The 56,255-nt window shown below is 61.9% G+C and carries 55 protein-coding genes (2 of these 55 only partly in view); 27 read left to right on the top strand and 28 right to left on the bottom strand.

The window, feature by feature from the left end; translation table 11 throughout:
* Nucleotides 1-137, bottom strand: the beginning of a protein-coding gene (locus tag P0Y58_02680) for an SDR family oxidoreductase (GenBank protein WEK31114.1). Its footprint begins 733 nt before the window's first position; only the first 137 of its 870 coding nucleotides appear in the window; it begins with the start codon at nt 135-137; its stop codon lies off the left edge, out of view.
* Nucleotides 138-328: 191 nt separating this feature from the next.
* On the opposite strand from P0Y58_02680, the gene exbB reads away from it, so the two are divergent.
* The 6 genes from exbB to P0Y58_02650 all read left to right on the top strand — a co-directional run bounded on the left by exbB (nt 329) and on the right by P0Y58_02650 (nt 7,054).
* A complete protein-coding gene (gene exbB, locus P0Y58_02675) occupies nt 329-1,309 on the top strand; it encodes a tonB-system energizer ExbB (protein ID WEK31113.1) in 981 nt (326 codons plus the stop codon).
* A gap of 3 nt (nt 1,310-1,312) precedes the next feature.
* Nucleotides 1,313-1,741, top strand: a complete 429-nt coding sequence (gene exbD, locus P0Y58_02670) for a TonB system transport protein ExbD (protein ID WEK31112.1) — start codon at nt 1,313-1,315, stop codon at nt 1,739-1,741.
* Complete coding sequence (locus tag P0Y58_02665) at nt 1,738-2,469, top strand: energy transducer TonB (GenBank protein ID WEK31111.1); 732 nt, start codon at nt 1,738-1,740, stop codon at nt 2,467-2,469. The genes exbD and P0Y58_02665 overlap by 4 nt, the downstream gene beginning before the upstream one ends.
* A gap of 94 nt (nt 2,470-2,563) precedes the next feature.
* Nucleotides 2,564-3,490: a LysR substrate-binding domain-containing protein gene (locus P0Y58_02660; GenBank protein ID WEK31110.1), complete on the top strand. Its 927-nt coding sequence runs from the start codon at nt 2,564-2,566 to the stop codon at nt 3,488-3,490.
* Nucleotides 3,491-3,493: 3 nt separating this feature from the next.
* Nucleotides 3,494-5,572 (top strand): ATP-dependent DNA helicase RecG, encoded by a 2,079-nt coding sequence (gene recG / locus P0Y58_02655; GenBank protein ID WEK31109.1) that lies wholly within the window; start codon nt 3,494-3,496, stop codon nt 5,570-5,572.
* Nucleotides 5,573-5,650: 78 nt separating this feature from the next.
* On the top strand, nt 5,651-7,054 hold the full coding sequence (locus P0Y58_02650; protein WEK31108.1) for an HDOD domain-containing protein: 1,404 nt from the start codon (nt 5,651-5,653) through the stop codon (nt 7,052-7,054).
* A 129-nt stretch (nt 7,055-7,183) separates the two neighbouring features.
* On the opposite strand, the gene P0Y58_02645 is transcribed toward P0Y58_02650, so the two are convergent.
* From P0Y58_02645 to P0Y58_02630, 4 genes are all read right to left on the bottom strand, one after another.
* Nucleotides 7,184-7,558, bottom strand: coding sequence for a helicase (locus P0Y58_02645; GenBank protein WEK31107.1), 375 nt, complete (start codon nt 7,556-7,558; stop codon nt 7,184-7,186).
* A 147-nt stretch (nt 7,559-7,705) separates the two neighbouring features.
* A complete protein-coding gene (locus P0Y58_02640) occupies nt 7,706-8,011 on the bottom strand; it encodes an HU family DNA-binding protein (GenBank protein ID WEK31106.1) in 306 nt (101 codons plus the stop codon).
* A 186-nt stretch (nt 8,012-8,197) separates the two neighbouring features.
* Nucleotides 8,198-9,346 (bottom strand): FAD-dependent oxidoreductase, encoded by a 1,149-nt coding sequence (locus tag P0Y58_02635; protein WEK31105.1) that lies wholly within the window; start codon nt 9,344-9,346, stop codon nt 8,198-8,200.
* A 16-nt stretch (nt 9,347-9,362) separates the two neighbouring features.
* Nucleotides 9,363-9,530 carry a rubredoxin gene (locus tag P0Y58_02630; protein WEK31104.1) on the bottom strand — a complete coding sequence of 56 codons (168 nt, stop codon included), beginning with the start codon at nt 9,528-9,530 and terminating at the stop codon, nt 9,363-9,365.
* Nucleotides 9,531-9,659: 129 nt separating this feature from the next.
* Between P0Y58_02630 and P0Y58_02625 the strand changes: the two genes are divergently transcribed.
* Complete coding sequence (locus P0Y58_02625) at nt 9,660-10,217, top strand: chorismate lyase (GenBank protein ID WEK31103.1); 558 nt, start codon at nt 9,660-9,662, stop codon at nt 10,215-10,217.
* The gene (ubiA, locus tag P0Y58_02620; protein WEK31102.1) at nt 10,217-11,107 is read left to right on the top strand and encodes a 4-hydroxybenzoate octaprenyltransferase; all 891 of its coding nucleotides are present in this window, start codon (nt 10,217-10,219) and stop codon (nt 11,105-11,107) included. The genes P0Y58_02625 and ubiA overlap by 1 nt, the downstream gene beginning before the upstream one ends.
* 33 nt (nt 11,108-11,140) lie before the next feature.
* Here ubiA and P0Y58_02615 read toward each other — a convergent pair whose 3' ends face one another.
* Nucleotides 11,141-11,512 carry a hypothetical protein gene (locus tag P0Y58_02615; protein WEK31101.1) on the bottom strand — a complete coding sequence of 124 codons (372 nt, stop codon included), beginning with the start codon at nt 11,510-11,512 and terminating at the stop codon, nt 11,141-11,143.
* A 172-nt stretch (nt 11,513-11,684) separates the two neighbouring features.
* Here P0Y58_02615 and phoB point away from each other — a divergent pair, with 172 nt between their 5' ends.
* From phoB to P0Y58_02600, 3 genes are all read left to right on the top strand, one after another.
* On the top strand, nt 11,685-12,374 hold the full coding sequence (gene phoB / locus P0Y58_02610; protein WEK31100.1) for a phosphate regulon transcriptional regulator PhoB: 690 nt from the start codon (nt 11,685-11,687) through the stop codon (nt 12,372-12,374).
* A gap of 48 nt (nt 12,375-12,422) precedes the next feature.
* Nucleotides 12,423-13,730, top strand: a complete 1,308-nt coding sequence (phoR, locus tag P0Y58_02605) for a phosphate regulon sensor histidine kinase PhoR (GenBank protein ID WEK31099.1) — start codon at nt 12,423-12,425, stop codon at nt 13,728-13,730.
* A 173-nt stretch (nt 13,731-13,903) separates the two neighbouring features.
* Entirely contained in the window at nt 13,904-15,244 is a 1,341-nt protein-coding gene (locus tag P0Y58_02600; protein WEK31098.1) for a hemolysin family protein, read from the top strand.
* Nucleotides 15,245-15,275: 31 nt separating this feature from the next.
* Here the strand turns inward: P0Y58_02600 and P0Y58_02595 are convergent, their stop codons facing one another.
* From P0Y58_02595 to P0Y58_02560, 8 genes are all read right to left on the bottom strand, one after another.
* Entirely contained in the window at nt 15,276-16,172 is an 897-nt protein-coding gene (locus P0Y58_02595; GenBank protein ID WEK31097.1) for a peptidoglycan DD-metalloendopeptidase family protein, read from the bottom strand.
* A 114-nt stretch (nt 16,173-16,286) separates the two neighbouring features.
* A complete protein-coding gene (locus P0Y58_02590; GenBank protein ID WEK31096.1) occupies nt 16,287-17,183 on the bottom strand; it encodes a response regulator in 897 nt (298 codons plus the stop codon).
* 77 nt (nt 17,184-17,260) lie between these two features.
* A complete protein-coding gene (gene phoU, locus P0Y58_02585) occupies nt 17,261-18,031 on the bottom strand; it encodes a phosphate signaling complex protein PhoU (protein ID WEK31095.1) in 771 nt (256 codons plus the stop codon).
* A 124-nt stretch (nt 18,032-18,155) separates the two neighbouring features.
* Entirely contained in the window at nt 18,156-18,989 is an 834-nt protein-coding gene (gene pstB, locus P0Y58_02580; GenBank protein ID WEK31094.1) for a phosphate ABC transporter ATP-binding protein PstB, read from the bottom strand.
* Nucleotides 18,990-19,061: 72 nt separating this feature from the next.
* Nucleotides 19,062-20,678 (bottom strand): phosphate ABC transporter permease PstA, encoded by a 1,617-nt coding sequence (gene pstA, locus P0Y58_02575; GenBank protein WEK33260.1) that lies wholly within the window; start codon nt 20,676-20,678, stop codon nt 19,062-19,064.
* Nucleotides 20,679-20,749: 71 nt separating this feature from the next.
* Entirely contained in the window at nt 20,750-23,038 is a 2,289-nt protein-coding gene (locus tag P0Y58_02570; GenBank protein WEK31093.1) for an ABC transporter permease subunit, read from the bottom strand.
* Nucleotides 23,039-23,177: 139 nt separating this feature from the next.
* Nucleotides 23,178-24,176, bottom strand: coding sequence for a phosphate ABC transporter substrate-binding protein PstS (locus P0Y58_02565; GenBank protein WEK31092.1), 999 nt, complete (start codon nt 24,174-24,176; stop codon nt 23,178-23,180).
* Nucleotides 24,177-24,411: 235 nt separating this feature from the next.
* On the bottom strand, nt 24,412-25,701 hold the full coding sequence (locus tag P0Y58_02560) for an MFS transporter (GenBank protein WEK31091.1): 1,290 nt from the start codon (nt 25,699-25,701) through the stop codon (nt 24,412-24,414).
* Between the two features lie 360 nt (nt 25,702-26,061).
* Between P0Y58_02560 and P0Y58_02555 the strand changes: the two genes are divergently transcribed.
* A complete protein-coding gene (locus P0Y58_02555; GenBank protein ID WEK31090.1) occupies nt 26,062-26,460 on the top strand; it encodes an acyl-CoA thioesterase in 399 nt (132 codons plus the stop codon).
* Nucleotides 26,461-26,531: 71 nt separating this feature from the next.
* Nucleotides 26,532-27,428 (top strand): D-hexose-6-phosphate mutarotase, encoded by an 897-nt coding sequence (locus tag P0Y58_02550; GenBank protein ID WEK31089.1) that lies wholly within the window; start codon nt 26,532-26,534, stop codon nt 27,426-27,428.
* 125 nt (nt 27,429-27,553) lie between these two features.
* Here P0Y58_02550 and P0Y58_02545 read toward each other — a convergent pair whose 3' ends face one another.
* The 5 genes from P0Y58_02545 to P0Y58_02525 all read right to left on the bottom strand — a co-directional run bounded on the left by P0Y58_02545 (nt 27,554) and on the right by P0Y58_02525 (nt 31,178).
* A complete protein-coding gene (locus P0Y58_02545; GenBank protein ID WEK31088.1) occupies nt 27,554-28,087 on the bottom strand; it encodes a DUF3299 domain-containing protein in 534 nt (177 codons plus the stop codon).
* Between the two features lie 48 nt (nt 28,088-28,135).
* Nucleotides 28,136-28,381, bottom strand: coding sequence for a GlsB/YeaQ/YmgE family stress response membrane protein (locus P0Y58_02540; protein ID WEK31087.1), 246 nt, complete (start codon nt 28,379-28,381; stop codon nt 28,136-28,138).
* Nucleotides 28,382-28,489: 108 nt separating this feature from the next.
* A complete protein-coding gene (locus P0Y58_02535) occupies nt 28,490-29,572 on the bottom strand; it encodes a 5-(carboxyamino)imidazole ribonucleotide synthase (protein ID WEK31086.1) in 1,083 nt (360 codons plus the stop codon).
* Between the two features lie 10 nt (nt 29,573-29,582).
* Nucleotides 29,583-30,074: a 5-(carboxyamino)imidazole ribonucleotide mutase gene (gene purE, locus P0Y58_02530; GenBank protein ID WEK31085.1), complete on the bottom strand. Its 492-nt coding sequence runs from the start codon at nt 30,072-30,074 to the stop codon at nt 29,583-29,585.
* Between the two features lie 171 nt (nt 30,075-30,245).
* Nucleotides 30,246-31,178 carry a LysR substrate-binding domain-containing protein gene (locus P0Y58_02525; protein WEK31084.1) on the bottom strand — a complete coding sequence of 311 codons (933 nt, stop codon included), beginning with the start codon at nt 31,176-31,178 and terminating at the stop codon, nt 30,246-30,248.
* A 182-nt stretch (nt 31,179-31,360) separates the two neighbouring features.
* Here P0Y58_02525 and aspA point away from each other — a divergent pair, with 182 nt between their 5' ends.
* The 4 genes from aspA (at nt 31,361) to P0Y58_02505 (ending at nt 36,328) form a co-directional block, all read left to right on the top strand.
* Nucleotides 31,361-32,785: an aspartate ammonia-lyase gene (aspA, locus tag P0Y58_02520; protein WEK31083.1), complete on the top strand. Its 1,425-nt coding sequence runs from the start codon at nt 31,361-31,363 to the stop codon at nt 32,783-32,785.
* A 178-nt stretch (nt 32,786-32,963) separates the two neighbouring features.
* Nucleotides 32,964-33,956 carry an AraC family transcriptional regulator gene (locus P0Y58_02515; protein WEK31082.1) on the top strand — a complete coding sequence of 331 codons (993 nt, stop codon included), beginning with the start codon at nt 32,964-32,966 and terminating at the stop codon, nt 33,954-33,956.
* Between the two features lie 225 nt (nt 33,957-34,181).
* The gene (locus P0Y58_02510; GenBank protein ID WEK31081.1) at nt 34,182-35,225 is read left to right on the top strand and encodes a histone deacetylase family protein; all 1,044 of its coding nucleotides are present in this window, start codon (nt 34,182-34,184) and stop codon (nt 35,223-35,225) included.
* On the top strand, nt 35,225-36,328 hold the full coding sequence (locus P0Y58_02505) for a polyamine ABC transporter substrate-binding protein (GenBank protein WEK31080.1): 1,104 nt from the start codon (nt 35,225-35,227) through the stop codon (nt 36,326-36,328). Before P0Y58_02510 ends, P0Y58_02505 begins: the two co-directional genes overlap by 1 nt.
* 100 nt (nt 36,329-36,428) lie before the next feature.
* On the opposite strand, the gene P0Y58_02500 is transcribed toward P0Y58_02505, so the two are convergent.
* The gene (locus P0Y58_02500) at nt 36,429-37,958 is read right to left on the bottom strand and encodes a PLP-dependent aminotransferase family protein (GenBank protein WEK31079.1); all 1,530 of its coding nucleotides are present in this window, start codon (nt 37,956-37,958) and stop codon (nt 36,429-36,431) included.
* An 89-nt stretch (nt 37,959-38,047) separates the two neighbouring features.
* On the opposite strand from P0Y58_02500, the gene P0Y58_02495 reads away from it, so the two are divergent.
* The 3 genes from P0Y58_02495 to P0Y58_02485 are packed head-to-tail and all read left to right on the top strand — an operon-like array spanning nt 38,048 to nt 39,813.
* Nucleotides 38,048-38,677, top strand: coding sequence for an FMN-binding negative transcriptional regulator (locus P0Y58_02495; protein ID WEK31078.1), 630 nt, complete (start codon nt 38,048-38,050; stop codon nt 38,675-38,677).
* Between the two features lie 12 nt (nt 38,678-38,689).
* Nucleotides 38,690-39,136, top strand: a complete 447-nt coding sequence (locus P0Y58_02490; GenBank protein ID WEK31077.1) for a GNAT family N-acetyltransferase — start codon at nt 38,690-38,692, stop codon at nt 39,134-39,136.
* A 5-nt stretch (nt 39,137-39,141) separates the two neighbouring features.
* Nucleotides 39,142-39,813, top strand: coding sequence for a GNAT family protein (locus tag P0Y58_02485; GenBank protein ID WEK31076.1), 672 nt, complete (start codon nt 39,142-39,144; stop codon nt 39,811-39,813).
* Between the two features lie 8 nt (nt 39,814-39,821).
* Here the strand turns inward: P0Y58_02485 and P0Y58_02480 are convergent, their stop codons facing one another.
* The 4 genes from P0Y58_02480 to P0Y58_02465 form a co-directional block, all read right to left on the bottom strand.
* Nucleotides 39,822-40,100, bottom strand: a complete 279-nt coding sequence (locus P0Y58_02480) for a helix-turn-helix transcriptional regulator (GenBank protein ID WEK31075.1) — start codon at nt 40,098-40,100, stop codon at nt 39,822-39,824.
* Nucleotides 40,097-41,422, bottom strand: coding sequence for a HipA domain-containing protein (locus tag P0Y58_02475; protein ID WEK31074.1), 1,326 nt, complete (start codon nt 41,420-41,422; stop codon nt 40,097-40,099). Before P0Y58_02475 ends, P0Y58_02480 begins: the two co-directional genes overlap by 4 nt.
* Nucleotides 41,423-41,607: 185 nt before the next feature.
* A complete protein-coding gene (gene oadA / locus P0Y58_02470; GenBank protein WEK31073.1) occupies nt 41,608-43,416 on the bottom strand; it encodes a sodium-extruding oxaloacetate decarboxylase subunit alpha in 1,809 nt (602 codons plus the stop codon).
* 11 nt (nt 43,417-43,427) lie between these two features.
* Entirely contained in the window at nt 43,428-44,843 is a 1,416-nt protein-coding gene (locus P0Y58_02465) for an acetyl-CoA carboxylase biotin carboxylase subunit (GenBank protein ID WEK31072.1), read from the bottom strand.
* 190 nt (nt 44,844-45,033) lie between these two features.
* Here P0Y58_02465 and P0Y58_02460 point away from each other — a divergent pair, with 190 nt between their 5' ends.
* Nucleotides 45,034-45,996, top strand: coding sequence for a LysR family transcriptional regulator (locus P0Y58_02460; protein WEK31071.1), 963 nt, complete (start codon nt 45,034-45,036; stop codon nt 45,994-45,996).
* Here P0Y58_02460 and P0Y58_02455 read toward each other — a convergent pair.
* Both P0Y58_02455 and hexR read right to left on the bottom strand, forming a co-directional pair.
* Nucleotides 45,938-46,156 carry a hypothetical protein gene (locus P0Y58_02455; protein WEK31070.1) on the bottom strand — a complete coding sequence of 73 codons (219 nt, stop codon included), beginning with the start codon at nt 46,154-46,156 and terminating at the stop codon, nt 45,938-45,940. The two genes, P0Y58_02460 and P0Y58_02455, sit on opposite strands and share 59 nt — an antisense overlap.
* 214 nt (nt 46,157-46,370) lie before the next feature.
* Nucleotides 46,371-47,237 (bottom strand): transcriptional regulator HexR, encoded by an 867-nt coding sequence (gene hexR / locus P0Y58_02450; GenBank protein ID WEK31069.1) that lies wholly within the window; start codon nt 47,235-47,237, stop codon nt 46,371-46,373.
* Between the two features lie 103 nt (nt 47,238-47,340).
* Between hexR and zwf the strand changes: the two genes are divergently transcribed.
* The 5 genes from zwf to P0Y58_02425 all read left to right on the top strand — a co-directional run bounded on the left by zwf (nt 47,341) and on the right by P0Y58_02425 (nt 53,023).
* Nucleotides 47,341-48,783 (top strand): glucose-6-phosphate dehydrogenase, encoded by a 1,443-nt coding sequence (gene zwf / locus P0Y58_02445; GenBank protein ID WEK31068.1) that lies wholly within the window; start codon nt 47,341-47,343, stop codon nt 48,781-48,783.
* Nucleotides 48,784-48,872: 89 nt separating this feature from the next.
* Nucleotides 48,873-49,190, top strand: a complete 318-nt coding sequence (locus tag P0Y58_02440) for a hypothetical protein (GenBank protein ID WEK31067.1) — start codon at nt 48,873-48,875, stop codon at nt 49,188-49,190.
* A 138-nt stretch (nt 49,191-49,328) separates the two neighbouring features.
* Nucleotides 49,329-51,515, top strand: coding sequence for a DNA helicase II (gene uvrD / locus P0Y58_02435; protein ID WEK31066.1), 2,187 nt, complete (start codon nt 49,329-49,331; stop codon nt 51,513-51,515).
* Between the two features lie 133 nt (nt 51,516-51,648).
* On the top strand, nt 51,649-52,500 hold the full coding sequence (locus tag P0Y58_02430) for a TIM44-like domain-containing protein (protein ID WEK31065.1): 852 nt from the start codon (nt 51,649-51,651) through the stop codon (nt 52,498-52,500).
* Between the two features lie 115 nt (nt 52,501-52,615).
* Nucleotides 52,616-53,023, top strand: coding sequence for an SMI1/KNR4 family protein (locus P0Y58_02425; protein ID WEK31064.1), 408 nt, complete (start codon nt 52,616-52,618; stop codon nt 53,021-53,023).
* Nucleotides 53,024-53,158: 135 nt separating this feature from the next.
* On the opposite strand, the gene P0Y58_02420 is transcribed toward P0Y58_02425, so the two are convergent.
* Entirely contained in the window at nt 53,159-54,919 is a 1,761-nt protein-coding gene (locus tag P0Y58_02420; protein WEK31063.1) for a cation:proton antiporter, read from the bottom strand.
* Nucleotides 54,920-55,261: 342 nt separating this feature from the next.
* Here P0Y58_02420 and P0Y58_02415 point away from each other — a divergent pair, with 342 nt between their 5' ends.
* On the top strand, nt 55,262-55,747 hold the full coding sequence (locus P0Y58_02415; GenBank protein WEK31062.1) for an acyl-CoA thioesterase: 486 nt from the start codon (nt 55,262-55,264) through the stop codon (nt 55,745-55,747).
* On the opposite strand, the gene pdxY is transcribed toward P0Y58_02415, so the two are convergent.
* Nucleotides 55,744-56,255 carry the 3' portion of a pyridoxal kinase PdxY gene (gene pdxY / locus P0Y58_02410; GenBank protein ID WEK31061.1) on the bottom strand. The gene runs 361 nt beyond the window's last position, so the window shows 512 of its 873 coding nt (coding positions 362-873); its start codon lies beyond the right edge, outside the window — the gene reads right to left on this strand; its stop codon occupies nt 55,744-55,746. The two genes, P0Y58_02415 and pdxY, sit on opposite strands and share 4 nt — an antisense overlap.

Raw genomic sequence — 56,255 nt, 5'->3', positions numbered from 1 at the left:
ACCGGCTGGACACCCGCAGGCAACTGCCCGACAGAGCGGCGAAGACCACTGACATGCCAGCCTTTGGCCATCATTTGCAGGGCCAGACGGCCACCCACATCACCACAACCTACCACCATCACGGAAAGGTCTGACATCTCAAAACTCCCTAGACCAATTGATCAGCCCGGCCACGCTACACGATGGACGGGTAGACCATAGGCGAAAAAAGCAACAAGATTACTTTTGTTAACAAGAATTACTTGCAATAATGGCCGCCAATTTGTTCTCGGCCTACCTCGAGGCCTTGGAGAACGTTCACTCTTTTTCTTCATCAGGTCCGGCCAGCATGACACGCACTCAACCTTCCGCTTCGCCAACCCCGTCGCGCGCCTGGCGCGCCATCGCCGCGCTGACACTCAGCCTGGTGCTGGCCCCAGTGGCCATGGCCGATGAGCCAACCGCCAATACCGCCACGCCTGCTGCCGCTGCCGCTCCTGCTGCCCCGGTGGCGCCAGCCTCGGAAAGCCCGGCACCTGCCGGCGACGTACAGGCTGCAGCCCCGGCAGACTCGCAGGTAGTGGTTGACCCCGCCACCGACACGTTGGTTGAAGACACTTCCCTCGGCATGGCTCACGACCTGTCCCCATGGGGCATGTACAAGAACGCCGATATCGTGGTGAAGATCGTCATGATCGGCCTGGCCATCGCCTCCATCATCACCTGGACCATCTGGATCGCCAAAGGCTTCGAGCTGATGGGCGCCAAGCGTCGCCTGCGTGGTGAAATCGCCAGACTGAAAAAATCCGCCAGCCTCAAAGAAGCCAGCGACGTCTCCAACAAGGAAGGCACCCTGTCCCACACCCTGGTGCATGACGCCCTCGAAGAGATGCGCCTGTCGGTCAACGCCCGCGAAAAAGAAGGCATCAAGGAACGCGTCAGCTTCCGCCTGGAGCGCCTGGTTCACGCCAGCGGCCGCACCATGAGCAACGGCACCGGCGTACTCGCCACCATCGGTTCCACCGCGCCGTTCGTCGGCCTGTTCGGCACCGTATGGGGCATCATGAACAGCTTCATCGGCATCGCCAAGACCCAGACCACCAACCTGGCCGTAGTTGCCCCAGGTATCGCCGAGGCCCTGCTGGCCACCGCTCTGGGCCTGGTCGCGGCAATTCCGGCTGTAGTCATCTATAACGTCTTCGCCCGCTCCATTGCCGGCTACAAGGCACAGGTGTCCGACGCCTCCGCTCAGGTACTGCTGCTGGTCAGCCGTGACCTGGACCATCAGGGTAGCGATCGCGCTGCCCCGCACATGGTGAAAGTGGGGTAAACCATGGGCCTGCATCTCAACGAAGGTGGCGACGACCTCGCCGAAAACCACGAAATCAACGTTACGCCGTTCATCGACGTAATGCTGGTGCTGCTGATCATCTTCATGGTGGCAGCCCCCCTGGCCACGGTCGACATCAAGGTCGACCTGCCGGCCTCTACCGCCAAACCGGCACCAAGGCCCGAGAAACCGGTGTTCGTCAGCGTCAAGGCCGACCAGAAGCTGTATGTCGGCGACGATCAGGTTGCTGCGCCCGACCAGCTTGGCCCGATGCTCGACGCCAAGACCAAGGGTGACAAGGAAACCACCATCTTCTTCCAGGCTGACAAAGGCGTGGATTACGGCGACCTGATGGAAGTGATGAACAACATGCGCGCGGCCGGCTACCTCAAGGTCGGTCTGGTAGGTCTCGAGACGGCAGCCAAGAAATGACGAAAACGCGCTCAAACATGGCGCGCTACGGTGGCAGCCTGGCGATCGTGCTGGGCGTGCACGTGGTCGCCGTGGTGCTGACGCTCAACTGGTCGGTGCCCCAGGCCATCGAACTGCCTCCGGCAGCGATGATGGTCGAGCTGGCACCGTTGCCGGAGCCTGCGCCGCCGCCACCACCAAAAGCGGTTCCACAGCCACCGGCACCGGTGGAAGAACTGCCGTTGCCCAAACTGGTGGAAGCGCCCAAGCCCAAGATCGCCATCCACAAGCCGCCCAAGCCCAAGGCCAAGCCTCAGCCGCCCAAGCCTGAGAAAAAGCCTGAGCCGCCGACGGAAGCACCGCCGACCGAGCAAACGGTAGACGCACCGCCCAGCAACACGCCACCGCAGAAGTCTGCAGCGCCGGCGCCGAGCATTGCGTCCAACAGCAACGCCCTGCCAACCTGGCAGAGCGACCTGCTGCGCCACCTGGCGAAGTACAAGCGTTACCCGGAAGACGCGCGCCGTCGCGGCCTGCAGGGCATCAACCGCCTGCGCTTCGTGGTCGACGCCGAAGGCAAGGTGGTGTCGTACGCCATGGCCGGTGGTTCGGGCAGTGCTGCACTGGACCGGGCGACCCTTGAAATGATCCGTCGGGCCGGCACAGTACCCAAGCCGCCACCCGAGTTGCTGAACAATGGCACGATCGAAGTCGTGGCACCGTTCGTCTACTCGCTGGACCGCCGCTAAGACTTTTGCTTCTGTCACAAATCGGCAAGTCTGATAACGTGCGTCTATCGATTGCAGCCGCTATGCTGGGCCCGCAACTTCATGGACGCACGTTATGACCCTCACAGAATTACGCTACATCGTCACACTCGCCCAGGAACAGCATTTCGGCCATGCCGCCGAACGCTGCCACGTGAGCCAGCCGACCCTGTCGGTCGGTGTGAAGAAGCTCGAGGACGAGCTTGGCGTTCTGATCTTCGAGCGCAGCAAGAGCGCGGTCCGCCTGACCCCGGTCGGCGAAAGCATCGTCGCCCAGGCACAGAAGGTACTGGAGCAGGCCCAAGGCATTCGCGAGCTGGCCCAGGCCGGCAAGAACCAGCTGACTGCCCCGCTCAAGGTCGGTGCCATCTATACCGTCGGCCCCTACCTGTTCCCGCACCTGATCCCGCAACTGCACCGCGTAGCGCCGCAGATGCCGCTTTACATCGAAGAAAACTTCACCCACGTACTGCGTGAAAAACTGCGCAATGGTGAACTGGACGCGGTGATCATCGCCCTGCCGTTCAACGAAGCCGACGTGCTGACCATGCCGCTGTACGACGAGCCGTTCTGCGCCCTGATGCCCGCTGACCACCCGTGGACGGCGAAAAAGACCATTGATACCGCCCTGCTCAACGACAAGAGCCTGCTGTTGCTTGGTGAGGGCCACTGCTTCCGCGACCAGGTACTGGAAGCCTGCCCGACCCTGAACAAGGGGGGTGAAGGCGCGAGGCACACCACCGTCGAGTCCAGTTCGCTGGAAACCATCCGCCACATGGTGGCTTCGGGCCTGGGCGTGTCGATTCTGCCGCTGTCGGCTGTGCATAGCCATCACTACGCCCCTGGCGTCATCGAAGTGCGCCCGCTGACTGCACCGGCGCCGTTCCGTACCGTTGCCATCGCCTGGCGCGCCAGCTTCCCGCGGCCCAAGGCCATCGAGATCCTCGCCGACTCGATCCGCCTGTGCTCGGTCGCCAAAGCCCCTGCGGAACAACCGGCCTGAGTCATGAGTGAGCTGTCGAAGGTCCCGGTTACGGTACTCAAGGGCGTTGGCGACGCCATGGCGGAAAAACTTGCCAAAGTCGGCCTGGAGAACCTGCAGGATGTGCTGTTCCACTTGCCCCTGCGCTACCAGGACCGCACCCGCGTGGTCCCGATTGGTGAATTGCGCCCGGGCCAGGATGCAGTGATCGAGGGCGTGGTCAGTGGTACCGACGTGACCATGGGCAAGCGCCGCAGCCTGGTGGTGCGCCTGGGCGACGGTAGCGGCGTGCTGACGCTGCGCTTCTACCACTTCAGCAACGCGCAGAAAGAGGGCCTGAAGCGCGGCACCCACCTGCGCTGCTACGGCGAAGCTCGCCCCGGTGCCTCGGGCCTGGAAATCTACCACCCCGAGTACCGCGCGCTGAACGGTGACGAGCCGCCGCCACCGGTAGAGCAGACCCTCACGCCGATCTACCCGTCCACCGAAGGCCTTACCCAGCAGCGCTTGCGCCTGTTGTGCCAGCAGAGCCTCGGCATGCTCGGCCCGCGCAGCCTGCCCGACTGGCTGCCTGACGAACTGGCCCGGGACTACCAGTTGGCGCCGCTGGACGATGCCATCCGCTACCTGCATAACCCGCCAGCCGACGCCGACCTCGACGAGCTCGCCGAGGGCCAGCACTGGGCCCAGCACCGCCTGGCCTTCGAAGAGCTGCTGACCCACCAGCTGTCGCAGCAACGCCTGCGCGAGAGCCTGCGCAGCCTACGGGCGCCGGTGTTGCCCAAGACTACGCGCCTGCAGGCCCAATACCTGGCCAACCTGGGCTTCCAGCCGACCGGCGCACAGCAGCGGGTGGCTAACGAAATTGCCTACGACCTCAGCCAGCACGAGCCGATGATGCGCCTGGTACAGGGTGATGTCGGTGCCGGCAAGACCGTGGTCGCCGCCCTGGCAGCACTGCAAGGGCTGGAAGCCGGCTATCAAGTGGCGTTGATGGCACCCACCGAGATCCTCGCCGAACAGCACTTCATCACCTTCAAGCGCTGGCTGGAACCGCTAGGTATAGAAGTGGCGTGGCTGGCCGGCAAGCTCAAGGGCAAGGCCCGCGCCAGCGCCCTGGAACAGATTGCCAACGGTGCGCCAATGGTGGTCGGCACCCATGCACTGTTCCAGGAAGAGGTGAAGTTCAAACACCTGGCCCTGGCGATCATCGACGAACAGCACCGTTTTGGCGTGCAGCAACGCCTGGCCTTGCGCAAGAAAGGTGTGGCCGGCGAGTTGTGCCCGCACCAGTTGATCATGACCGCCACGCCTATTCCGCGCACCTTGGCCATGAGCGCCTACGCCGACCTGGACACATCGGTGCTCGATGAGTTGCCACCTGGGCGCACCCCGGTAAACACCGTGCTGGTAGCCGACAGCCGCCGCTTCGAGGTGGTCGAACGGGTTCGCGCCGCTTGCGCCGAGGGGCGGCAGGCCTACTGGGTGTGTACCCTGATCGAAGAGTCCGAAGAGCTGACCTGCCAGGCTGCCGAAAGCACCTATGAAGAGCTCGGCAGTGCCTTGGGCGAATTGCGCGTGGGCTTGATCCACGGCCGCATGAAGCCTGCGGAAAAAGCCGAAATCATGGCGCAGTTCAAGGCCGGTGAATTGCAGTTGCTGGTCGCGACCACTGTCATCGAAGTAGGCGTGGACGTGCCCAACGCCAGCCTGATGATCATTGAAAACCCCGAACGCCTGGGCTTGGCCCAGTTGCACCAGCTGCGCGGCCGGGTAGGACGGGGCAGTGCCGCCAGCCATTGCGTGCTGCTGTACCATCCGCCGCTGTCGCAGGTCGGCCGCGAGCGCTTAGGCATCATGCGCGAAACCAACGACGGCTTCATCATTGCCGAGAAAGACCTCGAACTACGCGGCCCCGGCGAAATGCTGGGTACGCGCCAGACCGGCCTGCTGCAGTTCAAGGTTGCCGACCTGATGCGCGATGCCGACCTGTTACCGGCTGTGCGCGATGCTGCTCAGGCCTTGGTGGCGCGCTGGCCAGACCATGTCAGCCCGCTGCTCGACCGCTGGCTGCGCCATGGCCAGCAATATGGCCAAGTGTGACGCCAGTACCAGAATGGATCCAGATTTGCTCGCAGGCTGGTTATACTTCGCGTTTAAAAGAATCAGTGGATACGGACCATGACTGAAGTTGCCCTGGACACCGCAACGCCACACGCCCCCTCCGTCATCAAGCTGCTGCTCGACAAGGTCGGCGTGGCCTACCGCGAGGTGGTCGAACACCCTTACCTACCGGCAGCGGCGCGGGTACAGGCAGTGCTGCTCGATGACGAAGTCGGCGCCTTGATGGTGCTGTTCCCGCAGAGCAAGCTACTGGACCTCAATCGCCTTGAAGAGCTCACCGGCCGCAAGCTCAAAGCGGTGCCGGTGACACGCCTGAAACAGATGCTCGACAAGCATCAGCTCAAAGCGTTGCCAGCGATTCCGGCATTGACCAGTTCACCCTGCCTCTATGAAGACAAGCTGCTGGCTGCCGAAACATTGCTGATCCAGTCTGGCGAAGCCGGGCTGCTGCTGGAAATCAAGCAGGAAGACTTCAAGCGCATGCTTAAAAAAGCCAGCGCTGGCAGTTTCGGCCAACCGGTAAGGGACATTCGCCCCAACCTCGACCGCCCCGCTGACGACTCCAAAGAAATTACCCAGGCAGTCCAGGCGTTCACTGCCCGTCGCATTCAGAAGCGCCTGGAAGAAACCATCGAGATTCCGCCGCTGGCCGACACGGCGCAAAAGATCATCAAGCTGCGGGTCGACCCGAACGCCAGCATCGACGACATCACCGGCGTGGTTGAAACCGACCCGGCGCTGGCCGCGCAGGTGGTCAGTTGGGCCGCTTCGCCCTACTACGCCTCGCCTGGCAAAATCCGTTCTGTGGAAGATGCCATTGTCCGCGTGCTGGGCTTCGATCTGGTGATCAACCTGGCCCTGGGGCTGGCGCTGGGTAAAACGCTGAGCCTGCCCAAGGATCACCCCCAGCAAGCCACGCCCTACTGGCAGCAGTCGATCTACACGGCCGCGATCATCGAAGGGCTGACCCGTGCGATACCACGGGCTGAACGCCCTGAAGCCGGCCTCACCTACCTGGCCGGGCTGCTGCACAACTTTGGTTACCTGTTGCTGGCGCATGTGTTCCCGCCGCACTTCTCGCTGATCTGCCGCCATCTGGAGGTCAACCCGCACCTGTGCCACACCTATGTAGAGCAACACTTGCTGGGTATCAGCCGCGAACAGATCGGCGCCTGGTTGATGAAGCTGTGGGACATGCCAGAAGAACTGCAGACAGCGTTACGCTTCCAGCACGACCCGGCGTATGACGGCGAGTATTCGGCGTTTCCCAACCTGGTGTGCCTGGCGACCCGTCTGTTGCGTTCGCGGGGGATTGGTTCGGGGCCGCAGGAAGAGATCCCTGACGAGTTGCTGGAGCGCCTGGGGATTACCCGTGAAAAGGCCGAGGACGTGGTGAACAAAGTGCTGGAGGCCGAGAACCTGCTACGCGAACTGGCCTCGCAGTTCCACGCACCGCACTAAGCATCAACGCATAACCTGTGGGAGCGGGCGAGCCCGCGAACACCGGCGCAGCCGGTGCCAAGCACCGCGTCGCCTGATTCGCGGGCTTGCCCGCTCCCACAGGTCAAGCACCAGCATCCATGAAGGCCTTCAGCCTTTCTTCTTTGGTTTCAGGTACTTCATCAACCCCTGGAACCACATCACCAACGCCGGATTGCCCTTGATCTGGATGTTCTTGTCCTGAATCCCCTGCATGAACGCCAACTGCTTGTTACCCGCCTGCATCGTGGCGAAGCCATAGGCCGCGTCCTTGAAGGCAATGGCGAAGGCCGGCTGCGGGTGCGCCCCGCCTTTGCTGCTGATGCGTTCGTTATTGACGACGAAGTGCCGGGCAACCTTGCCGTCCAGAGTCTGCATCTGGAACACCAGATCCTTGCCCTTGAGCTGCTGCTGGAATGCCGGGTTGTTACGGCTGGCCCTGGCCATCAGCAGCCCCATGGCCCAGAGAAGAAAGCGGAACTTCATCGACACGCCTCGATTGAAAAGTGACTAAGTTCCGCAGTTTATCCTCTTAACGACCTTTTTATGCAAGTTCGCAGCAGTTACCGCGTGTAAAGCACAACGGGCGCCATGAAGGCGCCCGTTCGGGATCAACGTATCGTCAGCCGGTGCTTACTTTTTCTTGGCGGCCTTGGCAGGCGCGGCCGGGGGGTTGACGCTGTCCTTGAGGTTCTTGCCTGGCTTGAAGGCCACGGTATTGCTGGCTTTGATCTTGACCGGCTCACCGGTTTGCGGATTTTTGCCGGTACGCGCGCCGCGATGACGTTTTTCGAAGGTGCCGAAACCGACCAGGGTCACCGTGTCCTTGTTCAGGGCACCGGTGATGCTGTCGAGAATCGCGTTCAACACCTGATTGGCCTTTTCCTTGGTCAGAGCAGTCTTATCGGCGATGACGGCGGCGAGTTCTGGTTTGCGCATAGTGAAGCCTCTTTGACGGAATTCTTGTTGTTATGCCGTGCTGCCTTTGGAGCAGCGCTCAAGGCACCGCAGGCTCTAATCTGCGGCAGACGGAAGTGAGAATGGCACGTGCTCAGGGGGCGCGCCAGTATCAGGCCGGCCATTGTGCAGGCAACAACAGGATAAATCCGACAGAACGCCCTCTATTTACGCCATAACCGGTGGTAACTGGCGATTTAGAGCCAGCTTGTCCATGACCGCCGCCCCAGTCAGGGCGTAACCCAGCAATTCGCCGTCAGCGCCGTGGCAGAGCACCTTGAGGTCACTGCCCTGCCCCTCCACCTGCCAAGTACCTTCACGGCCCGGCGGCGGCGGCGAAACCACCAACGGGCAGGCCGGGGTTTTCACGGTGATCGGCATCGGCCCGTAGGCCACCGCCGTCGGCTTGCCGGCCAGGGTTTGCGCCAGCGCACGGGCACAGCTCATCAGCGGCATCACGTAAAGCAGGTTGATGCCATCGACCTCGGCACAATCGCCAAGGGCGAAGATGTTGGCGTGGGATGTACGTAGCTCGCGGTCTACGCTGACACCACGATTGGTCTGCAGGCCGGCTGCGGCAGCCAGGTCGATGCGTGGCCGAAGGCCGATGGCCGACACCACCAGGTCGCAGGCAATCACGCTGCCATCCGACAGGTGCGCATCCAGGCCCTGGCCCACCTGCTGCAGCCGGGTCAGCACCGGGCCCAAGTGGAAGCGCACGCCCAGGCCTTCCAGCCCGCCCTGAACCGCCGCCGCTGCGGCCGGATGCAGCAGGGTCGGCATGACCTGTTCGCACGGCGCCACCACATCGACCTGGAAGCCACCCAGGCTCATGTCGTTGGCGAATTCGCAGCCGATCAGGCCGGCACCCAGGATCAGCACACGTTGCTTGCCGACGGCGGCGGCACGGAAGCGTGCGTAGTCTTCCAGATCGTTAATCGGGAATACCAGATGGCCGCCGTCGCCATCGACCGGCACCTGCACCGTCTGCGCCCCCCAGGCCAGCACGAGGTCGCTGTACTCCACCGCTTCTTCGCCGATCCACAGGCGTTTGTGGCCCGGGTCGATGCCGCTGATGCGGGTATGCGTACGAATCTCGGCGTTCAGTTGCTCGGCCATGACGCCCGGCTCGGCCATGCACAGGCCGTCGGCATCCTTCTGCTTGGCAAAGCCCATGGAAAGCATGGGCTTGGAGTACGAGCGACCATCGTCGGCGGTGATCAGCAGCAGCGGCGTCTGCGCATCGAGTTTGCGAAATTCACGGGCCAGGTTGTAGCCCGCAAGGCCAGTACCGATGATTACCACAGGGGACGTCATGTCGTGCTTTCCTCGATTAGCCGATGGAGATCATTTCAAAGTCGCTTTTGCCGACACCACAGTCGGGGCACAGCCAGTCTGCAGGTACATCTTCCCAACGCGTGCCGGGGGCGATGCCGTCATCGGGCCAACCTTCGGCTTCGTCGTAGATCAGGCCACAGACAATACATTGCCACTTTTTCATCAGGTCATTTTCCTCGGTAGAGCTCAGGCTTTATGGGCAGGGTCTTAGGCCCTGCTCCAGGCATTATGCAAGCAGTCGGAGCAATCATGCTAAGCTCGCCGCCTCTCTGGTTGTAACAAGCAGACCGACGTGTCGTACGAATCCCCGCAAGCAGCCGCTGTCGCGTGGCTGCCGTATTCACAGCTGGCGACCGACTTCGACCAGCCTACCCTTGACTGGCTGTTCGACGAGGGCTCGCTGACCCGCCGCCTGACCCGCCTGTCCCTTGATCACTTCTCCGTCACCCCGCTGTTCGAGGGCTGGCAACCGCTGCGCGACGATGAATGCCAAGCCTTGGGCATTGCCGCCGGGGCAGAAGGCTGGGTGCGCGAGGTGTATCTGCGTGGCCATGGCCAGCCCTGGGTGTTCGCCCGCAGTGTCGCCAGCCGCTGCGCCCTGGAGCGCGGCGGGCTGGACCTGGAAACCCTGGGCAGCCGCTCGCTGGGCGAGTTGCTGTTCTGTGACCAGGCGTTCATTCGCCACCCGATTGAAGTGTGCAGTTATCCACAGGCCTGGCTGCCGAGCGGCGCCGCCCATGCAGCGCTTTGGGGGCGCCGCTCGCGCTTTGAACGCGGCGGCCTGGACCTGCTGGTGGCAGAAGTGTTCCTGCCGGCATTGTGGCAAGCGGCCAGGGAGGAAAACCGCTGATGTACCTGCAACTGCTCAAATCGCTGAACCGCCTGCACCCACGGGCCTGGGACTTCGTCCAGCTCAGCCGCATGGACCGGCCGATCGGTATTTACCTGCTGCTGTGGCCCACCCTGTCGGCGGTGTGGATTGCCGGCAACGGCTCACCCACCCTGGCCAATGTGCTGATCTTCGGCCTTGGCGTGGTGCTGATGCGCGCTGCGGGCTGTTGCATCAACGACTTTGCCGACCGCAAGGTGGACGGCCACGTCAAACGCACCGCCGACCGGCCGCTGGCCAGCGGCCGGGTAAAACCGCGTGAGGCACTGGCACTGTTTGCCATCCTGGTCGGCGTCAGCTTCCTGCTGGTGCTGTGCACCAACAGCCGCACGGTGTGGCTGTCGTTTGGCGCGGTGGCGTTGGCGTTCTGCTACCCGTTCATGAAGCGCTACACCTATTACCCGCAGGTGGTGCTGGGGGCGGCGTATTCCTGGGGCATTCCAATGGCCTTTACTGCTGCGGGGGGCGAGTTGCCGGCCAGCGCCTGGTTGCTGTATATCGCCAACTTGCTGTGGACGGTGGGTTACGACACCTATTACGCCATGGTCGACCGGGATGACGACCTCAAGATTGGCGTGAAGTCGACCGCGATCCTGTTCGGTGAGGCCGACCGCACCATCATCCTGACCTTGCAGCTGCTGTCGCTGGGCTGCCTGTTGCTGGCAGGTAGCCGCTTCGACCTGGGGGGCTGGTTCCACATGGGGTTGCTGGGTGCGGCGGCGTGCTTTGCCTGGGAGTACTGGTCGACGCGCAAGCTGGACCGCGAGTCGTGCTTCAAGGCCTTCCTGCACAACCATTGGGCGGGGTTGCTGGTGTTCGTTGGTGTGGTGCTGGACTACGCGTTGCGCTGACAATTCTGGGGCCGCAAAGCGGCCCCAAAAATCTCAAGGCTTGGCGACGTGCCAGACGTCTTTCACGCCGTCTCCGGTCATGTCCCCGGCCTTCTTGTCCTTGACGAAGGTGTACAGCGGCTTGCCGTCGTAAGCCCACTGCATCGAACCGTCATCACGCTTGATCTGCGTCCACTTACCCTCATTTTTGTCGCCAGCCTTAGCCATCAGTGGCGGCCAGTTCGTCGCGCAATCGCCATTACACATCGACTTGCCGTCGGCATCCTTGTCAAAGGTGTACAGCGTCATGCCGGCATGATTGACCCACATGCCGTTCATTTCCTTGGCCTGATGGTGGGCCAAGGCTACCCCCGGGAGCGCCAGCGCAGTGAAAAGGGCCATCCAGCTCAGCGTTTGTCGTGTCATTGGATTCACCATTGTTTCGGGGGAATTAGGTTCGGGTTGCCGCCGCAGCGGCCCTTTCAAGCCTAGTTCAGTCACGGAATGTCGCCAGAACGGCCAACACCCTGTCACACAGCTGCAATAATTCCGTTATCTAATGCGGGCCAAGACACCGAATCCAGGAGAGGTTTTGAGCATGGTTGGCAGAAACATTCTGATCGTCGACGACGAAGCGCCCATTCGCGAGATGATCGCCGTTGCCCTGGAAATGGCCGGCTATGACTGCCTGGAAGCGGAAAACTCCCAACAGGCCCACGCGATCATCGTCGACCGCAAACCGGACCTGATCCTGCTCGACTGGATGCTGCCGGGCACCTCCGGCATCGAGCTGGCCCGCCGCCTCAAGCGCGACGAGCTGACCGGCGACATTCCGATCATCATGCTCACCGCCAAGGGCGAAGAGGACAACAAGATTCAGGGCCTGGAAGTGGGCGCTGACGACTACATCACCAAGCCGTTCTCGCCGCGTGAGCTGGTAGCGCGCCTGAAAGCCGTGCTGCGCCGCACCGGCCCGAGCGACACCGAAGCACCGATCGAGGTTGGCGGCCTGCTGCTGGACCCGATCAGCCACCGCGTGACCATCGACGGCAAGCCGGCCGAGATGGGCCCTACCGAATACCGCCTGCTGCAGTTTTTCATGACCCACCAGGAGCGCGCCTATACCCGTGGGCAGCTGCTGGACCAGGTGTGGGGCGGCAACGTTTACGTCGAGGAACGCACCGTCGATGTACACATCCGTCGCCTGCGCAAGGCGTTGGGTGAAGCCTACGAAAATCTGGTACAAACCGTCCGGGGCACTGGCTACCGCTTCTCGACCAAGAGCTGATCGAGCTCAAGAGCGCCAAGCTGCACGTCGTTGTACAAGGACCGTCAATTGAACCAGAACTGGCATGCAACCCTGATTCGCCATCTGTTGTTGCTGATTACCGTCTGCCTGATCGGTGGGCTGGTCAGCGGCTACTATGGCTGGAGCCTGGCCATTGGCCTGGCGCTTTACCTGGGCTGGACCCTCAAGCAGCTGTTGCGCCTGCATGACTGGCTGCGCAATCACCAGCCCGATGAGGCACCACCCGATGGTTACGGCCTGTGGGGCGAGGTGTTCGACAGCATTTACCACCTGCAGCGCCGCGACCAGCGCGTACGCGGCCGCCTGCAGGCGGTGATCGACCGGGTTCAGGAGTCCACCGCCGCGCTGCGTGACGCAGTGATCATGCTCGACAGCGACGGCAACCTGGAGTGGTGGAACCGCGCCGCCGAAACCCTGCTGGGCTTCAAGACCCCACAGGACGGTGGCCAGCAAGTAACCAACCTGGTGCGCCATCCACGCTTCAAGGAGTACTTCGAGGCGGAGAACTACCTGGAACCGCTGGAAATTCCCTCGCCCATCAACGACCGCATGCGCGTGCAGTTGCACATCACCCGCTACGGCAACAACGAACACCTGATGCTGGTGCGCGATGTCACGCGCATTCACCAGCTGGAACAGATGCGCAAGGACTTCGTCGCCAACGTGTCCCACGAGCTGCGCACGCCACTGACGGTGATCACCGGTTATCTGGAAACCTTGCTGGATAACGTCGAGGACGTGAACCCGCGCTGGACCCGCGCCCTGCAGCAGATGAGCCAGCAAGGCTCGCGCATGCAGACGCTGCTCAACGACCTGTTGCTGCTGGCCAAGCTGGAAGCCACCGATTACCCGTCGGACAACCAGCCGGTGGCGGTCGAAGCCCTGCTCGCCGCGATCAAGAACGACGCTCAGGCCCTGTCCGGGCCGCGCAACCAGCGCATCACCCTCGAAGCCGCGCCCGGCGTGAAGCTGAAGGGCAGCGAGTCGGAGCTGCGCAGTGCCTTTTCCAACCTGGTGTTCAACGCGGTCAAGTACACCCAGGACGAGGGTAACATCCGTATTCGCTGGTGGGCCGATGCCCAGGGTGCGCACCTGTCGGTGCAGGACTCGGGGGTGGGCATCGACGCCAAACACCTGCCGCGCCTGACCGAACGCTTCTACCGGGTCGACTCCAGCCGTGCGTCGAATACCGGTGGCACGGGGCTGGGGCTGGCGATCGTGAAGCATGTGCTGATGCGCCACCGCGGCAAGCTGGACATCAGCAGTGTGCCGGGGCATGGCAGTACCTTTACCTGTCACTTTGCGCCGGCACAATTGGTCAACGAAAAGGCTTGAGATTGGTGCTGCTGCGCAGCCCTTCGCGGGCACGCCCGCTCCCACAGAGGCCGCAATAAATCCTCTGCTCTTTGCTTTTGCGGCCCCAGCCGCTACATTGGATCCCCTGTGCCAGCAAGAGCTGGCACTTTTTTTCTCTCTATTTCTAAGACGGACCCCGTAAAAACTCCATCATGGACCCTTCCCCTGGTATCAGCCTCACCTCGTTATTCGCCGATTTCGGCATGATCATCTTTGCCTTCCTGCTGGTGCTGCTCAACGGCTTCTTCGTTGCCGCCGAGTTCGCCATGGTCAAGCTGCGCTCCACTCGCGTCGACTCCATCGCCGAGCTGCATGGCTGGCGTGGCAGTATCCTGCGCAAGGTGCACAACCAGCTCGACGCCTATTTGTCGGCCTGCCAGTTGGGCATCACCCTCGCCTCCCTCGGCCTTGGCTGGGTCGGCGAACCGGCGTTCGCCCACCTGCTTGAGCCACTGCTGGCGTACTTCGGTGTCGACTCGCCCGAGCTGATCAAAGGCGTCTCGTTCTTCGTCGCTTTCTTTGTCATCTCGTACCTGCACATCGTGGTCGGCGAGCTGGCACCCAAGTCCTGGGCCATCCGCAAGCCGGAGCTGCTGTCGCTGTGGACCGCCGTGCCGCTGTACCTGTTCTACTGGACGATGTACCCGGCCATCTACCTGCTCAATGCCAGCGCCAACACCATCCTGCGCATTGCCGGCCAGGGCGAGCCTGGCCCGCATCACGAGCACCACTACAGCCGTGAAGAACTGAAGCTGATCCTGCACTCCAGCCGCGGCCAGGACCCAAGCGACCAAGGCATGCGTGTACTGGCGTCGGCCGTGGAAATGGGCGAGCTGGAAGTGGTCGACTGGGCCAATTCGCGCGAGGACATGGTCACCATCGACGCCCATGCGCCGTTGAAGCAGATCCTGGCCCTGGTGCGCCGCCACAAGTTCAGCCGCTACCCGGTGTATGACGCCGAGCGTGAAGAATTCACCGGCCTGCTGCACATCAAGGACTTGCTGCTGGAGCTTGCCGAACTGGAGCACTTGCCCGAGACCATCGACCTGGACGACCTCGCCCGGCCGCTGGAGCGCGTATCGCGGCACATGCCGCTGTCGCAACTGCTGGAGCAGTTCCGCAAGGGCGGTGCGCACTTCGTGCTGGTGGAGGAAGCCGACGGCAAGGTGATCGGCTACCTGACCATGGAAGACGTGCTGGAAGTGCTGGTGGGCGATATCCAGGACGAGCACCGCAAGACCGAGCGCGGCATCCTCGCCTACCAGCCAGGCAAGCTGCTGGTACGGGGTGATACCCCGCTGTTCAAGGTCGAGCGCCTGCTCGGTATCGACCTCGACCACATCGAGGCAGAAACCTTGGCCGGGCTGGTCTACGAGACGCTCAAGCGCGTGCCTGAAGAAGAGGAAGTGCTGGAGGTCGAAGGGCTGCGCATCATCATCAAGAAGATGAAAGGGCCGAAGATTGTCCTGGCCAAGGTGCTGAAGCTCGATTAAGCCTCTGGGGCCGCTTTGCGGCCCGGCAATCTCACGGGTTACCCGCAGTAAAGTCAGGCAACCCGCTGATCGGCCTGTCGAACCGGTAAGGTATCGACTCCAGCGCCAGCCCCACGTTGCGCTGCACTACAAAGTGCAGATGCGGGCCGGTGCTGTTGCCTGTATTGCCCGACTGGGCCAGTATCTCCCCCTGCCGTACACGCTGCCCCTCCTTCACCACCACCGAACCACGCATCAGGTGCAGGTACACGCCCATGGTGCCATCCGGGTGCAGGATCCGCACAAAGTTGCCCGATGGGTTGGGCGCGCGCCCGCTCTGGCTGTTCTCCGTCTTCACCACCACCCCTTCCCGCGCGGCGATGATCGTGGTGCCTTCGGGCATGGCGATATCCATGGCGTAGCGACCCTTGGGCCCAAAATGGCTGACACGGCCGTTGGGCCCCTGGGTGACGCGGAACGGCCCACCGACCCACGGGAAGGCATAACGGAAGCCCTGCGGCCGCTTGCCCGGGTCACCCATGGCCTGCAGCAGGGTCGAGCGGTAGTTCAGCAGCAGCCCGGGCCGCCCCCTGAGCACGCTGAGCATTTGCGTGGTACGCGGCGGCAGCAGCCGGCGCACGATACGTGGGGCATCGCCGCCTTGCGCATTCACCAGGTTATCCAGGCGCAATTCGACCTCTACCGGCACAAGCAGTTGGTTGTGTGCCGAAAAACTCACGCCGCCGTCGAAGGTTTTCGCATTCAGTAGCACCTGGCCATCGAGTGTTTCGACCATGGTGTCGAGCAACACCAAAGGCTTGCCGCCGGGGCCGGGCCGGTCGGAATAGGAGGCGACACCGAAATCATCGGTGGTCCTGTAGAGGGTCACAGCCAGGCTCGGCGCCGAAGCCATGAGCAATGCACAAAACAGCAGCAGGCGGGCGGGCATGATAGTGGCTTTTTGACAGTTATGATCTGTCGAAGCCTAGCAGCGGGTTTTGTGGCGGGTATTGCAGTTGGTCGGATGGTGCAGAGGCAGCCCTGTGCTGCCCCTGCCCGGGCGTCAGGCGCCGGGGGTGAAGTGCTTCTGCGCCGTCCCGCGGGCAATCAGACGCGACAGGTAATCGAGCTTCTGGGCATCCTGATCGACAAACTTGAAGGTCAACTGCAGCCAGTCGCTGTCGGGCTTGGGCTCCAGGGCCGCGACGGCATGCAGGTAGCCATTCAAGCGCGCAACTTCGGCGTTTTCTCCCTGCTCCAGGTCCAGCACGGCACCTTCCAGCACCTGCGGCAGCGCTTCGCTGCGGCGGACCACCAGCAGGGCCTCTTTCAGGCTCAGCGCCTTGATCACACAAGGCTGCATGCCGCTGGCCAGGCGCAACTGGCCTTGGCCACGCCCCGTGGGGGCAGGAGCTGGCGGCGTAGGTGCAGTGACCAACGGCCTGGCGGCGGCCGGCGCCGATACGGGGGCCGTCACCTTGGCCGATTCTGGCTTGCCACCTGTCAGGGCACTGAGCGAATCGTTGGCGAAGGCCGAGTTGACCCGCGCCGGGCCGATGGCCATGAGGCTGTCGAGCTTGCCGATCTTGCTCAAGGCCTTTTTCACCTTGGTCAGCAACTGCTCGTTGGTGAACGGCTTGCCGACAAAGTCGGAAACGCCCGCCTGGATCGCCTGAATGACGTTTTCCTTGTCGCCACGGCTGGTCACCATGATGAACTGCAGGTTCTTCAGCGCTGGCTGCTGCCGGCACCAGGTGAGCAATTCCAGGCCGGACATTTCCGGCATTTCCCAGTCGCACAGGACCAGGTCGAAGGCTTCTTTGTCCAGCATGGCCATGGCCTTGCGACCATTGACGGCGTCGTCGATGGCCATGCCCGGGAAGGCGTTGCGCAGGCACTTGCGGACCAGGTCACGGATAAACGGGGCGTCATCCACGACCAGCACATTCACTTTACTCATCGATACTCCTTGTGAGGGCTCTCGACCGCAAACGAAAACGCCCGGCCAAGGCCGGGCGTCGATGCTCGGGAGCAACCTTACTTATCGTCAGATTCGCCCGGAACATTAGCCTTTTCGCCGTCGGCAACAGCGGTGCCTTGCACTTCGGCAGTCATGCGCTTGAGGCCCATGTGGCGCACGTCGGTGCCGCGCACCAGGTAGATCACCAGCTCGGAGATGTTACGCGCGTGGTCACCGATACGCTCCAGCGAACGCAGCACCCAGATCACGCTCAGTACCCGCGAGATCGAGCGCGGGTCTTCCATCATGTAGGTCACCAGTTCGCGCAGGGCGGTCTTGTACTCGCGGTCGATGGTCTTGTCGTACTGGGCCACCGACAATGCCAGGTCGGCGTCGAAGCGGGCAAAAGCGTCCAGCGCATCGCGAACCATGTTGCGCACCTGGTCGCCAATGTGGCGCACCTCGACGTAGCCACGTGGCGATTCGCCTTCTTCGCACAACTGGATGGCGCGGCGGGCAATCTTGGTCGCCTCGTCACCGATGCGCTCCAGGTCGATTACCGACTTGGAAATGCTGATGATCAGGCGCAGGTCGGAGGCTGCCGGCTGGCGGCGGGCGAGGATGCGCAGGCATTCCTCGTCGATGTTGCGCTCCATCTGGTTGATCTGCTCGTCGACTTCGCGCACTTGCTGGGCCAGGCCCGAGTCGGCCTCGATCAGCGCGGTGACCGCATCGTTGACCTGCTTCTCCACCAGGCCACCCATGGCCAGCAGGTGGCTGCGTACCTCTTCAAGCTCGGCGTTGAACTGCTGGGAGATATGGTGGGTAAGGCTTTCTTTGTTGATCATCGTTCGCTCCGCGAAGAAGCTGCAAGCTTCAAATTGTTCGTGTCATTCCCTGCTTTCGGCGTCGCCTGCTTCGCGGGCATGCCCGCTCCCACATGGGGCGGGGACAGCCTGAAGACTGTGGCAGTTAGCCGTAGCGACCGGTGATGTAGTCTTCGGTCTGCTTCTTGGCAGGGTTGGTGAACAGGGTGTCGGTATCCCCGAATTCGACCAGTTTGCCCATGTACATGAACGCGGTGTAGTCCGAAACACGGGCCGCCTGTTGCATGTTGTGGGTCACGATGACGATGGTGTACTTGGATTTCAATTCGTAGATCAGTTCTTCGACCTTCAGGGTCGAGATCGGGTCGAGTGCCGAGCACGGTTCGTCGAGCAACAGCACCTCCGGCTCCACGGCGATGGTGCGGGCGATGACCAGACGCTGCTGCTGGCCACCGGACAAGCCCAGCGCCGATTCGTGCAGGCGGTCCTTGACCTCGTCCCACAGCGCCGCGCCCTTCAGCGCCCACTCAACGGCTTCGTCGAGCACGCGCTTCTTGTTGATGCCCTGGATCCGCAGGCCGTAGACCACGTTCTCGTAGATGGTCTTGGGGAACGGGTTGGGCTTCTGGAACACCATGCCCACGCGGCGGCGCAGCTCGGCCACGTCTTCGCCCTTGCGGTAGATGTTGTTGCCGTACAGGTTGATGGCGCCTTCCACGCGGCAGCCGTCGACCAGGTCGTTCATGCGGTTGAAGGTGCGCAGCAGGGTCGACTTGCCGCAGCCGGACGGACCGATGAAGGCGGTCACACGCTGCTTGGGAATGTTCATGCTGACGTCGAACAGCGCTTGCTTGTCGCCGTAGAACAGGCTCAAACCCGGCACTTCGATGGCCACGGTTTCTTCGGCCAGTTGCAGGCTCTGCTTGTTGCGGCCCAGGGCAGACATGTCGATGCCGTGGGTATGGGAATCTTGCTGCATGGTCAACTCCATACGCTATCAATTCGTTTCAAAGGGCCGCCCGGCTTACCGGGGGCACGCTTGTAATCAGGCTCAGCTGTCGAGCGCCTTGTACTTCTCGCGCAGGTGGTTGCGGATCCACACGGCCGAGAGGTTGAGGGAGGCGATCACCAGTACCAGCAGCAGTGCCGTGGCATACACCAGCGGCCGCGCGGCCTCGACGTTCGGGCTCTGGAAGCCGACGTCATAGATGTGGAAGCCCAGGTGCATGATCTTCTGGTCCAGGTGCAGGTACGGATAGTTTCCGTCCACCGGCAGCGACGGCGCCAGCTTCACCACACCGACCAGCATCAACGGCGCCACTTCACCGGCGGCGCGGGCCACGGCGAGGATCATGCCGGTCATCATGGCCGGGCTGGCCATGGGCAAAACGATCTTCCACAACGTCTCGGCCTTGGTCGCGCCCAGGGCCAGGGAGCCCTCGCGCACGGTACGCGGAATACGCGCCAAGCCTTCCTCGGTGGCCACGATCACCACCGGTACGGCCAGCAGCGCCAGGGTCAGCGATGCCCACAGCAGGCCCGGGGTACCCAGGGTTGGCGCTGGCAGCGATTCCGGGAAGAACAGGCGGTCGATAGAGCCACCCAGCACGTAGACGAAGAAGCCCAGGCCAAACACGCCGTAGACGATCGCCGGCACGCCGGCCAGGTTGTTCACCGCGATGCGGATCAGCCGGGTTACCGGCCCTTGCCGGGCGTATTCGCGCAGGTAAACGGCGGCCAGCACGCCGAACGGGGTGACGATCACGGCCATGATCAGGGTCATCATCACGGTACCGAAAATGGCCGGGAAGATACCGCCTTCAGTGTTGGCTTCACGCGGGTCGTCGCTGAGGAACTCCCAGACCTTGGCAAAGTAAGTGCCCAGCTTGGTGAAACCGGACATGCCATTCGGCTGGATGGCGTGCACCACCTTGCTCAGGTTGATTTCCACTTCACGGCCGTTGCCATCGCGGGCCACCAGGCTGTCGCGGGCGAAGGCCTGGTGCAGGCCGCTCAAACGGTCTTCAATGGCCTTGTAGCGGCTGTTCAGCTCGGCGCGGTCGGCGTCCATGTCGGCCTGGGCGGCGGCGTCCAGCTTGCCGTCCAGCTCCAGCTTGCGGGCCTGCAGCCGCAGGCGTTCAAGGCCATGGTTGATGGCACCGATGTCCTTCTTCTCCAGCTGCTGCAGTTCGCCGTTAAGCTTGCTGGCACGCTTGAGGCGGGCTTGCAGCTCACTCCAGGCCGCTGGGCCCTCTGCAACCACGCGGCCTGCTTCCTTGACGCTGACCAGGTAGCCATAGAAGTTGCCCCACTCGCGACGCTCCAGGGCGATCAGGTCGGCCGGGCGCTGCTCGTCGACCAGCCAGTCGCCGACCACCCAGGTGAAGTCGCTGCCGTTGAGGTCGCGGTTACCCACCTTGATCAATTCGCGGGTCATGAACTCCGGGCCCTGGTCAGGTACCGGCAGGCCGGCACCCTTCAGACGGGCACGGGGTACTTCTTCCTTTTGTACCACTTCGCCAATGACGACGTGATCAGCCTGGCCGGGCACCTTGTAGGTAGCCTGGACCAGGTCGGCAGGCCAGAAGTGGCCCAGGCCGCGCACGGCGATCACCGACAGCAGGCCGATTGTCATGATCACAGCCATGGCCACCGCGCCGCCGCTCATCCAGACGCCTGGGGCGCCGCTCTTGAACCAGCTTTTGAGGGAGTCCTTTTTCACGGATCGCTACCTTTCTATCAAAGCGACGAGTATTTCTTGCGCAGACGCTGGCGAATCAGCTCGGCCAAGGTGTTCATGACGAACGTGAACATCAGCAGCACCAGTGCGGCCAGGAACAGCACGCGATAGTGGCTGCCACCGACTTCCGATTCCGGCATTTCCACGGCCACGTTGGCGGCCAGGGTGCGCATGCCCTCGAACAGGTTCATCTCCATCACCGGGGTGTTGCCGGTGGCCATCAGCACGATCATGGTTTCACCCACCGCACGGCCCATGCCGATCATCAGTGCCGAGAAGATCCCCGGGCTGGCGGTGAGGATGACCACACGGGTCAGGGTCTGCCACGGCGTCGCACCCAGGGCCAACGAGCCCAGGGTGAGGCTGCGCGGCACGCTGAACACGGCATCTTCGGCAATGGAGTAGATGTTCGGGATGACCGCGAAGCCCATGGCGATACCCACAACCAGGGCGTTGCGCTGGTCGTAGGTAATGCCGAGGTCGTTGGTGATCCACAGGCGCATGTCGCCGCCGAAGAACCAGCTTTCCAGGTGAGGGCTCATGGTCAGGGCGAACCAGCCGGTGAACAGGATGACCGGGATCAGGATCGCCGCTTCCCAGCCGTCCGGCACACGCAGGCGAATCGACTCTGGCAGGCGGCTCCAGGTGAAGCCGGCCAGCAGGATGCCGAACGGCATCAGCAGGAACAGGCTGAACACACCCGGCAGGTGGCCTTCCAGGTATGGCGCGAGGAACAGGCCGGCGAAGAAGCCGAGGATCACCGTCGGCATGGCCTCCATCAGCTCGATTACCGGCTTGACCTTGCGGCGCATGCCGGGGGCCATGAAGTAGGCGGTGTAGATAGCCGCAGCAATAGCCAGCGGGGCCGCCAGGATCATCGCGTAGAACGCGGCCTTGAGGGTACCGAAGGTCAGTGGCGACAGGCTTAGCTTGGGTTCAAAGTCGGTGTTCGATGCGGTCGACTGCCAGACGTACTTCGGCTCGTCGTAGTTCTCGTACCACACCTTGCCCCACAGCGCGCTGAAGGAAACTTCCGGGTGCGGGTTGCGCAGGCTCAGCGGCAGCAGCTTGCCACCCTGTTCGATGATGATGCGGTTGGCACGCGGCGAAAGGGCCAGGATGCCTGGGCCTTCGGCGGCCGGCTCAACCAGCAGGGTGCGGTGCGCGGTGCTGTGGAACACGCCCAGCTTGCCGTCGGCGTCCAGGGCGATGAAACCCTTGCGGCGCTCTTCGGCGTCAATCTGCACGACCGGCGCCTTGCCCATCTGGAAGGTACGGATCTGCTTGAAGCGCGATTCGCCGTCCGGGTCGCGGGCCATGAACCACTGGGCCAGGCCACCCTTGGAGTCACCGATGATCAGCGAGATGCCACCGACCAGCTGGCCAGTGGCGGTCACTTCGGTGTCGGCACTTTCGGACAGTTTGTAGCGGCCGTTAAGGCTCTTGTCGCGCAGGCTGAACACATCGGCCGTGGCCCGGCCGTTGATCACGTACAGCCACTGCTGACGCGGGTCGATGAAGATGTTCTTCACTACCTCGGTCATCTGCGGCAGGACGATGCGGTTCTGCTCGGTAGTGACCTCTTCGGTCATCATGTTTTCGCTGCGGGTCAGCTCCAGCACCTGCAGTTGCGCGCCGGTGGAGCCGGCCAGTACCAAGGTGTCGCCGTTGACGTTGACGCTGACGTGGTCCAGCGCACGGCCTTGTTCATCGAGCACGAACGGCTGTTCGCCATACGGGTAGTCGATGTTGGCGGTGATGGTCTTCTTGTTGTCCGGGTAGGTGATCTTGTAGGTGTGGTGGAACACCAACGCCTGGCCGTTGGACAAGCCCAGTACCACCAGCGGGCTGCCCGGCTGATCGGCACTGATCGACGTGACCTGGGTGTCTGCCGGCACGGGCAGATCGACGCGCTTGAGCTCGTTACCCGTTTTGGTATCAAAGAATAGCGCCTGGCCTTTGTCCGAAACCCGCATCCCCACCAGGTTCTGCTCTTCCAGCGCGATCATCAGTGGCTTGCCGGCGTCCTGCTGCAGCCAGGTCGGCTCCAGGGCTTTTTTGCTGGTCAGCTCGGCGCCCTGGAACAGTGGCAACACCACATAGGCCAGGTAGAAGAAGATCAGGGTGATGGCCGCCAATACGGCAAGCCCGCCCACCAGCACATACCAGCGGGTCAGGCGGTCCTTGAGCGCACGCATGCGGCGCTTGCGTTGCAACTCGGGCGTATTGAAATCAATGCGCACGGGCTGGGAGTTTTGGGTCATGTTGGAATTGGCCAGATCATTCATGCGCACACCCTAGCGGTCCCGTGTGACAAAAACATTACAAAGTGGTGACGCGCGAAAGCCCGCCGCACAGGATACCTGGCTTCGGACTTGGAATTCGTGGAAGAGGCCGGGCAGTGGCACCGGCCTCTTCTTCAGTTACTTACTTCTTTGCAACGTTACCGGCGTGCGACAGGCCCAGGTCAGCCAGGGTCTTGTCGACGACTTTGGCCGGCAGCGGAATGTAGCCATCCTTCACCACGACCTGCTGGCCAGCTTGCGACAGCACCAGCTTGACGAACTCGGCTTCCAGCGGGGCCAGAGGCTTGTTCGGCGCCTTGTTGACGTAGACGTACAGGAAGCGCGACAGCGGGTAGCTGCCGTTCAGGGCGTTGGCTTCGTTGTCTTCAACGAACTCGCCGCCTTCTTTCTTGGCCAGGGCTACGGTCTTGACGCTGGCGGTCTTGTAACCGATGCCCGAGTAGCCGATGCCGTTCAGCGAAGAGCTGATCGACTGCACGACCGAAGCCGAGCCAGGTTGTTCGTTGACGTTAGGCCTGAAGTCGCCTTTGCACAGGGCTTCTTCCTTGAAATAGCCGTAGGTGCCCGATACCGAGTTACGGCCGAACAGCTGGATTGGCTTGTTGGCCAGGTCGCCGGTCACACCGACGTCGCCCCAGGTCTTGATCTCGGCCTTGCCACCGCACAGGCGGGTGGAGGAGAAGATGGCGTCAACCTGAGCCATGGTCAGGCCTTTGATCGGGTTGTCCTTGTGCACAAATACAGCCAGCGCGTCGACGGCGACCGGGATGGCGGTCGGCTTGTAGCCGTACTTCTGCTCAAAGGCCTGCAGTTCGACATCCTTCATCTTGCGGCTCATCGGGCCGAGGTTGGCGGTGCCTTCGGTCAGCGCGGGTGGCGCGGTGGAAGAGCCGGCAGCCTGGATCTGGATGTTTACGTTCGGATATTCCTTCTTGTAGGCCTCGGCCCACAGCGTCATCAGGTTCGCCAGGGTGTCGGAGCCAACGCTGGAGAGGTTGCCCGAAACACCGGTGGTCTTGGTGTAAGTCGGGATCGACGGATCGACGGCGGCTACCGCGTTGGCGGTTGCAACGCCCGCGGCGGCGAAGGTAAGGGCCGCCATCAAACGCTTCAGTTTCATGCCTTGCTCCTAGCAGGAATATTGGGGTGTTGGATGGAACGGGCCCAAGTATCGGCAGGCCGCATGAACACGATATGACTTCATTGTGACAATTGGATGAAAGGCCATCACTGAAAGCAGGCCTGGCCTCTTCGCGGGCGCGCCCGCTCCCACAGGTACTGAATAGGTTTCGAGGCCTATGGGGTCCCTGTGGGAGCGGGCATGCCCGCGAAGAGGCCAGTAGCCCCAGCGCTGATCAGCGCTTGTTGGCAAACAGGTACAAGCCCACAGCCAGACCCACGGCGCACAGGCCTGCCACATAGTAGGCAGGTGCCATCGGGCTTACCTTCAGCAGCGCGGTCACCACCATCGGTGTCAAACCGCCAAAGATCGCGTAGGCCACGTTGTACGAGAACGACAACCCGCTGAAGCGCACCACCGGCGGGAAGGCCTTTACCATCACATACGGGACTGCACCAACGATACCGACGCACAATCCGGTAAGTGCATAAAGCGGGAACAGCAGGTCTGGCCGAGTCGGCAGGCTATGGTAGAAGGTCCACGAGCTGGCCAGCAGCAGCAGGCTGCCGACGATGAATACGCGACCGGCACCGAAGCGGTCGGCCAGGCTACCGGCGCCGATGCAACCAACGCTGAGCAGGACAATTGCCAGGCTATTGGCCTTGAGCGAGTCGGTGGGGCTGACGTGATAGAACGTCTGCAACAATGCAGGGGTCATCAGGATCACTACCACGATGCCAGCCGAAAGCAGCCAGGTCAGCAGCATCGACAGGACGATCGCGCCACGGTGATCACGCAGCACCGCGCGCAGCGGCAGTTCTTCTGCCAAGGCTTTGCGCTGCTGCATCTCAGCGAATACCGGGGTTTCGTGCAGCCAGCGGCGCAGGTAAACCGAGAACAGGCCGAATACACCACCGAGCAGGAACGGTACACGCCAGGCGTAATCCGCCACTTCTTCGGGGGTATAGACAGTGTTGATCAACGTCGCAACCAATGACCCCAGCAGGATGCCCGATGTCAGCCCCGCAGTCAGGGTGCCGCATGCGTAGCCGGTGTTGCGCGTCGGCACGTGTTCAGACACGAACACCCAGGCGCCCGGCACCTCGCCGCCGATTGCCGCGCCCTGGATCACACGCATCAGCAGCAGCAGGATCGGCGCCCACATGCCGACCTGTGCATAAGTCGGCAGCAGGCCCATGACCAGGGTTGGCAGGGCCATCATGAAAATGCTCAGGGTGAACATCTTCTTGCGCCCCAGCAGGTCGCCAAAGTGGGCCATGATGATGCCGCCCAGCGGCCGAGCCAGATAGCCTGCAGCGAAAATGCCGAAGGTTTGCATCAGGCGCAGCCACTCAGGCATGTCGGCCGGGAAGAACAGCTTGCCCACCACCGTGGCAAAGAACACGAAGATGATGAAGTCGTAGAACTCAAGCGCGCCGCCCAGTGCGGACAGTGAGAGGGTCTTGTAGTCACTGCGGGTCAGCGGCCGCGAGGGCTGCTCGATACTGCTCGGCACGGAAGTCATCGCTCGTTGTTCTCTTTATAGGGCATGCAGGCCGCTTGGTACGCGGCTTCTGGATTGGGAGACAAGCGAAGATAACAAATTGCCGAGCCGTGCTGAAAGCGATACAAAAACCACACAGATATTCATGAATGCGCGGTCGTCGCTGGCCGTTATGCTCTATATACTGGTAATTCGTAGGAAAAGGCTGCGCCTAATGTGGGATGTTGTGCGAAAACGCCGGTCTTTATTATCAGGCGGTTTCGCAGAGTTTCCCTACGGCCGCCCAGTGAAACGAAATCGGCGTAGTATGTTTCAAGCTGAATCGTTTACCCGGCCTTTGCGCCACACCAACGAAGCGTCACGGGTCAGAGGCCCCATCGCATGATTGAGCTCGAACAAGAAGATCCTATCCCGCAAGGCGACCTGGCCTTGCAGATCACTGCGCTACCGCGCGAAACCAATGGCTTTGGCGACATCTTCGGCGGCTGGCTGGTTGCCCAGATGGACCTGGCCGGCACCGCCATGGCCAGCCGTGTCGCCGGTGGCCGCGTGGCTACCGTGGCCATCGACCGCATGGCCTTCCTGGTACCGGTCGCGGTAGGTGCGCAATTGTCGTTCTATACCCAGACCCTGGAAATCGGCCGCAGCTCGATCCAGATGATGGTCGAAGTCTGGAGCGACGACCCGCTGTCCAGTGAATGGCGCAAGGTCACCGAAGCGGCATTCGTCTTCGTCGCCATCGACGGCAGTGGCCGCACCCGCTCCGTGCCTCGTCGCTGAGCCTTGCCAGCGGTAAACTCATTGCATGTGCCCGGGTCCAAGGCCCACTGGCAATCAATGAGATGAGTGCAATGGCTACCTTCCAGGTCGTAACCGAGCAACATGGCGAACTTGACTGCTGGCGTATCAGCAGTGACCGCGCCGAACTCCTGATCGCCCAGCAGGGCGCGCAGATCCTCAGCTACCAGCGAGTCGGCGAGCCGCCGCTGCTGTGGCTGAGCGACCAGGCCATCTTCCGCAAGGGCAAGTCGGTGCGCGCTGGCGTGCCGGTGTGCTGGCCGTGGTTTGGCAACCTGCAGCGCAACCCCCAGGCCGTGCAGGCCATGTACCACGGTGAGCAAGCGCCTGCCCACGGGCTGGCGCGCGCGCGTGACTGGCAACTGCTGGGTATCGAGGAAACGAACGACGGGCTGCGCATTGAATTCGAACTGCCTGAAGCACAGGGCGACCTGCCCGACTGGCCCCATGACGTCGAGCTGAAGCTCGTGGTGCATTTGGGAGAAGAACTGGCACTGCAGCTGACCAGCCGCAACATGGGTAATACCCCGGTGACCATCAGCCAGGCCCTGCACAGCTACTTTGCGGTCAGCGATGTGCGCCAGGCGCAGGTGGAAGGGGTTGAGGGGCTGGGTTACATCGAGACCCTGGCGAACTGGGAACAGCGCCAGCAGCAGGGGGCTCTTGAGTTTGCCGGGGAGACAGACAGGATCTACCTCGACACCCCGGCGCAATTGAGCATTGTCGATCCGCACTGGAACCGGCGGATTACCTTGACCAGCAGCGGGTCGCGTTCGGCGGTGATCTGGAACCCCTGGACCGAGCGGGCCAAGGAGCTTGCGGACATGGCTGATGATGGCTGGCAGCGCATGTTGTGCATCGAGACGGCGAATGTATGGGATGACTTGGTGGTATTGATGCCTGGGGCGAGCAGTTCGCTGGGGGTCAGGATTGGGTGTGAAATGATCTGAGTCTTGTAGCGCCTGTACCGGCCTCTTCGCGGGCTCGCCCGCTCCCACAGGTTCTCTATAAACCTTGAAAATTGTGGTGTACCTGTGGGAGCGGGCAAGCCCGCGAAGAGGCCGGCACAGAAAAATCAGAGGTCAGCGTCCTCCACCACCCTCACCTTCCCTGCATCCAGCGCATAAGCCGCATCGGCCAGGTCATTGCTGACCTTTTCCACCTTAAGCTTGCCGCTGACCCACAGCGGCGTATAGATGTCATCGATCTTCAAGCCTTTCGGGTAGCGCACCAGCACCAGCTGGTTCGGCGGCGGTGGCGGTACATGGATGCACGCGCCCGGGTAAGGCACCAGGAAGAACAGCGTGCTGTTGCCCTTGGCGTCGCTCTCCAGCGGTACGGGGTAGCCCCCCAGGCGGATGTCCTTGCCATTCATGGCCGCCACGGTCTTGGTCGAATACATCACCGCCGGCAGGCCCTTGCTCTGCTTCATGCCGCCCTTGGCGGTGAAGGTGCCCATGGCTTCCGGCGAGTTGTGGTCGATTTCGGGCATTTGCTCGAGTGCCTTCTGGTCCGACTTGGGCATCAGCTCCAGCCAGTCGGTTTCAGGCAGTTCGGCATGGGCCAGGGTACTGGCCAACAGCAGGGGGATGAGGAAAAAGGCACGCATGGCAATGCTCGGCAACTCGAATGAATTGCCGGGCATTCTAACCAGTATTCAGCGTTTCTTGATGAATCCGTAGATCACCAGCAGGACCACGGCACCGACCAGCGCGCCAAAGAAGCCCGCCGCCTGCCCGGCCTGGTAAATGCCCAGTGCCTGGCCGCCATAGGTGGCTAACAGGGAGCCGGCAATACCCAGCAGGATGGTCATGATCCAGCCCATGCTGTCGTCGCCCGGTTTGATGAAGCGGGCCAGCAGGCCGACGATGAGGCCGATGAAGATGGTTCCAATGATTCCCATGGCAATCCCTCTGCAGTGAATATGGAGCAAGCCAAAGCCTAGTCGGGCTTTGGCTTGTTGCCATGTTCAGAGGGCAAGCCGCTTGCAGAAGTTCGATTTGCAGCCCGATCAGTTGCTGATCAGAGCCTCTACTTCGGCAATCTTGCGCTCAAGGGTGGCCATGTCATGGCAGCGCAAGGTGGCGTGGCCAACCTTGCGGCCGACCTTGAAAGCCTTGCCGTAGTGGTGCAGGTGGCAGTCACCAATGGCGACAACCTTGTCCACGGCCGGCACTTCACCGATGAAGTTGAGCATGGCGCTCTCGCCCACCTTGGCGGTCGAGCCCAGCGGCAGGCCGGCGACGGCGCGCAGGTGGTTCTCGAACTGGCTGCACTCGGCGCCTTCGGTAGTCCAATGCCCGGAGTTGTGCACGCGCGGGGCGATTTCGTTGGCTTTCAGGCCACCGTCGACTTCGAAGAACTCGAAGGCCATCACGCCAACATAATCCAGTTTCTGCAGCACGCGGCCAACGTAGTCTTCGGCCAGGCCCTGCAGCGGGTGCCCTTGGCTGGCGACCGACAGGCGCAGGATGCCGCTTTCGTGGGTGTTGTGCACCAGCGGGTAGAAGCGGGTTTCGCCATCACGGGCACGCACGGCCACCAGCGACACTTCGCCAGTGAATGGCACGAAGCCTTCCAGCAGGCATGGCACGCTGCCCAACTCGGCGAAGGTGTCTACCACGTCTTCTGGCGTGCGCAGTACCTTCTGGCCCTTGCCGTCGTAGCCCAGGGTGCGGGTTTTCAGCACGGCCGGCAGGCCGATGCTGGCCACTGCAGCGTCCAGGTCTGCCTGGGAAAGGATGTCGGCGAAGGCCGGGGTAGGGATAACCAGGTCGCGGAACATGCTCTTTTCGAACAGGCGGTCGCGGGCGATGCGCAGCGCTTCGGCGCTGGGGTAAACCGGCACGAACTGCGAGAGGAAGGCCACGGTCTCGGCCGGAACGCTTTCAAACTCGAAGGTGACCAGGTCGACCTCGTCGGCCAGTTGGCGCAGGTGGTCCTGGTCGCCGTAATCGGCACGCAGATGCTCGCCCAAGGGCGCAGCGCAGGCGTCTGGCGCCGGGTCGAGGAAGGCGAAGTTCATGCCCAGCGGGGTACCCGCCAAGGCCAGCATGCGGCCCAGTTGGCCGCCACCGATTACACCGATCTTCATGGGTTAAGCCTCAAGCCTGGCGCGGGTCTGGGTTGTCCAGCACGGTGTCGGTCTGTTCGGTGCGGAACTGCTTCAGTGCCGCGTGGTACTGCGGGTACTTGGCGCCCAGGATGCTCGCCGACAGCAGTGCAGCGTTGATGGCGCCAGCACGGCCGATGGCCAGGGTGGCAACCGGCACACCGGCTGGCATCTGCACGATCGACAGCAGCGAATCGACGCCCGACAGCATCGACGACTGCACCGGCACACCCAGCACCGGCAAGTGGGTCTTGGCGGCGCACATGCCTGGCAGGTGGGCTGCGCCACCGGCACCGGCGATGATCACCTCGATGCCGCGGCCTTCGGCCTCCTCGGCATACTGGAACAGCAGATCCGGGGTGCGGTGGGCGGAAACCACCTTCACTTCGTAGGGAATGCCGAGTTTTTCCAGCATATCGGCGGTGTGGCTAAGGGTGGACCAATCGGACTTGGAGCCCATGATCACGCCAACCAGTGCACTCATCGTCGAGCCTCTTCGCTTGTGCGCCCGTGGGCGCGTCAAAAAACAACAAGCCACGCGGGACGACCGGCGTGGCTTGTTTGCTGATCAGGACCGGACGCATCCGGTCGAAAGGCCGCGCAGTATACCGTAAGGTGGTGCATTTAAGGCACCCCGGCGACCAACTGTCGGGCCTTATTTTTCGGGGCTTTGGCTGACTTTTGGGTCAACCGCCGCCGCACCTTCGAGCTTGCGCCACAACAGCCTGACGTTGGCCTTGCGCACCAGGGCGCAGCGGTACAGGCGAATTTCCAGTGGTACGTGCCACTGGCTGCCGCCGCACACGGCCAACTCGCCCCGTTCCAGCTCGCCACGCATCGACAGGCGCGGTACCCAGGCGATACCCATACCCTCCAGCGCCATGCTCTTGAGGCTGTCGGCCATGGCGGTTTCATAGACGGTGGTATAGCGCAGGTTGCGCTGGCGCAGCAGCAAATTGACCGAGCGCCCCAGGAAGGCGCCAGCCGTATAGGCCAGCAGCGGCACACTGCCCTCGCCTTCCAGGTCGAACAACGGCTGGCCCTCGGCATCCACGGCACACACCGGCAGCATTTCAGTATTGCCCATGTGCAACGACGGGAAGATCTCGGCATCCATCTGCAGGGCCGCGTCCGGGTCATAGAAGGCCAGCATCAGGTCGCAGCCACCTTCGCGTAATGCATGCACGGCATCTCCGACGTTAGTCGCAACCAGGCGGGTGGCAATGTTCAAACCGTCGTTGCGCAACTGGGCTACCCAACGCGGGAAAAAGCCCGAGGCCAGGGAGTGTGCAGCAGCCACCTGCACCACCTCGCCTTGCCCGCCTTCAAGATGGTGCAAATGGCGGAGAATTTCGCTCAACTGGTCAACAACAGTACGCGCCGTGACGAGAAACAGCTGGCCGGCCTCTGTCAGTTCGATAGGCGTGCGGGAACGATTCACCAGCTGCAGGCCCAATGCCGCTTCAAGGCTGCGAATGCGCCGGCTGAAGGCCGGCTGGGTGACGAAACGCCGCTCTGCCGCCTGGGAAAAACTGCGGGTGGCGGCCAGTGCGCTGAAATCTTCCAGCCATTTGCTTTCAAGGTTCACGAAGCACATCTCCCGGCGCGCACCAAAATGGAACACGCTCGAATGTCAATTGGCGTCACATGAAACACTATGCCGTTTGTGCATAGGTTAGCGTGCAACAGCATTGGCCGCAAAATCAGCTTCAGGCCTAGGATTAGCGCCATTCCGGCATGTGCCGGGTCTAAATCGAGATGATATACATCATGTCCTCCGCTGCATCGTTCCGCGTCGAAAAAGATCTGTTGGGTACCCTTGAAGTTCCTGCTGATGCCTACTACGGCATCCAGACTCTGCGCGCTGCCAACAACTTCCATCTCTCCGGCGTTCCGCTGTCGCACTACCCGAAGCTGGTAGTCGGCCTGGCGATGGTCAAGCAGGCCGCTGCTGATGCCAACCGGGAGTTGGGGCACCTGAGCGATGCCAAGCACGCCGCGATCAGCGCAGCCTGTGCACGACTGATCAAGGGCGACTACCACGAGCAGTTCGTGGTGGACATGATTCAAGGCGGTGCTGGTACCTCTACCAACATGAACGCCAACGAAGTGATCGCCAACATCGCGCTGGAGGCCATGGGCCACCAGAAGGGTGAGTACCAGTACCTGCACCCGAACAACGATGTGAACATGGCGCAGTCGACCAACGACGCCTACCCGACCGCAATCCGTCTGGGCCTGCTGCTGGGTCACGACGCGCTGCTGGCCAGCCTCGACAGCCTGATCCAGGCCTTCGCTGCCAAAGGTAAAGAGTTCGACCACGTACTGAAGATGGGCCGTACCCAGCTGCAGGACGCCGTGCCGATGACCCTGGGCCAGGAATTCCGCGCCTTCGCCACCACCATGACCGAAGACCTCAACCGTCTGCGTTCGCTGGCGCCTGAGCTGCTGACCGAAATCAACCTGGGTGGCACTGCCATCGGTACCGGCATCAACGCCGACCCGGGCTACCAGATGCTCGCCGTACAGCGCCTGGCACTCATCAGCGGCCAGCCGCTGGTACCGGCTGCCGACCTGATCGAAGCCACCTCCGACATGGGCGCCTTCGTGCTGTTCTCCGGCATGCTCAAGCGTACTGCGGTCAAGCTGTCGAAGATCTGCAACGACCTGCGCCTGCTGTCCAGCGGCCCACGTACCGGCATCAACGAGATCAACCTGCCAGCGCGTCAGCCAGGCAGCTCGATCATGCCAGGCAAGGTCAACCCGGTTATCCCGGAAGCCGTCAACCAGGTGGCCTTCGCCATCATGGGCAACGACCTGGCCCTGACCGTCGCCGCCGAAGGTGGCCAGCTGCAGCTGAACGTGATGGAGCCGCTGATCGCCTACAAGATCTTCGACTCGATCCGCCTGCTGCAACGCGCCATGGACATGCTGCGCGAGCACTGCATCGTCGGCATCACTGCCAACGAACAGCGCTGCCGTGAACTGGTCGAGCACTCGATCGGCCTGGTCACCGCCCTGAACCCGTACATCGGCTACGAAAACGCCACCCGTATCGCCCGTGTTGCCCTGGAAACCGGCCGCGGCGTGCTGGAACTGGTGCGCGAAGAACAGCTGCTGGACGAAGAGATGCTCAACGACATCCTGCGTCCGGAAAACATGATCGCTCCACGTCTGGTGCCGCTGAAGGCGTAACCCGGCTGCAAACTGTCTCACCAGGTTAAGGGACTAGACACCTCTCAACCTTTCAAGGCCCGAGCCAATGCTTCGGGCCTTTTTTTTGCCTGACAGATCCTGGGGGTGCGCAGCGTCCTCAGGGTTTCGGCACACAACTTGCTCCATAATACGTCCCAGGCCCTCGGGATTACCCAGCATGCTGCACAGCCACCTGACCACCCTCAACGCGGTTTCGCTGATCCTCAACGTCTTCCAGGCAGACGGTTGCGAGGCTTCGGCGCTGCTGGCCGGCAGCGGCATTGGCCCGGCAGACCTTGGCCACGCCGATGCACGCATCACCACCCAGCAGGAACTGCAGGTATGCGCCAACGCCGTGGCCCGGCGCGAGGACATCGGCCTGGAACTGGGCCGGCGCATGCATGTGTCGTGCTACGGCATGCTCGGTTACGCCTTACTGTCCAGTGCCACTTTGGGTGACGCCCTGCGCCTGGCGTTGCAGTATCCGGCACTGCTGGGAACAGTCTTCAAGCTGCGCTTGCTCGACGATGGCCAGCGGGTGTGGTTCAGCGCCAGCGATTATCACGACAGCCCGACGTTGAGCGCTTTCAATGCGGAGTTTTGCCTGGTCTCGCTGAAAGTGATCTGCGACGACCTCCTCGGCCGCCCTTTGCCGTTGCTGGGCGCCCGCTTCGAACACCCCCGCCCGGGCTACCACGCGAGCTATGCCGGTGCATTCCAGTGCCCGGTCGGTTTCGCTGCCGAGGACAATGCCTTTGCCTTTGAACGGCGCTGGCTGGACACGCCGTTGCCGCTGGCCGACCCGATTACCCACAAAGCCATGAGCGAGCGCTGCCGGCGCCTGAACCTGGAGTTCACCGGCCGCCAGGCCTGGCTGGGGCGGATTCGCCAGTTGCTGGCACAGCAATTGGACGCCGCACCCGGGCTGGAAGGCCTGGCACGGCAGATGAACTGCTCGTCGCGCACCTTGCGCCGGCATTTGCAGGCGCTGGGTAGTAGTTATCAACAGCTGCTGGACGAATTGCGGTTTGAGCGGGCCAAGCAGTTGCTGGCTGATGAGCAGATGCCGATCTACCGCATTGCCGAGACTTTGGGGTTCAGCGAGACGGCCAGCTTCCGGCATGCCTTTCAGCGTTGGAGCGGCGTGGCGCCCAGCCATTTTCGCGGTTGACCTGTTCCGGCCCCTTCGCGGGCTTGCCCGCTCCCACAGGGACCGCGCAAGGCCCGAATGTGGTGGGATACCTGTGGGAGCGGGCGAGCCCGCGAAGAGGCCAGCACAGGGAAACTCGGCCAAAGAGCTTGGCCACATCGATCCCCTTTTGGCCGTTTGCGTCGTTCTCCCCTACTGAGCCGCCCATGACAATGGACCAACGCCAGTACCTACCGGAGAACAACAATGCTGACGATCTATTCCGATGACCACCGCCTGCACCACGGCCGCTGCGAGCTGATCGACGGTAAGCTGATGCCCTGCTTCGAAATGCCTTCGCGCGCCGACCATGTGCTCGACCAGGTGAAAAAGCGCGACCTCGGCGACATCCAAAGTCCCACCGACTTTGGCCGCGCACCCTTGCTGCGCATTCACAGCGCCGACTACCTGAATTTCTTCGAAGGCGCCTGGGCCCGCTGGGCGGCACTGGGCCACGAGGGTGACCTTCTGCCCTTCACCTGGCCGGCCCGCACGCTGCGCCAGGTCAAGCCAACCGGCCTGCATGGCGAACTGGGTTACTACAGTTTCGACGCCGGCGCCCCCATCACCGCAGGTACCTGGCAGGCTGCCTACAGTGCTGCGCAAGTTGCACTGACCGCCCAGGCCGCGATCCAGCAGGGCGCGCATTCGGCCTTCGCCCTGTGCCGCCCGCCTGGGCACCACGCCGCAGGTGAAGTGATGGGCGGTTACTGTTACCTGAACAACGCCGCCATCGCCGCCCAGGCCTTCCTTGACCAGGGCAAGCGCAAAGTCGCCATCCTCGACGTCGACTACCACCACGGCAACGGCACCCAGGACATCTTCTACAACCGCAACGACGTGTTCTTTGCCTCGATCCACGGCGACCCACAAGACGAATTCCCGTTCTTCCTTGGCTATGCCGACGAGACCGGCGAAGGTGCCGGCGAAGGCTGCAACATCAACTATCCGCTACCGGCCGGCAGCGACTGGGCTGCCTGGAACGCCGCCCTGGAACAAGCCTGCCAGCGCATCGCCAGCTACGACGCCGATGTACTGGTGATCTCACTGGGCGTGGACACCTTCAAGGACGACCCGATCTCCCAGTTCAAGCTGGACAGCCCGGACTACCTTGAAATGGGCAAGCGCATCGCCCAGCTTGGCAAGCCGACCTTGTTCGTGATGGAAGGCGGCTACGCTGTGGAGGAAATCGGTATCAACGCGGTAAATGTGCTGGAAGGCTTCCAGCGCGCCCAGCCAGGAGCCCGGTAATGGTCCGACTCAAGCGTCTGCTCGCCCCGTTCATCGCTGCCACCCTGTTCACCGGTGCCCTGCAAGCCCAGGCCGAGCAGCGTACCTTGCGTGTGTATAACTGGTTCGACTACATCACCCCGCAGACCTTGGCCGGCTTCCAGGCAGACAGCGGCGTCAAGCTGATCTACGACATTTTCGACACCAATGAAGCGCTCGAGGCCAAGCTGCTCACCGGTAACTCGGGCTATGACGTGGTTGTGCCGTCCAACGTGTTCCTCGCCAAGCAGATCGAAGCCGGGGTGTTCCAGCCGCTGGACCGCAGCAAGCTGCCGAACTGGCAGCACCTGGACCCGGCGCTGATGAAACTGATCGAGGCCAACGACCCGGGCAACAAGTTTGCCGTGCCGTACATGTACGGCACCGTGTTGATCGGCTTCAACCCGGCCAAGGTCAAGGCAGCGCTCGGCGACAACGCGCCGGTGGACAGCTGGGACCTGATCTTCAAGGAAGAGAACATCGCCAAGCTCAAGCAGTGCGGCGTGGCCCTGCTCGACTCACCGTCGGAGATTCTGCCACTGGCCTTGCAGTACCTGGGTTTGCCACCGAACAGTGACCAACCGGCCGACTACAAAAAGGCTGAGGCGCTGATGTTGAAGATTCGCCCATACATCACCTACTTCCATTCCTCGAAGTACATGGCAGACATCGCCAATGGCGACATCTGCGTGGCGGTGGGTTACAGCGGCAGCTTCTCGCAGGCCGCCAACCGAGCCCATGAGGCCAAGAACGGCGTGGTGGTGGACATGCGCCTGCCCAAGGAAGGCGCACCGATCTGGTTCGACATGCTGGCGATTCCGAAAAATGCGGCCAACCCGGAGGATGCCCATACGTTCATCAACTACCTGCTGCGGCCAGAGGTGATTGCGCCGATCAGCGACTTTGTCGGGTACCCCAACCCGAACAAGGATGCGACCGACAAGGTGAACCCGGCGATTCGCAACAACCCCAACCTGTACCCGACCGCGGAGGCGATGGCCAAGCTGTACACGCTCAAGCCTTTGGCACGGGATGCAGAACGGGCGCGGACCCGGGCCTGGACGCGGATCAAGTCTGGAACCTGAGTTGGATTCTTCGCGGGCTCGCCCGCTCCCACATTGATCGTGTAACCGCCGAGCTCTGTGGGAGCGGGCGTGCCCGCGAAGGGCCGCACAGCGGCCCCATTCACTTTTTCCACGCCTTACGCAGTTTCATCAGCGCCTCGGCAATCTCACCTTCCGGCACTGCCGCAAACCCCAGCACCAGCCCTGCCCGCTTATCCACAGGTACCTCGCTGTCCGCCAACCAGAAATTACTGAGCGGCGTCACCTCCACCCCCACCGCTTCGGCCTTGGCCACCAATTCTTGCTCCCTCGCAAAGTTATCCACATCGACCTTCACATGCAGCCCTGCCGCCACTGCCGGCATGGCGCCCAAGCCTGGAATATCCACAGGCCAGCCGGCCTTGAGCACATTGCGCCGGCTTAACGCCGCCTTGCGCATGCGCCGGATATGCCGCTGAAAATGCCCACGGGCCATGAACTCGGCCATCACGCATTGGCTGCTCACCTCTGAATGCCGCACCGCCAACGCCTTGGCCTGGCTAAACGCCTGAGCCAGCTGCGGCGGCAGCACCAGATAACCCAGGCGCAGCGCCGGAAAGGCGATTTTGCCGAAGGTGCCGACATACAGCACCCGCCCGTGCTGGTCGAGTGCCGCAAGCGGGGCCAATGGCGCGCCGCTGTATCGGTACTCACCGTCGTAGTCGTCCTCGATGATCCAGCCATCACTACGGTCAGCCCATGCCAGCAATTTCAGGCGGCGCGCCAGGCTCATGGTCACCCCGGTCGGATACTGGTGAGCAGGCGTCACATAGGCCAGCCGGCAACCCTGCAACTGCCCGAGCCGACCGCAGTCCATCCCCTCTTCATCCACCGGTACGCCAAACAACCGGCCGCCTGCCAGCGCGAAGGCATGACCGGCCGCCCGATAGCCAGGGTTTTCCACAGCCACACCGTCGCCAGGCTGCAGCAGCAGCTGTGCACAAAGGCTAATGGCCTGCTGCGCGCCACTGGTGATCACAATTTGTTCAGCCATGCAGCTCAGCCCGCGCGAGCGACGCAAGTAGGCCGCGATCAGTTCGCGCAGCATCGGCTCGCCCTCCGGGTCGCCATAACCGAGTTGCGCGGGGGCCGGATTTCGCCAGAAACCCGCCTGCAGCTTGGCCCAGACGTCAAATGGGAACAGGTCGAACGCTGGGATGCCAACGCGAAAAGCACGCGGTTGCCCGCGCCTTGGCGGCGGCAAGTGATTATTTTTCAGACGCTGCAAAGCTTCGCTGGAACGCCGGGCACTGGATAAATCCTCAGTTACTTCCGCCGAAAATGTGGATAAATCTGTTGATAACCCATGGGATAACCCTGTGGATACTTGTGTGGATAGTTTCGGTAGCCGGCTTACATAGGTGCCATCGCCCACCCGGCTTTCGATATAGCCCTCCGCGTACAACTGGTCATAGGCCCGCACCACGCTGTTGCGTGACAGCGCCAACATGGCGGCCAGGTCGCGGGTGGCCGGTAGTCGCGTGCCACTGCTCAGACGGCCGTCGAGTACCCGCGCACGCAGCGCCTGGTACAACTGCTGGCTGAGCCCGCGCCGGCGATCCAGGGCAATCCCGGCAGGGTCGAAAGGCAGGATGAGGGGGCGTTCGCTCATGGTATTGGACCTATCAAAACAGACGGTAATGGCTCTTACCCAGAACCAATAGCCTGCCTAGGATGGCACATTGCACAAGGAAACCGAGCATGTACAACAGTAAACCTCACCAGGAACACGACCTCGGTCGCCTGCACCAACACATGCTCGACACCCGCCTGGCCGTGCTGGTCAGCCAAGGCGAGCAGGGCCTGTTGGCCACACACCTGCCGGTGCTGGTCGACACTGGCGAAGGCGAGTTCGGCACCGTCTATGCGCACCTGGCACGGGCCAACCGCCAATGGCAGGACCTGGAGCAAGGCGCAGAAGCCCTGCTGGTGTTCCCCGGCGCGGATGCCTATGTCAGCCCCAGCTACTACCCGAGCAAAGCTGATAACCCGAAGGTAGTGCCAACCTGGAACTACCTGGCCGTGCACGCCTATGGCCCGGCCGAGGTGATCCACGACGCAGCAAAACTGCTGACTATCGTCAGCCGCCTGACCCAGCGCCACGAACAGGGGCGCAGCGAACAGTGGAAGGTGGACGACGCACCGGCTGACTACATCGACGGCATGCTCCGCGCCATTGTCGGCATTCGCCTGCCCATTGCCCGCCTGCAAGGTGCGCGCAAGCTCAGCCAGAACCGCTCTGAACAGGACATCGCCGGCGTGCGCGAAGGCCTGAGCGCCAGCCCCGATCAACTGGACAACCAACTCGCGGCGCACATGCGCCAACTGTGAAGGAAAAGCCCCATGCCCAGCGTTACCCTGCGCTCCGTCAGCGCCCAAGACCATGCAGCCTGGCTCGCCCTGTGGCAGGCCTACCTGCACTTTTATGAAACCGAGTTGGCCGATGAGGTCAGCCTGAGCAGTTGGCAGCGCCTGCTGGACCCGAGTGAGCCAACCCACTCGGCACTGGCCTGGGTCGATGGCAAGGCGGTGGGCATGGTCAACTTCATCTACCATCGATCCAACTGGAGCATCGAGAACTCCTGCTACCTGCAGGACCTCTACGTCGACAGCGCCCAACGTGGCCTGGGGATCGGCCGCCAGCTGATCGAGCACGTGTACGCCACGGCCAAGGCCGACGGCTGCATCAAGGTGCACTGGCTGACCCACGAAACCAACGCCACCGCCATCAGCCTGTACGAACAGGTTGCCGAGCGGCCGGGCTTCATCCAATTCCGCAAAGGGTTGTAGGCCACATGACTGACGCACTGCACTGGAAACCCGCCGCATCGCCCAAGGCCGAGCCCATCGACGGCCGCTTCATCCGTCTGGAAAAACTCGACCCGGCGCGCCACGGCGACGACCTCTGGACCGCCCTGCAAGGCCCGAACTCCGACCCGGTACTGTGGGACTACCTGCCCTACGGCCCGTTTACCGAACGCGCTGCCTTCGACCGCTGGCTGCAAGGTAACGCCGCCGGCCACGACCCGCTGTATTTCACCGTGATCGACCGCGCCAGCGGCGAGGCTCAGGGCATCCTCACCCTGATGTCGATCGTGCCTGACCATGGTCGCATCGAGATCGGCCACATCGCCTTCGGCGCTCCCATGCAGCGCACACCCAAGAGTACCGAGGCCGTCTACCTGCTGGGCAAGCTGAGCTTCGAACTGGGAAACCGCCGCCTGGAATGGAAGTGCAACAACGCCAACGCCCGCTCCAAACGCGCGGCAGAGCGGTTTGGCTTCATCTACGAAGGGGTGTTCCGCAAGCACCTGGTGGTGAAGGATCATAATCGCGATACGGCGTGGTATTCGATTACCGATGATGAGTGGCCGCAGGTGGCTGCCGGGTTTGAGCGGTGGCTGAGTGAGGAAAACCAGCAGCCGGAAGGCCAGGTAGAAACACTTGAGGCATGTCGCAAAGGCTGAGAGCGGGCTCAGATGACTTTTCGCTGACGCCTGATAACGCCCATCTGCAAGCCGAAAGGCCGAAACACGGCATTCATCGATTTGAGTGTCGGGTTTCCTTCGCCTTTCTCGATCTGGATAAGCGTACGCAGTGAAATCTTGCACATCTGGGCAAACTGGGCCTGCTGGAGATTGGCCACTGTCACACGCAAATGCCTCACTCCAGCACCCAGTTCCCAGGTGCCATCGGCGATGCCCCGTTGAACGTCATCAATCACCTGGGCCCGTTGATCGGGTGTAAGCGTCATAGCAATTTCCACTCTTCAATTCGTTGTTCAAGCAGCCTCAAGTGGACCGCTGGATGATTCATGACGGCATCCGGCAAGCCCGCAGCACTGAGCAGATCTGGCAGCGCCAACAGACGCGCCGCATCCTGCTTCAACCGGTCAAAAGCCAGCTCCGGGGTGATCAGGTCGGCCAGGCTGCTGCAAACCGCCCACCAGTCGATGTCGCCAGCACGCTCAATACCCGGCGCCCATTTGGTGGTTCGTGTAATACCTTCCGCATCCAGCACCATCGGTGCCAGATCGTAGATGGGTGCCAACCTGACGGAATTGGCCCCACGGATGACGGCCATGTTCCGCCCGTGATTGTCGACGTTGCCCAGAACCTTGTTGATGAGGTCCCGTCGCAGGTATTCGCAAATCAGGTCATCGATCTGTTGCTCCTGCCCGGCCAGCCTCCAGAGCGCCACCAGGTTCCTAAGTGCTTCCCCATGGTCCATCCGGCTACCCGGTTGGGTAACACCCGACAACGAGTAGATGGACTCCACCGCGAGTCGTTGAACACCTTGCAAGGTGATCTCACGGTCAAAGCGGCGCATCCAAAGGCTGGGCTTTGTACCCTCCTCCAAAGCGATGTCAGCCGTAGCAACAGTCTCCACACCCAGTGTTTGCAATGCGCGGTAGTACAGATGTTCAGCCCGCAATATGTCCTGGTCGTTGTTCAGGCCCTGATTACGAGCGAACTTGATGAACCAGTGCCGACAAGCTTGCCCATCGTCAAGCGCAGCATCGGGATACAGGAGGCCGTCCTTGCCTTCCGTCATCAGTAGCTTGGGTGCCTCGCCGCCCGCGCCGGTGGCGCCGCCGATGGCTGCGCCCTGTTCGTAGGCGTACTCAAGAAAACGTTGATCGCGACTGACCACATCCTGCCTGGTGAAGCCCATTGGCGCATGTGAGTCCAGGTAACTCATGGACTCTTTGATACGCATGTTTCCCACGGGAGCCGGTGTACTCCTTGCCAGGAGAAACATGTCATCACTGATGCCGTCGGGCTTTGTCTGGCCAACATGCGCCATGAGGAAGCGCTTGGCAGCACCGGACGGCGCGATGTCGTGAACGAATGCAGGCGCAGCAGGGAGCACGAAGCTGTCGAAGTCTACCGGCAGACGAGCGCTAACCGCCTTGGCGGCAAAGCTTTGGTATGCATCGAGATTGTCTCTGATATACGACGCTTCATAGGCAACGGTGCAAGGGCCATTGAAGCCTTGTTCTGGCCGCGAAAACGTCAGCATCATGGCGTCCTGCCAAACGCCATCGGAGTAAACTTGCAGGGTTAGCGGGTACATATACAACCTGCTGCAGCTGTTCAGACAGTCTGCAATATAGTGCATTCCACGCAGTACCGCTTCGCCAAAATATGTATTTTATTGCATATTTAATATCCAGACCCCGATTCAAAGTGCATTTTAATGCACAAAAAAGGGGAGCATCCGCTCCCCAGAGGTTAACCGCTTGTAGATGAGGGCTTAAATCAGCCCTCGATCTCGATCAGGATTTCGCCCGGCGTCACGCGATCGCCTTTGGCCACGTGGATGGCCACGACCTTGCCGGCGATGGCCGCCTGCACTTCGGTTTCCATCTTCATGGCTTCGGTAATCAGCACAGCCTGGCCGGCCTTGACCATGTCGCCTTCCTTGACCAGCACGTCGACGATGTTGCCTGGCATGTTGGTGCTGACGTGGCCCGGCTCACTGGCCTGCTTGCGCTTGCTGCCGCCACCGCCGACAAACTCGTTGAGCGGCTCGAACACCACTTCTTCCGGCATGCCGTCGATCGACAGGTAGAAGTGGCGCTTGCCTTCGGCCTTCACCCCCACACCGGTGATGTCGACGCGGTAGGTTTCGCCGTGCACGTCGATGACGAACTCGGTCGGTACGCCTTCACCGCCTGGAGCCGCAACGGCGCCAGCTTCCGGAATCGGCAACAGGGCTTCAGGGGTCAGGGTGCCGGCTTCGCGCTCTTCGAGGAATTTGCGGCCGATGTCCGGGAACATGGCGAAGGTCAGCACGTCCTCTTCGCAACGGGCCAGGGCGCCGATGTCGCCACGCAGCTTGGTCATTTCCGGCTTCAGCAGGTCGGCCGGGCGCACGTCGATCACTTCTTCGCTGCCGATGGCCTGGCGGCGCAGTTGCTCATTGACCACGCCCGGGGCCTTGCCGTAGCCGCCTTGCAGGTACAGCTTCACCTCGTTGGTGATGGTCTTGTAGCGCTCGCCGGCCAGCACGTTGAAGAACGCCTGGGTGCCGACGATCTGCGAGGTCGGCGTGACCAGCGGCGGGAAGCCGAGGTCTTCACGCACGCGCGGGATTTCGGCCAGCACTTCGTTCATGCGGTTCAGGGCGCCCTGTTCCTTGAGCTGGTTGGCCAGGTTGGAAATCATGCCGCCCGGCACCTGGTTGACCTGCACGCGGGTGTCCACGGCGGTGAACTCGCTTTCGAACTGGTGGTACTTCTTGCGCACGGCGTAGAAGTACAGGCCGATTTCCTGCAGCAGCTCCAGGTCCAGGCCGGTGTCGAACTCGCTGCCCTTGAGCGCAGCAACCATCGACTCGGTCCCCGGGTGGCTGGTGCCCCAAGCGAAGCTGGAGATGGCGGTGTCGATGTGGTCGGCGCCGTTTTCCACCGCTTTCAGCTGGCACATGGCGGCCAGGCCGGCGGTGTCGTGGGAGTGGATGAACACCGGCAACGACTGCTCTGCCTTCAGTGCCTTGACCAGTTCACCAGCGGCGAATGGGGTCAGCAGGCCGGCCATGTCCTTGATCGCCACCGAATCGCAACCCATGGCTTCCATCTGCTTGGCCTGGGCGACGAAGGCGTCGATGGTGTGCACCGGGCTGACGGTGTAGGCGATAGTGCCCTGGGCGTGCTTGCCGGCGGCCTTGACCGCTTCGATGGCCACGCGCAGGTTACGCACGTCGTTCATGGCGTCGAAGATGCGGAACACGTCGATGCCGTTGACCGCAGCCTTGGCGACAAAGGCTTTGACCACATCGTCGCTGTAGTGGCGGTAGCCCAGCAGGTTCTGGCCGCGCAGCAGCATTTGCAGGCGGGTGTTGGGCAGGGCGGCGCGCAGCTTGCGCAGGCGCTCCCACGGGTCTTCCTTGAGGAAGCGCACGCAGGCGTCGAAGGTAGCGCCACCCCAGACTTCCAGCGACCAATAGCCGACTTTGTCGAGCTTGTCGCAGATCGGCAGCATGTCTTCGGTACGCATGCGGGTAGCCAGCAGGGACTGGTGGGCGTCGCGCAGGATCGTGTCGGTTACGTGGATTTTCTTGGACATTATAAGTTTCCTCACAGGCCTGCGTGGGCGGCGATGGCGGCGGCGATGGCCAGGGCCAGCTCTTCGGGTTTGCGCTTGATCGAGTAGTTGGTCAGTTCAGGGTGGCTTTCTACGAAGCTGGTGTTGAACTGGCCGCTACGGAATTCTGGGTTGCGCAGGATTTCCTGGTAGTACGCGGCGGTGGTCTTCACCCCTTGCAAGCGCATGTCGTCCAGGGCCCGCAGGCCGCGGTCCATGGCTTCTTCCCAGGTCAATGCCCATACCACCAGTTTCAGGCACATGGAGTCGTAGTACGGCGGAATGGTGTAACCGGTGTAGATCGCCGTGTCGGTGCGCACGCCTGGGCCGCCGGGGGCGTAGTAACGGGTGATCTTGCCGAAGCTGGGCAGGAAGTTGTTTTTCGGGTCTTCGGCGTTAATCCGGAACTGCAGCGCGTAGCCGCGGTGCTGTATATCTTCCTGCTTCACCGACAGCGGCAGGCCCGAGGCAATGCGAATCTGCTCACGAACGATGTCGATACCGGTGATTTCCTCGGTGATGGTGTGTTCCACCTGCACCCGGGTGTTCATTTCCATGAAGTACACTTCGCCATCGGCGAGCAAAAACTCCACGGTACCGGCGTTCTCGTAGTTCACCGCCTTGGCCGCACGCACCGACAAGTCGCCAATGTAGGCGCGCTGTTCGGGGGTAAGCTGGGGGCTCGGGGCGATTTCGATGAGTTTCTGGTTGCGGCGCTGGATCGAGCAATCACGCTCGAACAGGTGCACCACGTTGCCAAAGCTGTCACCGAGAATCTGCGCCTCGATGTGCTTGGGGTTGACGATGCACTTTTCCAAAAACACTTCGGCCGAACCGAAGGCCTTGGTGGCCTCGGAAATCACCCGTGGGAAGTTCTGTTCCAACTCTTCGCGGCTGTTGCAACGGCGAATACCGCGGCCGCCACCACCGGAGGTGGCCTTGAGCATCACCGGGTAACCGATGCGCTCACCCTCGCTCAGGGCTTCATGAATATCGGCAACGTTGCCTTCAGTGCCCGGGGTTACCGGCACTCCGGCAGCGATCATGGTACGGCGTGCTTCGGTCTTGTCACCCATGCGGCGAATCACGTCGGCGGACGGGCCGATGAACTTGATTCCGCGTTCAGCGCAGATCTCTGCCAGTTCAGCGTTTTCCGACAGGAAACCGTAGCCCGGGTGCAGGGCATCACAGCCGGTTTCCACAGCCAGGTTCACCAGCTTGCGCGGGTTCAGGTAACCGGCCAGTGGCTCGGCACCAATGCTGTGGGCTTCGTCGGCGCGCTTGACGTGCAAGGCGTGCCGATCGGCGTCGGAAAAGATCGCTACCGAGCGTATGCCCATCTCGGCGCAGGCACGCACGATCCGAACTGCGATTTCACCTCGGTTGGCGATCAGGATTTTTTTTATCACTGGAGTCTTCCCAAAGCCGTAGGAACAGTCGATCCGGTTCTACCGGTCGGCGCGTGACCAAGCGTTGCTGGCCAGTCGCACAATTACCCTAGCGCTGTAGGACGATAAACAAAAATCAATATTTGTTAGAGGCAGTATTAGCAAAAGCTTATAGTGCGGTAACAAGGTGTTGCCGAAGGGCGAATAAAAAATGCGTAAGTCTTTGATGCGTATGACTTTACGTCAATTGCAGATCTTCAATGAGGTGTGCGATTTGCGCTCGTACAGCCGGGCGGCGGAGGAGATGTCACTGACACAACCCGCCGTTAGTCTACAGATCCGCCAGCTTGAAGAGCTGATCGGCCAGCCGCTGTTCGAGTACGTGGGCAAAAAGCTCTACCTGACCGAAGCGGCAGAAGCCCTGCAACGCGCCAGCCGCGACATCTTCGGCCGCCTCGAGAGCCTGGACATGCAACTGTCGGACATGCAGGGCTCACTGCAAGGGCAGCTCAAACTGGCGATCGAGTCCAGCGCCAAGTACTTCGTGCCACACCTGTTCGCCGCCTTCAAGCAGCGTCACCCGGAGGTCAACCTGACCCTGACGGTGGTCAATCGCGCCCAGGCCATCCGCCGCCTTTCGGATAACCGCGACGACCTGATCATCATGTCGATGGTGCCGCAGGACATGGGCCTGGAGTTTCTGCCGTTTCTCAATAACCCGATCATTGCGGTGGCACCGCCCGAGCACCCGCTGTGCAAGCTGGAGCAGCTGCGCCTGCAAGATCTGGAGCCTCATACCCTGCTGGTACGCGAACAGGGTTCAGGCACGCGCAAGGCCTGCGAGGAGTATTTCAAGGACAAACGCGTGCATTTCACCCAGACCCTGGAAGTGGCCTCGGCCGATGCCCAGCGCGAATGTGTGATCGCTGGCTTGGGCATTGCCCTGCTGACCCGCCATGCAGTCAACCTGGAGCTGGCCACCGGTGCGCTGAAGGAGCTACCGGTGGAAGAGCTGCCGCTGTACCGCAGTTGGTGCGTGGTGCAGGCCAAGGCCAAGCGGCAGTCGCCGGTGGCCTTGGCATTTCTGGCGTTCATTCGCAGCGAACGTGCGTTGATCAGTGCACTTGTTGAGCGTTTTTCGGGGAAGTTGCCACTGAAGACTGCCACACTGTGAGCGCTTGCAACTCGGGGTAATCCACCAGGTCGCGCAGCAGTTGACGTTGGTCGCAATAGGTCTCGATCGCGCGGCGGTATTCCATCCGGCGCTGATCCTTTTCCTGCTGCTTGCGAGCCTTGGCGTTGGGTTGGTAGATACCGTCGTGGTCACGTGCCATTGCCTGTCTCCCAGATAGGATGCGGGAGTTTCAGACTGGCCTTGATGGTTTACGTTTTGACGGAGGAGTGGTGACAGAATCGTGAATCTTCAACGCCTGTACTGGCCCATTCGCGGGCTCGCCCGCTCCCACAGGTAATGTGCACCTCTTGAAGTCGGCACAATTCCTGTGGGAGCGGGCAAGCCCGCGAAGAGGCCGGTACAGGCAATAAAGATCAGTCGTCTGTAGCCTTGATCGACTTAGGCGACAAACGCAGGCTGCGCAAGCTGCGCTTAACGCTTTTCAGGTGGTTGACCAGGCTTGGGCCACGCGCCATGGCCACGCCCATGGCCAACACGTCGATCACCACCAGGTGGGCGATGCGTGAGGTCAGCGGGGTGTAGATTTCGGTATCTTCGTGCACGTCGATCGCCAGGTTGACCGTGGACAGCTCGGCCAGCGGCGTCTGGCTTGGGCACAGAGTAATCAGGCTGGCGCCGCTTTCACGCACCAGGTTTGCCGTGATCAGCAAGTCCTTGGAGCGGCCCGACTGGGAGATACATACCGCCACATCGCCTGGCTTCAGGGTAACTGCCGACATCGCTTGCATGTGCGGGTCGGAGTACGCGGCCGCACTGAGCAGCAGGCGGAAGAACTTGTGCTGGGCGTCTGCCGCTACCGCGCCGGATGCGCCAAAGCCATAAAACTCCACACGTTGCGCCTGGGCCATGGCGCCCACGGCCTGTTGCAGCGCATGCGGGTCAAGGTGCTCGCGCACTTCCATCAGCGTGTGCAGGGTAGTGTCGAAAATCTTCAGGCTGTAGTCGGCAACCGAGTCGTCTTCATGGATGGCGAACTGGCCAAAACTGGCCCCGGCGGCCAGGCTCTGCGCCAGTTTCAACTTCAGGTCCTGAAAGCCCGAACAACCAATGGCCCGGCAAAAACGCACGATGGTCGGTTCGCTGATGCCCACGCTGTGCGCCAGGTCGGCCATGGAGCTGTGCATGACCGCAGCCGGGTCGAGCAGCACATGGTCGGCCACTTTGAGTTCCGATTTGCGCAGCAGGTGGCGCGATTGGGCGATATGTTGCAACAGATTCACGGGCTGGACTCGGTTATGATCGGCTGGCCGGGTTGTAGCTTTCTTGTAGTTATACTACATGGACGCCAACCCGCCCAGTTAAACGAACGTGGAGAGTGGCGGTTTGACTATTCCTTGCGACATTCTGGTCTTCGGCGGCACCGGCGATCTGGCCCTGCACAAATTGCTTCCGGCGCTCTACCACCTGTTTCGCGAGGCCCGTCTGAACAATGCCGTGCGCATCATCGCGCTGGCTCGGCGCAACCTGCCTCGCATCGAATATCTGAAGCTCGCCGAGCGCCACTGCCGGGCACAGATTGCCCGCAATGACTTCGACGAAGAGGTCTGGCAGCGGTTTTCTGCCCGGCTTGACTACTTCGCCATGGATGCTTCGCAAAGTGCCGACTTTGGCCGCCTGGCACGCTACCTGGGCGAGCCCGGCGGGCTGACGCGCATCTTCTACCTGGCCACCGCTCCCAACCTGTTCGTGCCGATTGCCAACCACCTGCGCAACGCCGGCATGGCCGACCCCGAGGCGCGCATCGTGCTGGAAAAGCCGATCGGCCACTCATTGGCCTCGGCCACCGCCATCAACGAAGCGATTGGCGCAGTGTTTGATGAAAACCAGGTATTTCGCATCGACCACTACCTGGGCAAGGAAACCGTACAGAACCTGATGGCCCTGCGCTTCGCCAATGCCCTGCTGGAGCCGGTGTGGCGCAACAACCAGGTCGACCACGTACAGATCAGCGTTTGCGAGACTCTGGGAGTAGAGAACCGCGGCGGCTATTACGACCGCGCCGGAGCAACCCGCGACATGCTGCAGAACCACCTGCTGCAGCTGCTGTGCCTGGTGGCCATGGAGCCACCTGCGCAATTCGAGGCTGAAGCGGTGCGTGACGAAAAGGTCAAGATCCTCCGGGCCCTCAAGCCGATCACAGGCCAGGACGTGCAAGACAAGACAGTGCGCGGACAGTACGGGGCCGGGCACATCGGCGGCCAGGAGGTGCCGGCCTATTACTTTGAAAAGGACGTCGACAACGACAGCGATACCGAGACCTTCGTGGCCATCGAGGCGCACATCGACAACTGGCGCTGGGCAGGTGTGCCCTTCTACCTGCGCACCGGCAAACGCATGGCGCGGCGCTCGTCGCAGATCGTCATCCAGTTCAAGCCGGTGCCTCACGAGCTGTTCAGCGGTGGCCAGGCCAACCAGCTGTTGATCCAGCTGCAACCGGACGAGCGCATCAGCCTGCGCATGATGACCAAGAGCCCGGGCAAGGGCATGCGCCTGGAACCGGTCGAGCTGGACCTGAACCTGGCCCAGGTATTCAGCCAGACGCGCCGCTGGGAAGCTTACGAACGCCTGCTGCTGGACATCGTTGAGGGTGATTCGACACTGTTCATGCGCCGCGATGAAGTGGAAGCGGCCTGGCACTGGGTCGACCCGGTGATAAAGGGTTGGCAGGAGCACTTTCAGGCGCCACGCCACTATGCCGCCGGGAGCAATGGCCCGGAACAGGCCGCCAGCCTCCTGGCCAGGCATGGCAGGCACTGGCACAGCTGAAGCGCTTCGCTCTGCGTTGCGGATAGGCGCTGCAAGCAATCTGTCGCCCGGAAGGTGCATACCGCCCTTCCCAAGACAGGAATATCGACATGATCATCGAATGCAAAAACTGGAAAGCCCAGCACGACAAGATGCCGCCAGGCGCTCGCCTGCGGGTGCACGGCACAATCACCGTGGGGCATCCAGGCGTGGTACCGGTACTGGTCAAGCGCGCCATCCAGGACAAATCCTTTGCACTTGCCCTGGAGCTTGAGCTGAAACGAGAGGAAGGCATCTTCAATCAAGTCGTCTGCGACAAGGAAGTGCGCATTGAACTGCCGGGCGAGCATGGCCCAATCCCGAAAGTGGATATTTTCCACGAGGGTAAATTGATCGGCACCATCACCGAGATCATCGAAACCCACTGATGCCGACTGGCGGCCACGCAGGCGAACAGCCTGTCGTGGCCGCTTTGTGCCAGGCGCGAGCTACCGATCGCCGCATCAGAGGGTGAATATTCATACAGTGCCATTTACCCTTCCCCTGCTGCGCCCTAGAATGGCCCGATGCACACAGATGACCTCTCCCTCCTGCTGAACTCCCTTAACGATGCTCAACGCCAGGCCGTCGCGGCCAAGCTCGGGCGTCAACTGGTGCTTGCTGGCGCCGGCTCCGGTAAAACCCGCGTGCTGGTGCACCGCATCGCCTGGCTGATCCAGGTGGAGCAAGCATCGCCACACTCGATCCTGTCGGTGACCTTCACCAACAAGGCTGCGGCAGAAATGCGCCATCGGATCGAGCAACTTCTCGGGATCAACCCGGCAGGCATGTGGGTCGGTACCTTCCACGGCCTGGCCCATCGCCTGCTGCGGGCCCACTGGCAGGAAGCGCGCCTGGCGCAGAACTTCCAGATTCTCGACAGCGATGACCAGCAGCGCCTGGTCAAGCGGGTCATGCGCGAGCTGGGCCTGGACGAGCAGAAGTGGCCAGCGCGCCAGGCCCAGTGGTTCATCAACGGGCAGAAGGACGAAGGCCTGCGCCCGCAGCATATACAGGCTGGCGGCGACCTGTACCTGGCGACCATGCGCGAGGTCTATACCGCTTACGAGCAGGCTTGTGAGCGTGCCGGAGTCATCGACTTCTCCGAACTGTTGCTGCGTGCCCTGGACCTGTGGCGGGACCACCCAGGCCTGCTGGAGCATTACCAGCGGCGCTTCAGCCACGTGCTGGTTGACGAGTTCCAGGACACCAACGCCGTGCAGTACGCCTGGCTGCGACTGCTGGCGCGCGGTGGCCACAGCCTGATGGCGGTGGGCGACGACGACCAGTCGATCTACGGCTGGCGCGGCGCCAAGATCGAGAACATTCACCAGTACACCGCCGACTTCCCCGACGCCGAAATGATCCGCCTTGAGCAGAACTACCGCTCCACCGGCGGCATCCTCAAGGCCGCCAACGCGCTGATCGTCAACAACACCGGGCGCCTGGGCAAAGAATTGTGGACCGACATGGGCGAAGGCGAACCGCTGACCCTGTACGCGGCCTACAACGAGCATGACGAAGCGCGCTATGTGGTGGAAACCATCGAAAGCCTGGTCAAGCAGGGCAATGCGCGTAACGAAATCGCCATCCTGTACCGTTCCAACGCCCAGTCGCGGGTGCTGGAAGAGGCCCTGCTGCGAGAGCGAATCCCTTACCGCATCTATGGTGGCCAGCGCTTCTTCGAACGCGCCGAAATCAAGAACGCCATGGCTTACCTGCGGCTGATCGAAGGGCGTGGCAACGATGCGGCCCTGGAGCGGGTGATCAACGTGCCGCCACGCGGCATTGGCGAGAAAACCGTCGAAGCCATCCGCGACCATGCCCGCCACAGCCAGGTGTCGATGTGGGAAGCCATGTGCCAGCTGCTGGCTGCCAAGGCCCTGAAGGGCCGCGCCGCCAGCGCCTTGGGTGCGTTCATCGAGCTGATCGAGGGGTTGGCTACCAAGGTCACGGACATGCCGCTGCATACCATGACCCAGACCACCATCGAGCAGTCCGGGCTGATCACCTATCACCAGGAAGAAAAGGGTGAAAAGGGCCAGGCACGGGTAGAAAACCTTGAGGAACTGGTCAGCGCGGCGCGCAACTTCGAGTCCACCGACGAAGACGCCGACCTCTCGCCGCTGTCGGCGTTCCTCGGCCATGCCTCGCTCGAAGCTGGCGACACACAGGCCGACGAGCATGAAGACAGCGTCCAGCTGATGACCTTGCACAGCGCCAAGGGCCTGGAGTTCCCGTATGTGTTCCTGGTGGGCATGGAAGAAGGCCTGTTCCCGCACAAGATGAGCCTGGAAGAACCCGGCCGCCTCGAAGAGGAACGCCGCCTGGCCTATGTCGGCATTACTCGCGCCATGCGCCAGCTGGTCATGACCTACGCCGAAACACGTCGCCTGTATGGCAGCGAGACCTACAACAAGGTGTCGCGTTTCGTACGTGAAATTCCGGCAGGCCTGATTCAGGAAGTGCGCTTGTCCAACAGCGTCAGCCGCCCGTTCAGTGGGGCCAAGACGGCCACCAACAGCAACCTGTTCGCCAACGCCAACATTCCACAGACGGCGTTCAACCTCGGCCAGCGTGTGCAACATGCAGTGTTTGGCGAAGGGGTGATCCTCAACTTCGAGGGTTCGGGCGCTCAGGCACGCGTGCAGGTGAATTTTGCCGAAGGCAGCAAGTGGCTGATGCTGGGGTATGCCAAGCTCGAGGCCATCTGAAGACCAGGGCCGCCCTGCCGGGGCGGCCTTGTAACATTCAGGCAAAAGCTCGAAACACTATGTCGCTGGTCATGTGCGCGGGAACCTGTGCACCATGACGCGCGTGCAATCCACAACAGGGGATATCCCACTTATGCAACGTTTTCTTAGCATCGCTCTGGCGCTGTGCGTTGGCCTGACGCTGAGCCTGGACGCCAATGCCAAGCGTTTCGGCGGCGGCAAGAGCTCGGGCTCCGCGCCTATCCACCAGACCCGCCAAGCCACGCCAACCACGCCTGCCGCCGCACCGACCGCACCTGGTCGTGCAGCCCCGGCCGCCAGCGGTGCTTCGCGCTGGTTGGGCCCACTGGCCGGCCTGGCCGCCGGTGGCCTGCTGGCCTCCATGTTCATGGGCGACGGTTTCGAAGGCTTCCAGATCATGGACTTCCTGATCGTGGCGCTCATCGCCTTCCTGGTGTTCCGCTTCATTGCCGCACGCCGCCGCCAGCAGCAGCCGCAAATGGCCATGCCAGGCCATGCGCCGATGCAGCGTGAGGCTCACAACCAGCCAGCACAGCAATCGGTCTTTGGTGGTTCGGCAGCACCTGCGGCCGCCGCACCGGTGATCAACGCTCCGGCCTGGTTCAACGAGCAAAGCTTCCTGTCCGCCGCTCGCAACCACTTCCAGTCGCTGCAGCAGCACTGGGATGCCAACGAGATGGACAAGATCGCCGAGTTCGTCACGCCGCAAATGCTCGAGTTCCTCAAGCGCGAGCGCGCTGAACTGGGTGATGGCTTCCAGGCCACCTACATCGACAACCTCGAAGTGCAACTGGACGGTCTCGACGACCGCGCCGACCGCACTGACGCCACCCTGACCTTCCGTGGCGTGTCGAAAAACTCCCGCTTCGACCAAGGCGAAGTGTTCAGCGAAAGCTGGCACATGGTTCGCGCCCAGGGCGAAAACCAGCCTTGGCTGGTCGCCGGTATCCGTCAAAACGGCTAACCGCTGCGTGCTGCACAAAAAAACCCCGGGCCTGTCCCGGGGTTTTTGCTTTTGCCAGAGTGCCCTACTAGGGTATAACGCGCAGCGTTGTCATCTAGGTCAGAGGAAGTGAACCGTGGAAGAAGTGATCGAACAACTCCGTGAAGCCAATCAGCCAGTGCCGGTGCCCCTTGAGCTTCCCGACGAGGACCAGTTGGTCGAAATCGAAGAAGAGCTGTTCATCAACATACCCTTCGTGTTCAAAGAGTTTCTACTGACCGTCAGCGACGTAGTGTATGGCTCGCTGGAGCCGGTGACCGTCACCGACCCGCAATCGCACACCTACCTGCCCGACGTCGCCGCCAACGCCTGGGATGCCGGCGTGCCGCGCGACCTGATTCCACTGTGCCAGGACGGCGACAACTACTACTGCGTCGAAGAAGACGGCACCGTGGTGCTGTGGGATGCGGAAGAGGAAATTGCCGGTGAGGACAGCTGGGAATCGGTGTGGCACTGGGCGCGGGATGTCTGGCTGGAGAGCTGAAACATCCACATGAATGATTATGGCTTAGTGCCACCAATCTAGTTAAAATCGCCAGGCTTTCTGCGCCTGGCGACATCGCTACCGCTCCATCCCCTCGGACGACGGTGAAATCTTGCGCAGGGAGCGTTAGCTCCCTCAGTGCGTATTCTCGCGACTGTTCTCCAGCGTCTCCAGCAAGGCAATCTGCATGCGCGTGTGCACACGGATGAACCAGCGCCACAACAAGGCCACCACCACCGCGGCCACCACGGCAATGACCAGCAGCAACTCACTGGTAGGCAGAATGCTGGCCGACAATGCCGACAGCAGCAGGAAAATCACCAGCAGCGACAACAGCGGGATAACCTCCGCGATCACCCGGCGCACACGCTGGGTATGCCGACCGGCCATTTCCGGCTTCACGCCCATCTCTGCCAGCAGCATCGAAAGTGCCTTGAGCTTGCGATAGGCCGCGATCAGGAACGGCAATGACAGCAACAACGCCGCCCCCCAGATAACCGCCTTCTGCTGGCTGGCATCCGTCACCCATTCGCTGAGCCAGTTGCCGATACGCTCTGCAAAGTAACCACCACTGAAGAAGATCGCGATCACCAGCGCCAGGTTCACCCCTACCTGCAACAGGATGCGCCTGATCATCGCTGCCAGCATGGCGCTCTCGCCCTGTGGCTGGATGTTGCGCAACCACTCGCCATACAACGAAAGCACCCGCGCCAGCCGGCTGGGCATAACGTTGCCAAGCTTTTGCGACAGCGGGTCGGCTGCACGAATCAGGTATGGCGTCAGCAGCGTGGTGATTGCCGATACTGCCACCGCCACCGGGTAAAGGAAGTCGCTGGTCACCTGCAACGTCATGCCCAGCGCGGCGATGATGAAAGAGAACTCGCCAATCTGCGAAAGGCCCATGCCCACCCGCAGCGACGTGCGCCCGTCATTACCGGCAATGAACGCGCCCATGCCACAGGAAAGCATTTTGCCCAGTACCACCGCCAGGGTGATGACCACGATCGGCCAGGCGTAATCGACGAGTACCTGAGGGTCGATCATAAGGCCGATGGCCACGAAGAAGATGGCACTGAACAGGTCGCGTACCGGCTCGATCAGGCGCTCGATCTTCAGCAATTGGCGTGACTCGGCCATGATCGCGCCAATCAGGAACGCGCCCAGCACCATGCTGTATTCCAGCTTCACCACCAACAGGCAGAAGCCGAAGCACAGACCAAGCACAGTAATCAGCAACATTTCGTTGCTTTCGAACTTGGCCACATAGGCCAGAAGCCGCGGCACCAGCAGAATGCCGATGACCAAGGCAACAATCATGAACAGCGACAGCTTGCCCACTGTGGAGAACACTTCGCCCGAACTGACCGTGCCGCTGACTGCGATGCCTGACAGTAGGGCGATGATGCCGATACCGAGGATGTCTTCCACGATCAGCACGCCGAAAATCAGCTGAGCGAAGCGCTCGTTTTTCATCTTCAGGTCGTTGAGTGCCTTGACGATGATGGTGGTCGAGGAAATGGCCAGGATAGCGCCGAGGAACAGCGAATCCATGGTGTTCCAGCCGAACCAGCGGCCAATCTCGAAGCCGATCCAGATCATCAGCACGATTTCCAGGAACGCCGCGATGAACGCCGTGGCGCCCACCTTGAACAGCTTGCGCAGGCTGAATTCGAGCCCCAGGCAGAACATCAGGAAGATCACCCCCAGTTCGGCCAGGGTCTTGATGGTGTCTTCGTCATGGATCAGGCCGAATGGCGGGGTGTGCGGGCCGATGATGAAGCCGGCGACAATGTAGCCCAGCACCACAGGCTGCTTGAGCCGGTGAAACAGAATGGTGACCACGCCAGCAACCAGCATGATGACTGCCAGGTCCTGGATGAAGCTGATGGCATGCATGGCGTGATACTCCTTTTCTCGTCTTTTTCTGAATGCCTGGGCAGACCGCTCCTCTGCCAAGGCAATCCCGAGCGAGCAGCAAGTACATACTGTATTGAATGCAGGAAAGCCCATGTTGCATGGGCGTACTCAGGTTAACATCGCACCCCGCCGCAAAAAGCCGGTGCAATATGCAGAAACAGATCGGCTGGAAAAGCGCCGCTGATGGCATGATCAGCGTGACGATGGGGCGTCAGCCAACGTCCCGTACCAGCAAGGCAAATTCAAAAGAGGGGAACAGAAGTGTCAGCAGATAACACCCCCCATTCGCCCGATTCAGCGCAACCTCACCGTGAGCACACTATGGAACCTGGAAACGCCCAGCTGAGCATGACCGTCCTGATGACACCGGACATGGCCAACTTTTCTGGCAACGTACATGGCGGCACCCTGCTCAAGTACCTCGACGAAGTGGCCTATGCGTGCGCCAGCCGCTATGCCGGCAGCTACGTGGTGACCCTGTCGGTCGACCAGGTGATCTTCCGCGAGCCCGTGCACGTGGGTGAACTGGTGACCTTCCTGGCATCGGTCAACTACACCGGCAACACCTCGATGGAGGTCGGCATCAAAGTGGTGACCGAGAACATCCGCGAGCGCTCGGTGCGCCATTCCAATAGCTGCTTCTTCACCATGGTTGCGGTCGACGACAACCGCCGCCCGGTGCCGGTCCCACCACGCCAACCGCACAGCAGCGAAGAAAAGCGCCGCTTCCTGCAAGGCCAGCAGCGCCGTCAGATCCGCCAGGAGCTGGAAAAGCGCTACCAGGACCTGAAAACCGACGCGGTCTAAAGCGCCAGCAACTGCGCCTCGAAGCGCACCCGCGGGTGGGCGATGCGGTCCTGGGCCCGTACCAGCTGCAATTCGTAGCTGGCGCATGCCTGGGTTTCCAGCAGTACCTCATGCACGGCTGCAGCGGTGAATTCGAATGCCTGCACCCAGTTATCGCCCAGCAGCACACGGGCCAGGAACAGGCCTGAGGTCAGGTCACCGACCCCCACCGGCTGACGCGGGAACGCCAACAGCGGGCGGCGCAGGTGCCAGCTGTGCTCGGCGGTCACCAGCAGCATTTCGAACTGGTCTTCGGCCCGCCCGGGGTATGCCAGGTGTTTGACCAACACCACCTGTGGCCCACGCTGCAGCAGGCTGCGCGCCATGTTCACGCAATCCTCCAGCGACTGCGCGCGGCGACCGCAGAAACTGTCCAGCTCCAACTGGTTGGGGCACAGGATATCGGCCCGGGCCACCGCTTCGTCGAGCAGGAACTCGCTGACTTCCGGTGGCACGATGCAACCCTTCT

Source organism: Candidatus Pseudomonas phytovorans, from assembly GCA_029202525.1.
Classification (GTDB): Bacteria; Pseudomonadota; Gammaproteobacteria; order Pseudomonadales; family Pseudomonadaceae; genus Aquipseudomonas; species Aquipseudomonas phytovorans.
This window is presented reverse-complemented; position numbering and strand designations above follow the sequence as displayed.

Excerpts from the sequence above, each read along its gene's own strand:
- exbB (WEK31113.1), top strand. The coding sequence starts at position 329 with ATGACACGCACTCAACCTTCCGCTTCGCCAACCCCGTCGCGCGCCTGG.
- exbD (WEK31112.1), top strand. The coding sequence starts at position 1,313 with ATGGGCCTGCATCTCAACGAAGGTGGCGACGACCTCGCCGAAAACCAC.
- P0Y58_02665 (WEK31111.1), top strand. The coding sequence starts at position 1,738 with ATGACGAAAACGCGCTCAAACATGGCGCGCTACGGTGGCAGCCTGGCG.
- P0Y58_02660 (WEK31110.1), top strand. The coding sequence starts at position 2,564 with ATGACCCTCACAGAATTACGCTACATCGTCACACTCGCCCAGGAACAG.
- recG (WEK31109.1), top strand. The coding sequence starts at position 3,494 with ATGAGTGAGCTGTCGAAGGTCCCGGTTACGGTACTCAAGGGCGTTGGC.
- P0Y58_02650 (WEK31108.1), top strand. The coding sequence starts at position 5,651 with ATGACTGAAGTTGCCCTGGACACCGCAACGCCACACGCCCCCTCCGTC.
- P0Y58_02645 (WEK31107.1), bottom strand. The coding sequence starts at position 7,558 with ATGAAGTTCCGCTTTCTTCTCTGGGCCATGGGGCTGCTGATGGCCAGG.
- P0Y58_02640 (WEK31106.1), bottom strand. The coding sequence starts at position 8,011 with ATGCGCAAACCAGAACTCGCCGCCGTCATCGCCGATAAGACTGCTCTG.
- P0Y58_02635 (WEK31105.1), bottom strand. The coding sequence starts at position 9,346 with ATGACGTCCCCTGTGGTAATCATCGGTACTGGCCTTGCGGGCTACAAC.
- P0Y58_02630 (WEK31104.1), bottom strand. The coding sequence starts at position 9,530 with ATGAAAAAGTGGCAATGTATTGTCTGTGGCCTGATCTACGACGAAGCC.
- ubiA (WEK31102.1), top strand. The coding sequence starts at position 10,217 with ATGTACCTGCAACTGCTCAAATCGCTGAACCGCCTGCACCCACGGGCC.
- P0Y58_02615 (WEK31101.1), bottom strand. The coding sequence starts at position 11,512 with ATGACACGACAAACGCTGAGCTGGATGGCCCTTTTCACTGCGCTGGCG.
- phoB (WEK31100.1), top strand. The coding sequence starts at position 11,685 with ATGGTTGGCAGAAACATTCTGATCGTCGACGACGAAGCGCCCATTCGC.
- P0Y58_02600 (WEK31098.1), top strand. The coding sequence starts at position 13,904 with ATGGACCCTTCCCCTGGTATCAGCCTCACCTCGTTATTCGCCGATTTC.
- P0Y58_02595 (WEK31097.1), bottom strand. The coding sequence starts at position 16,172 with ATGCCCGCCCGCCTGCTGCTGTTTTGTGCATTGCTCATGGCTTCGGCG.
- P0Y58_02590 (WEK31096.1), bottom strand. The coding sequence starts at position 17,183 with ATGAGTAAAGTGAATGTGCTGGTCGTGGATGACGCCCCGTTTATCCGT.
- phoU (WEK31095.1), bottom strand. The coding sequence starts at position 18,031 with ATGATCAACAAAGAAAGCCTTACCCACCATATCTCCCAGCAGTTCAAC.
- pstB (WEK31094.1), bottom strand. The coding sequence starts at position 18,989 with ATGCAGCAAGATTCCCATACCCACGGCATCGACATGTCTGCCCTGGGC.
- pstA (WEK33260.1), bottom strand. The coding sequence starts at position 20,678 with ATGAGCGGCGGCGCGGTGGCCATGGCTGTGATCATGACAATCGGCCTG.
- P0Y58_02570 (WEK31093.1), bottom strand. The coding sequence starts at position 23,038 with ATGAATGATCTGGCCAATTCCAACATGACCCAAAACTCCCAGCCCGTG.
- P0Y58_02565 (WEK31092.1), bottom strand. The coding sequence starts at position 24,176 with ATGAAACTGAAGCGTTTGATGGCGGCCCTTACCTTCGCCGCCGCGGGC.
- P0Y58_02560 (WEK31091.1), bottom strand. The coding sequence starts at position 25,701 with ATGACTTCCGTGCCGAGCAGTATCGAGCAGCCCTCGCGGCCGCTGACC.
- P0Y58_02555 (WEK31090.1), top strand. The coding sequence starts at position 26,062 with ATGATTGAGCTCGAACAAGAAGATCCTATCCCGCAAGGCGACCTGGCC.
- P0Y58_02550 (WEK31089.1), top strand. The coding sequence starts at position 26,532 with ATGGCTACCTTCCAGGTCGTAACCGAGCAACATGGCGAACTTGACTGC.
- P0Y58_02545 (WEK31088.1), bottom strand. The coding sequence starts at position 28,087 with ATGCGTGCCTTTTTCCTCATCCCCCTGCTGTTGGCCAGTACCCTGGCC.
- P0Y58_02540 (WEK31087.1), bottom strand. The coding sequence starts at position 28,381 with ATGGGAATCATTGGAACCATCTTCATCGGCCTCATCGTCGGCCTGCTG.
- P0Y58_02535 (WEK31086.1), bottom strand. The coding sequence starts at position 29,572 with ATGAAGATCGGTGTAATCGGTGGCGGCCAACTGGGCCGCATGCTGGCC.
- purE (WEK31085.1), bottom strand. The coding sequence starts at position 30,074 with ATGAGTGCACTGGTTGGCGTGATCATGGGCTCCAAGTCCGATTGGTCC.
- aspA (WEK31083.1), top strand. The coding sequence starts at position 31,361 with ATGTCCTCCGCTGCATCGTTCCGCGTCGAAAAAGATCTGTTGGGTACC.
- P0Y58_02515 (WEK31082.1), top strand. The coding sequence starts at position 32,964 with ATGCTGCACAGCCACCTGACCACCCTCAACGCGGTTTCGCTGATCCTC.
- P0Y58_02510 (WEK31081.1), top strand. The coding sequence starts at position 34,182 with ATGCTGACGATCTATTCCGATGACCACCGCCTGCACCACGGCCGCTGC.
- P0Y58_02505 (WEK31080.1), top strand. The coding sequence starts at position 35,225 with ATGGTCCGACTCAAGCGTCTGCTCGCCCCGTTCATCGCTGCCACCCTG.
- P0Y58_02500 (WEK31079.1), bottom strand. The coding sequence starts at position 37,958 with ATGAGCGAACGCCCCCTCATCCTGCCTTTCGACCCTGCCGGGATTGCC.
- P0Y58_02495 (WEK31078.1), top strand. The coding sequence starts at position 38,048 with ATGTACAACAGTAAACCTCACCAGGAACACGACCTCGGTCGCCTGCAC.
- P0Y58_02490 (WEK31077.1), top strand. The coding sequence starts at position 38,690 with ATGCCCAGCGTTACCCTGCGCTCCGTCAGCGCCCAAGACCATGCAGCC.
- P0Y58_02485 (WEK31076.1), top strand. The coding sequence starts at position 39,142 with ATGACTGACGCACTGCACTGGAAACCCGCCGCATCGCCCAAGGCCGAG.
- P0Y58_02480 (WEK31075.1), bottom strand. The coding sequence starts at position 40,100 with ATGACGCTTACACCCGATCAACGGGCCCAGGTGATTGATGACGTTCAA.
- P0Y58_02475 (WEK31074.1), bottom strand. The coding sequence starts at position 41,422 with ATGTACCCGCTAACCCTGCAAGTTTACTCCGATGGCGTTTGGCAGGAC.
- oadA (WEK31073.1), bottom strand. The coding sequence starts at position 43,416 with ATGTCCAAGAAAATCCACGTAACCGACACGATCCTGCGCGACGCCCAC.
- P0Y58_02460 (WEK31071.1), top strand. The coding sequence starts at position 45,034 with ATGCGTAAGTCTTTGATGCGTATGACTTTACGTCAATTGCAGATCTTC.
- P0Y58_02455 (WEK31070.1), bottom strand. The coding sequence starts at position 46,156 with ATGGCACGTGACCACGACGGTATCTACCAACCCAACGCCAAGGCTCGC.
- P0Y58_02440 (WEK31067.1), top strand. The coding sequence starts at position 48,873 with ATGATCATCGAATGCAAAAACTGGAAAGCCCAGCACGACAAGATGCCG.
- uvrD (WEK31066.1), top strand. The coding sequence starts at position 49,329 with ATGCACACAGATGACCTCTCCCTCCTGCTGAACTCCCTTAACGATGCT.
- P0Y58_02430 (WEK31065.1), top strand. The coding sequence starts at position 51,649 with ATGCAACGTTTTCTTAGCATCGCTCTGGCGCTGTGCGTTGGCCTGACG.
- P0Y58_02420 (WEK31063.1), bottom strand. The coding sequence starts at position 54,919 with ATGCATGCCATCAGCTTCATCCAGGACCTGGCAGTCATCATGCTGGTT.
- P0Y58_02415 (WEK31062.1), top strand. The coding sequence starts at position 55,262 with ATGGAACCTGGAAACGCCCAGCTGAGCATGACCGTCCTGATGACACCG.